Annotated in this window: 54 protein-coding genes (2 of these 54 only partly in view); 25 read left to right on the plus strand and 29 right to left on the minus strand. The window is 55.8% G+C overall.

Going from position 1 to position 57,671, the window contains the following annotated elements; genetic code table 11:
• Positions 1-182: the end of a bile acid:sodium symporter family protein gene (locus EDF82_RS09950; protein WP_123755310.1), read on the plus strand. Its footprint begins 817 nt before the window's first position; 182 of the gene's 999 nt are visible here — the last part of the coding sequence; its start codon lies off the left edge, out of view; it ends in the stop codon at positions 180-182.
• Here the strand turns inward: EDF82_RS09950 and EDF82_RS09955 are convergent.
• From EDF82_RS09955 to zipA, 3 genes are all read right to left on the minus strand, one after another.
• Positions 179-397, minus strand: a complete 219-nt coding sequence (locus EDF82_RS09955; RefSeq protein ID WP_013878164.1) for a DUF3820 family protein — start codon at positions 395-397, stop codon at positions 179-181. The two genes, EDF82_RS09950 and EDF82_RS09955, sit on opposite strands and share 4 nt — an antisense overlap.
• 1 nt (position 398) lies before the next feature.
• Positions 399-2,414, minus strand: coding sequence for an NAD-dependent DNA ligase LigA (ligA, locus tag EDF82_RS09960; protein ID WP_123755311.1), 2,016 nt, complete (start codon positions 2,412-2,414; stop codon positions 399-401).
• Positions 2,415-2,489: 75 nt separating this feature from the next.
• A complete protein-coding gene (zipA, locus tag EDF82_RS09965; protein WP_187042495.1) occupies positions 2,490-3,503 on the minus strand; it encodes a cell division protein ZipA in 1,014 nt (337 codons plus the stop codon).
• A gap of 230 nt (positions 3,504-3,733) precedes the next feature.
• On the opposite strand from zipA, the gene cysZ reads away from it, so the two are divergent.
• From cysZ to crr, 5 genes are all read left to right on the plus strand, one after another.
• Positions 3,734-4,495 carry a sulfate transporter CysZ gene (cysZ, locus tag EDF82_RS09970; protein WP_123755312.1) on the plus strand — a complete coding sequence of 254 codons (762 nt, stop codon included), beginning with the start codon at positions 3,734-3,736 and terminating at the stop codon, positions 4,493-4,495.
• Positions 4,496-4,697: 202 nt separating this feature from the next.
• Complete coding sequence (gene cysK, locus EDF82_RS09975; RefSeq protein WP_123755313.1) at positions 4,698-5,669, plus strand: cysteine synthase A; 972 nt, start codon at positions 4,698-4,700, stop codon at positions 5,667-5,669.
• Positions 5,670-6,048: 379 nt separating this feature from the next.
• Positions 6,049-6,306: a phosphocarrier protein Hpr gene (gene ptsH, locus EDF82_RS09985; RefSeq protein WP_000487600.1), complete on the plus strand. Its 258-nt coding sequence runs from the start codon at positions 6,049-6,051 to the stop codon at positions 6,304-6,306.
• Between the two features lie 44 nt (positions 6,307-6,350).
• Positions 6,351-8,078 (plus strand): phosphoenolpyruvate-protein phosphotransferase PtsI, encoded by a 1,728-nt coding sequence (gene ptsI, locus EDF82_RS09990; RefSeq protein WP_123755315.1) that lies wholly within the window; start codon positions 6,351-6,353, stop codon positions 8,076-8,078.
• A gap of 42 nt (positions 8,079-8,120) precedes the next feature.
• Entirely contained in the window at positions 8,121-8,630 is a 510-nt protein-coding gene (gene crr / locus EDF82_RS09995) for a PTS glucose transporter subunit IIA (protein WP_003861316.1), read from the plus strand.
• A 55-nt stretch (positions 8,631-8,685) separates the two neighbouring features.
• Here crr and pdxK read toward each other — a convergent pair whose 3' ends face one another.
• Entirely contained in the window at positions 8,686-9,543 is an 858-nt protein-coding gene (gene pdxK, locus EDF82_RS10000) for a pyridoxine/pyridoxal/pyridoxamine kinase (protein WP_123755316.1), read from the minus strand.
• Positions 9,544-9,625: 82 nt separating this feature from the next.
• On the opposite strand from pdxK, the gene ptsJ reads away from it, so the two are divergent.
• Together ptsJ and EDF82_RS10010 are read left to right on the plus strand one after the other, a co-directional pair.
• Positions 9,626-10,921, plus strand: a complete 1,296-nt coding sequence (ptsJ, locus tag EDF82_RS10005) for a transcriptional regulator PtsJ (RefSeq protein ID WP_123755317.1) — start codon at positions 9,626-9,628, stop codon at positions 10,919-10,921.
• Between the two features lie 65 nt (positions 10,922-10,986).
• Positions 10,987-11,388: an SgcJ/EcaC family oxidoreductase gene (locus EDF82_RS10010; RefSeq protein ID WP_123755318.1), complete on the plus strand. Its 402-nt coding sequence runs from the start codon at positions 10,987-10,989 to the stop codon at positions 11,386-11,388.
• Here EDF82_RS10010 and cysM read toward each other — a convergent pair.
• The 5 genes from cysM to EDF82_RS10035 form a co-directional block, all read right to left on the minus strand.
• Positions 11,385-12,296 carry a cysteine synthase CysM gene (gene cysM, locus EDF82_RS10015; protein ID WP_123755319.1) on the minus strand — a complete coding sequence of 304 codons (912 nt, stop codon included), beginning with the start codon at positions 12,294-12,296 and terminating at the stop codon, positions 11,385-11,387. The genes EDF82_RS10010 and cysM overlap by 4 nt on opposite strands.
• Before the next feature lie 138 nt (positions 12,297-12,434).
• On the minus strand, positions 12,435-13,529 hold the full coding sequence (cysA, locus tag EDF82_RS10020; RefSeq protein WP_123755320.1) for a sulfate/thiosulfate ABC transporter ATP-binding protein CysA: 1,095 nt from the start codon (positions 13,527-13,529) through the stop codon (positions 12,435-12,437).
• Positions 13,519-14,394, minus strand: coding sequence for a sulfate/thiosulfate ABC transporter permease CysW (gene cysW / locus EDF82_RS10025; RefSeq protein WP_123755321.1), 876 nt, complete (start codon positions 14,392-14,394; stop codon positions 13,519-13,521). The genes cysA and cysW overlap by 11 nt, the downstream gene beginning before the upstream one ends.
• Entirely contained in the window at positions 14,394-15,227 is an 834-nt protein-coding gene (cysT, locus tag EDF82_RS10030) for a sulfate/thiosulfate ABC transporter permease CysT (protein WP_123755322.1), read from the minus strand. Before cysT ends, cysW begins: the two co-directional genes overlap by 1 nt.
• Positions 15,227-16,243 (minus strand): sulfate ABC transporter substrate-binding protein, encoded by a 1,017-nt coding sequence (locus EDF82_RS10035; protein ID WP_123755323.1) that lies wholly within the window; start codon positions 16,241-16,243, stop codon positions 15,227-15,229. Before EDF82_RS10035 ends, cysT begins: the two co-directional genes overlap by 1 nt.
• 438 nt (positions 16,244-16,681) lie before the next feature.
• Here EDF82_RS10035 and EDF82_RS10040 point away from each other — a divergent pair, with 438 nt between their 5' ends.
• The gene (locus tag EDF82_RS10040) at positions 16,682-17,215 is read left to right on the plus strand and encodes a sel1 repeat family protein (protein ID WP_123755324.1); all 534 of its coding nucleotides are present in this window, start codon (positions 16,682-16,684) and stop codon (positions 17,213-17,215) included.
• Positions 17,216-17,259: 44 nt separating this feature from the next.
• Complete coding sequence (locus tag EDF82_RS10045) at positions 17,260-18,072, plus strand: hypothetical protein (protein WP_123755325.1); 813 nt, start codon at positions 17,260-17,262, stop codon at positions 18,070-18,072.
• Positions 18,073-18,174: 102 nt separating this feature from the next.
• On the opposite strand, the gene EDF82_RS10050 is transcribed toward EDF82_RS10045, so the two are convergent.
• The 4 genes from EDF82_RS10050 to EDF82_RS10065 form a co-directional block, all read right to left on the minus strand.
• Positions 18,175-19,074: a Dyp-type peroxidase gene (locus tag EDF82_RS10050; RefSeq protein WP_123755326.1), complete on the minus strand. Its 900-nt coding sequence runs from the start codon at positions 19,072-19,074 to the stop codon at positions 18,175-18,177.
• A gap of 157 nt (positions 19,075-19,231) precedes the next feature.
• The gene (locus EDF82_RS10055) at positions 19,232-19,807 is read right to left on the minus strand and encodes an RpoE-regulated lipoprotein (RefSeq protein ID WP_123755327.1); all 576 of its coding nucleotides are present in this window, start codon (positions 19,805-19,807) and stop codon (positions 19,232-19,234) included.
• A gap of 61 nt (positions 19,808-19,868) precedes the next feature.
• Positions 19,869-20,318 carry a DUF2919 domain-containing protein gene (locus EDF82_RS10060; RefSeq protein ID WP_123755328.1) on the minus strand — a complete coding sequence of 150 codons (450 nt, stop codon included), beginning with the start codon at positions 20,316-20,318 and terminating at the stop codon, positions 19,869-19,871.
• Positions 20,305-20,730: a GNAT family acetyltransferase gene (locus tag EDF82_RS10065; protein ID WP_123755329.1), complete on the minus strand. Its 426-nt coding sequence runs from the start codon at positions 20,728-20,730 to the stop codon at positions 20,305-20,307. Before EDF82_RS10065 ends, EDF82_RS10060 begins: the two co-directional genes overlap by 14 nt.
• Positions 20,731-20,941: 211 nt before the next feature.
• Here EDF82_RS10065 and amiA point away from each other — a divergent pair, with 211 nt between their 5' ends.
• Both amiA and hemF read left to right on the plus strand, forming a co-directional pair.
• Positions 20,942-21,817, plus strand: a complete 876-nt coding sequence (gene amiA / locus EDF82_RS10070) for an N-acetylmuramoyl-L-alanine amidase AmiA (RefSeq protein WP_123755330.1) — start codon at positions 20,942-20,944, stop codon at positions 21,815-21,817.
• Positions 21,814-22,713, plus strand: a complete 900-nt coding sequence (hemF, locus tag EDF82_RS10075; protein ID WP_123755331.1) for an oxygen-dependent coproporphyrinogen oxidase — start codon at positions 21,814-21,816, stop codon at positions 22,711-22,713. Before amiA ends, hemF begins: the two co-directional genes overlap by 4 nt.
• Before the next feature lie 29 nt (positions 22,714-22,742).
• Here the strand turns inward: hemF and maeB are convergent, their stop codons facing one another.
• A complete protein-coding gene (gene maeB / locus EDF82_RS10080; RefSeq protein WP_123755332.1) occupies positions 22,743-25,022 on the minus strand; it encodes an NADP-dependent oxaloacetate-decarboxylating malate dehydrogenase in 2,280 nt (759 codons plus the stop codon).
• 287 nt (positions 25,023-25,309) lie between these two features.
• Between maeB and tkt the strand changes: the two genes are divergently transcribed.
• Entirely contained in the window at positions 25,310-27,304 is a 1,995-nt protein-coding gene (gene tkt, locus EDF82_RS10085; RefSeq protein ID WP_123755333.1) for a transketolase, read from the plus strand.
• Here tkt and EDF82_RS10090 read toward each other — a convergent pair.
• The 3 genes from EDF82_RS10090 to aegA all read right to left on the minus strand — a co-directional run bounded on the left by EDF82_RS10090 (position 27,273) and on the right by aegA (position 31,042).
• Complete coding sequence (locus tag EDF82_RS10090) at positions 27,273-28,340, minus strand: DUF1176 domain-containing protein (RefSeq protein WP_123755535.1); 1,068 nt, start codon at positions 28,338-28,340, stop codon at positions 27,273-27,275. The genes tkt and EDF82_RS10090 overlap by 32 nt on opposite strands.
• A 65-nt stretch (positions 28,341-28,405) precedes the next feature.
• Positions 28,406-29,002, minus strand: a complete 597-nt coding sequence (gene nudK / locus EDF82_RS10095) for a GDP-mannose pyrophosphatase NudK (RefSeq protein ID WP_123755536.1) — start codon at positions 29,000-29,002, stop codon at positions 28,406-28,408.
• Between the two features lie 57 nt (positions 29,003-29,059).
• Positions 29,060-31,042, minus strand: a complete 1,983-nt coding sequence (aegA, locus tag EDF82_RS10100; protein WP_123755334.1) for a formate-dependent uric acid utilization protein AegA — start codon at positions 31,040-31,042, stop codon at positions 29,060-29,062.
• Positions 31,043-31,423: 381 nt separating this feature from the next.
• On the opposite strand from aegA, the gene acrD reads away from it, so the two are divergent.
• Positions 31,424-34,537: a multidrug efflux RND transporter permease AcrD gene (gene acrD, locus EDF82_RS10105; protein ID WP_123755335.1), complete on the plus strand. Its 3,114-nt coding sequence runs from the start codon at positions 31,424-31,426 to the stop codon at positions 34,535-34,537.
• Between the two features lie 130 nt (positions 34,538-34,667).
• On the opposite strand, the gene ypfM is transcribed toward acrD, so the two are convergent.
• Positions 34,668-34,727: a protein YpfM gene (ypfM, locus tag EDF82_RS10110; protein WP_100181659.1), complete on the minus strand. Its 60-nt coding sequence runs from the start codon at positions 34,725-34,727 to the stop codon at positions 34,668-34,670.
• 408 nt (positions 34,728-35,135) lie between these two features.
• Between ypfM and EDF82_RS10115 the strand changes: the two genes are divergently transcribed.
• Genes EDF82_RS10115 through EDF82_RS10125 form a run of 3 tightly spaced genes read left to right on the plus strand, consistent with a single transcriptional unit; the run spans position 35,136 to position 36,853 of the window.
• Positions 35,136-35,492, plus strand: coding sequence for an ArsC family reductase (locus tag EDF82_RS10115; protein ID WP_123755336.1), 357 nt, complete (start codon positions 35,136-35,138; stop codon positions 35,490-35,492).
• A gap of 3 nt (positions 35,493-35,495) precedes the next feature.
• Positions 35,496-36,623 carry a succinyl-diaminopimelate desuccinylase gene (gene dapE / locus EDF82_RS10120; protein WP_123755337.1) on the plus strand — a complete coding sequence of 376 codons (1,128 nt, stop codon included), beginning with the start codon at positions 35,496-35,498 and terminating at the stop codon, positions 36,621-36,623.
• 29 nt (positions 36,624-36,652) lie between these two features.
• Positions 36,653-36,853: a YpfN family protein gene (locus EDF82_RS10125; protein ID WP_123755338.1), complete on the plus strand. Its 201-nt coding sequence runs from the start codon at positions 36,653-36,655 to the stop codon at positions 36,851-36,853.
• An 81-nt stretch (positions 36,854-36,934) separates the two neighbouring features.
• Here EDF82_RS10125 and ypfH read toward each other — a convergent pair whose 3' ends face one another.
• The 6 genes from ypfH to dapA all read right to left on the minus strand — a co-directional run bounded on the left by ypfH (position 36,935) and on the right by dapA (position 43,573).
• On the minus strand, positions 36,935-37,633 hold the full coding sequence (ypfH, locus tag EDF82_RS10130; protein ID WP_123755339.1) for an esterase: 699 nt from the start codon (positions 37,631-37,633) through the stop codon (positions 36,935-36,937).
• Between the two features lie 76 nt (positions 37,634-37,709).
• Positions 37,710-39,710, minus strand: a complete 2,001-nt coding sequence (locus EDF82_RS10135; RefSeq protein WP_123755340.1) for a tRNA(Met) cytidine acetyltransferase TmcA — start codon at positions 39,708-39,710, stop codon at positions 37,710-37,712.
• A gap of 12 nt (positions 39,711-39,722) precedes the next feature.
• The gene (locus EDF82_RS10140) at positions 39,723-40,598 is read right to left on the minus strand and encodes a neutral zinc metallopeptidase (RefSeq protein ID WP_123755341.1); all 876 of its coding nucleotides are present in this window, start codon (positions 40,596-40,598) and stop codon (positions 39,723-39,725) included.
• A 120-nt stretch (positions 40,599-40,718) separates the two neighbouring features.
• Positions 40,719-41,432 (minus strand): phosphoribosylaminoimidazolesuccinocarboxamide synthase, encoded by a 714-nt coding sequence (gene purC, locus EDF82_RS10145; RefSeq protein WP_123755342.1) that lies wholly within the window; start codon positions 41,430-41,432, stop codon positions 40,719-40,721.
• Positions 41,433-41,643: 211 nt separating this feature from the next.
• On the minus strand, positions 41,644-42,678 hold the full coding sequence (bamC, locus tag EDF82_RS10150) for an outer membrane protein assembly factor BamC (protein ID WP_123755343.1): 1,035 nt from the start codon (positions 42,676-42,678) through the stop codon (positions 41,644-41,646).
• Between the two features lie 16 nt (positions 42,679-42,694).
• Positions 42,695-43,573 carry a 4-hydroxy-tetrahydrodipicolinate synthase gene (gene dapA / locus EDF82_RS10155; protein WP_123755344.1) on the minus strand — a complete coding sequence of 293 codons (879 nt, stop codon included), beginning with the start codon at positions 43,571-43,573 and terminating at the stop codon, positions 42,695-42,697.
• A 153-nt stretch (positions 43,574-43,726) separates the two neighbouring features.
• On the opposite strand from dapA, the gene EDF82_RS10160 reads away from it, so the two are divergent.
• Positions 43,727-44,296 (plus strand): glycine cleavage system transcriptional repressor, encoded by a 570-nt coding sequence (locus EDF82_RS10160; RefSeq protein ID WP_174507714.1) that lies wholly within the window; start codon positions 43,727-43,729, stop codon positions 44,294-44,296.
• Between the two features lie 3 nt (positions 44,297-44,299).
• Entirely contained in the window at positions 44,300-44,770 is a 471-nt protein-coding gene (gene bcp / locus EDF82_RS10165) for a thioredoxin-dependent thiol peroxidase (RefSeq protein ID WP_123755346.1), read from the plus strand.
• A gap of 81 nt (positions 44,771-44,851) precedes the next feature.
• Here bcp and EDF82_RS10170 read toward each other — a convergent pair whose 3' ends face one another.
• Positions 44,852-45,919 carry an AI-2E family transporter gene (locus EDF82_RS10170; protein ID WP_123755347.1) on the minus strand — a complete coding sequence of 356 codons (1,068 nt, stop codon included), beginning with the start codon at positions 45,917-45,919 and terminating at the stop codon, positions 44,852-44,854.
• 226 nt (positions 45,920-46,145) lie between these two features.
• Between EDF82_RS10170 and bepA the strand changes: the two genes are divergently transcribed.
• Together bepA and arsC are read left to right on the plus strand one after the other, a co-directional pair.
• Positions 46,146-47,609 carry a beta-barrel assembly-enhancing protease gene (gene bepA, locus EDF82_RS10175; RefSeq protein ID WP_123755348.1) on the plus strand — a complete coding sequence of 488 codons (1,464 nt, stop codon included), beginning with the start codon at positions 46,146-46,148 and terminating at the stop codon, positions 47,607-47,609.
• Between the two features lie 9 nt (positions 47,610-47,618).
• Positions 47,619-47,978 (plus strand): arsenate reductase (glutaredoxin), encoded by a 360-nt coding sequence (gene arsC, locus EDF82_RS10180; RefSeq protein WP_123755349.1) that lies wholly within the window; start codon positions 47,619-47,621, stop codon positions 47,976-47,978.
• Positions 47,979-48,026: 48 nt separating this feature from the next.
• Here the strand turns inward: arsC and EDF82_RS10185 are convergent, their stop codons facing one another.
• The 4 genes from EDF82_RS10185 to EDF82_RS10200 all read right to left on the minus strand — a co-directional run bounded on the left by EDF82_RS10185 (position 48,027) and on the right by EDF82_RS10200 (position 52,573).
• Positions 48,027-48,728: a DnaA inactivator Hda gene (locus tag EDF82_RS10185; RefSeq protein WP_123755350.1), complete on the minus strand. Its 702-nt coding sequence runs from the start codon at positions 48,726-48,728 to the stop codon at positions 48,027-48,029.
• Positions 48,729-48,822: 94 nt separating this feature from the next.
• Entirely contained in the window at positions 48,823-50,112 is a 1,290-nt protein-coding gene (gene uraA / locus EDF82_RS10190) for a uracil permease (protein WP_123755351.1), read from the minus strand.
• 97 nt (positions 50,113-50,209) lie between these two features.
• On the minus strand, positions 50,210-50,836 hold the full coding sequence (gene upp, locus EDF82_RS10195) for a uracil phosphoribosyltransferase (protein ID WP_123755352.1): 627 nt from the start codon (positions 50,834-50,836) through the stop codon (positions 50,210-50,212).
• Positions 50,837-51,142: 306 nt separating this feature from the next.
• Positions 51,143-52,573: a 6-phospho-beta-glucosidase gene (locus EDF82_RS10200; RefSeq protein ID WP_123755353.1), complete on the minus strand. Its 1,431-nt coding sequence runs from the start codon at positions 52,571-52,573 to the stop codon at positions 51,143-51,145.
• A 237-nt stretch (positions 52,574-52,810) separates the two neighbouring features.
• Here EDF82_RS10200 and purM point away from each other — a divergent pair, with 237 nt between their 5' ends.
• From purM to ppx, 4 genes are all read left to right on the plus strand, one after another.
• Positions 52,811-53,848 (plus strand): phosphoribosylformylglycinamidine cyclo-ligase, encoded by a 1,038-nt coding sequence (gene purM / locus EDF82_RS10205; RefSeq protein WP_123755354.1) that lies wholly within the window; start codon positions 52,811-52,813, stop codon positions 53,846-53,848.
• Positions 53,845-54,486 carry a phosphoribosylglycinamide formyltransferase gene (purN, locus tag EDF82_RS10210; protein WP_123755355.1) on the plus strand — a complete coding sequence of 214 codons (642 nt, stop codon included), beginning with the start codon at positions 53,845-53,847 and terminating at the stop codon, positions 54,484-54,486. The genes purM and purN overlap by 4 nt, the downstream gene beginning before the upstream one ends.
• 275 nt (positions 54,487-54,761) lie before the next feature.
• Entirely contained in the window at positions 54,762-56,822 is a 2,061-nt protein-coding gene (ppk1, locus tag EDF82_RS10215; protein ID WP_123755356.1) for a polyphosphate kinase 1, read from the plus strand.
• A 2-nt stretch (positions 56,823-56,824) separates the two neighbouring features.
• On the plus strand, positions 56,825-57,671 hold the 5' portion of the coding sequence (gene ppx / locus EDF82_RS10220) for an exopolyphosphatase (RefSeq protein WP_123755357.1). It continues 686 nt past the right edge of the window; the window shows 847 of its 1,533 coding nt (coding positions 1-847); the start codon lies at positions 56,825-56,827; its stop codon lies off the right edge, out of view.

The raw sequence follows: 57,671 nt of genomic DNA on the forward strand, positions 1-57,671 counted from the left end.
TGGCAAACGGCATTCCGATGGCCAATATTCTCTTCCCGACGTCAATTCTGGGGATCATGGTGCTGCCGCTGATGATTTTCCATCAGATTCAGCTGATGGTTTGCGCCGTGCTGGCACGACGCTATAAACGACAGGCAGAAGCCTTGCAGGCGCAGGAGAAAGCCCGCGCCTCTGAAGCTTAACGCGGCTGCTTTAAGGGCTGAACCAGCTGGGTCAGCCCTTCGGTTTTAATCAACAAGGTTAACGCCATCAGCTCGCCAAGATGCCCGGCAGGAAACTGATCCTTGCGGGCAAACCACAGCAAATACTCTTCCGGCACATCAATCAGGCGACGACCTTTATATTTGCCAAACGGCATTTCCGTATTGGCAATCTCGATGAGCTGCGCTTTATCCATGTTAATCTCCCAGCAGACGCAGCATTTCGGCTTCGTCGATCACCTCGATGCCGAGCTCCTGCGCTTTAGCCAGCTTAGAACCCGCCGCTTCACCGGCAATCACCAGATCGGTTTTTTTCGATACGCTGCCGGCCACTTTCGCCCCCAAGGCAAGCAACCGTGCCTTCGCGTCGTCGCGCGACAGCTGGCTCAGGCTGCCGGTCAGCACCACCGTTTTACCGGCGAACGGACTATCGATTTCCTCGGCATTGACCACCACCGGCGCAGGCCAACTGACGCCTTCGGTCCGCAGTTGAGCAATCACATCGCGGTTGCTCTCTTCAGCGAAGAAGTTGAAGACGTGCGTAGCGACGACGATCCCGACATCCTGAACTTTTTGCAGCTCTTCAATAGAAGCCTGCTCCAGCGCTTCGATAGTGCCAAAGTAGGCCGCCAGCCCCGCCGCCGTGGCTTCGCCTACTTCACGAATGCCCAGCGCATACAGGAAGCGCGCAAAAGTGGTCTGTTTGGATTTTTCCAGCGCATTCACCACGTTTTGCGCGGATTTCGGCCCCATTCGGTCCAGGCCCGTAAGCTTACCGGCGCTCAAACGGAACAGATCGGCCGGCGTGTGGACATACTCTTTTTCCACCAGCTGGTCGATGATTTTGTCCCCCATCCCTTCCACATCTAATGCGCGACGTGAGACGAAATGTTTTAGGGCTTCTTTACGCTGCGCGCCGCAGATTAACCCGCCGGTACAGCGCGTCACCGCTTCGCCTTCCACGCGTTCAACGTCCGAGTTACAGACCGGGCAATGGGTCGGAAATTCGATTTCTCGCGTATCCTCCGGGCGTTCAGACAGCACAACGTTCACAACCTGGGGGATAACGTCGCCTGCACGACGAATCACCACTTTATCGCCAATGCGCAGACCCAGGCGGGCAATTTCATCGGCGTTATGCAAGGTGGCGTTGCTCACCAGAACGCCAGCCACATGTACCGGCTCCAGGCGTGCTACCGGCGTAATCGCCCCGGTGCGCCCGACCTGGAACTCCACGTCACGCACGAAGGTCATCTGTTCTTGCGCCGGGAATTTAAAAGCAACGGCCCAGCGCGGTGCCCGGGCAACAAATCCCAACTGCTCCTGCAACGCCAGGGAGTCTACTTTGATCACCACGCCATCAATATCAAAGCCTAAGTGCGGGCGGTCCTGCTCGACCTTACGATAGTAAGTAAGTACTTCCTCTGGGGTGTGACACAGTTTCACCCGGTCGCTCACCGGCAATCCCCACGCCTTAAACTGCTGCAGGCGGCCAGAATGGCTTTCCGGCAGTACTCCGCCATCCAGCACGCCCACACCGTAGCAGAAGAAAGTAAGTGGTCGCTTCGCCGTAATACGCGGGTCAAGCTGGCGCAGAGAACCTGCCGCCGCATTACGCGGGTTGGCAAACACTTTTCCGCCGGTGCGGCGGGCTTCGTCGTTAATTTTTTCAAAGCCGGCCTGCGGCAAGAACACTTCACCGCGCACTTCCAGGCGCGCCGGAATGTTGTCGCCGCGCAGCTTCAGCGGGATGGCGCGAATCGTTCTGACGTTGGAGGTAATATCCTCGCCGGTGGTCCCGTCGCCGCGCGTCGCCGCCTGAATCAATACGCCGTTTTCATACAGAATACTGACCGCTAACCCGTCCAGCTTCAGCTCGCAGCAATAAACCAGATCATCGCTGCTCTTCAGACGGTCCTGAACGCGCTTGTTGAAGGCCAGGAAGCTCTCTTCATCAAAGACGTTATCCAGTGACAGCATCGGTACGTCATGGCGAATCTGGCTGAATGAGGCCAGCGGAGTCGCCCCGACGCGTTGGGTTGGTGAATCAGAGGTAATCAGTTCCGGATGGCTGGCTTCCAGCTCACGCAATTCGCCCATCAACCGGTCATATTCCGCATCGGGAATCTCCGGGGTATCCATAACATGGTACAGATATTCATGATGGCGAAGCGTGGCTCGCAGTTCAGTCAGTTTTTGTTCGATCGGTTCCATATCGCACCATCAATGATAAAAAACCCCCGGCAGGCGGGGGTTCTGGATTGGAAGACGAAACGCCGGGAGGAAAAATCAGGCGTTGGCCTCTTTCACTTCACGAATACGGTCTTGATATTCGCGCAGCTTTTGCGGAGTCATCATCCGACGCTGATCGTCCAGCACGACACCACCAACTTCGTCAGCAATGTACTGTGCAGATTGCAGCATCAGCTTAAAGTTTTGCAGTTCATCACCAAACGACGGGACCTGCATAAAGATAGTCACGCCAGGCGTGGTCATATCCGCCATGCCATCCGGATTGAACGTACCCGGTTTGACCATATTTGCCAGGCTGAACAGCACCTGACCGCTGCCGTCCGGGCTAAGGTGGCGATGGAAAATATTCATGTCGCCAAATTTAAATCCCGCCTGCTGAATGCTGTTGATCAGCACTTCGCCGTTTATCTGCGTGCCCTGATGCGCGGAGACGTTCATCACAATGACCGTTTCTTTACGCTCTTTCGGCTGAGGAGCCGGTTCAGCGACCTGAGGTTCAGGAGCTGGCTGAGGCTGCGCGGCGGCCGGTTGTGGCGGTGCGACAGGCTGCGTTGGCTGAACAGGGGCCGGCTGATGCGGCGGCGTGTTCTGCTGCACCGCAGGCTGCTGAGGCGGTGGCTGATATTGCGGTGGTACCGGCTGTTGCACGGCAGGCTGCGGTTGCTGCGGCACCTGAGGTTGTGGAACCTGATGCTGCACAGGCTGCTGGCGTACCGGCTCTTCCGGGCGAACAGGTTGCTGAACCTGACGCTCATAAGGAGGCTGATATTGGTGTTGCGGCGGCGCCTGACGAGGAGCTTCTTGCTCACCGTGCACGCCATTAGGGGCGTGATTAACCCGGTGAACGCGAACTTCACCCACGCCTTCAACATCGTCATCAACGTCATCGCTCTCAGACTCTTCGTCATCGCGAGACTTCATACGTTTCAGTGGGCGATCGCGAAACATCGAGGAACGTTCTTTACGGCTGGTCCAGAAACCGTGTACCAGTAAAGCGAGTATGGCGATCGCGCCAACAATGATTAATATCAGACGCAAATCCTGCATCATTATATTCTCTGTTGTTCTAACACCTTGCCACCACGGCAAACATTTACTTACTAAGAGTATTTGTCGATTACGTCGAGTGCAAGTGCGTCTGCCGCTTTCACTACATAAAGATGAACTAAATCGTGCTTTTTGCTGTTTTTTCGAACATTTCCTAACTGGTTATTGTCTGGCAACCCGATAAAATAAGCGGGCATTCAGTCTGAATGTCAAAACAGGAGCATTGCCTGACCATGGTTTCAACATCCGCATCTACCCCGCGTAGTGGCGTCTACTATTTTTCACAGGGCTGGAAACTGATCGCCCTGCCCGGCATTCGTCGTTTCGTCTTTTTGCCTTTATTAGTCAACATTATCCTGATGGGCGGCGCCTTCTGGTGGCTGTTTACACGCCTCGATAGCTGGATCCCGTCGTTGATGGGTCACGTGCCCGAATGGTTACAATGGCTGAACTATCTGCTGTGGCCTATCGTAGTTATCTCGATCCTGCTGGTGTTCGGTTACTTTTTCTCAACGATTGCAAACTGGATTGCCGCCCCGTTTAGCGGCCTGCTCGCCGAACAGCTGGAAGCCCGCCTGACCGGCGCCACCCCGCCGGACGTCGGCGTTTTCGGCATCATGAAAGATGTGCCGCGCATTATGAAGCGAGAATGGCAGAAGCTTTCCTGGTACCTGCCGCGGGCGATCGTGTTGCTGATCCTCTATTTCATCCCCGGCATCGGCCAGACCGTGGCGCCGGTACTGTGGTTCCTGTTTAGCGCGTGGATGCTGGCCATCCAGTACTGCGACTACCCGTTCGATAACCATAAAGTGCCCTTTAAAACCATGCGCGAGGCGCTGCGTACCCGTAAGGTGACCAATATGCAGTTTGGCGCCCTCACCAGCTTGTTCACGATGATCCCCGTTCTGAACCTGGTGATTCTGCCGGTCGCTATTTGTGGGGCAACGGCCATGTGGGTCGACTGCTATCGCGATAAACACGCGATGTGGAAGTAACCCCCCCCTCTTCCTTCGATAACTGTTTCAGGCCAATGGCACGATGGCCTGAAGCAGAACCGCTATATGCCGGGCCTTATTCCTTCTGGCTCATCATTATTTCCCTTCCGAATATAGATATGCTATTTCCTTACTTCCGCATATTCCTTAAGCGGGTATGCTGGAGCCGTACTCCCAAATTTCATACAGTTAAGGACGGGCCATGAGTAAGATTTTTGAAGACAACTCCCTGACTATCGGCCACACGCCGTTAGTACGACTGAACCGAATCGGTAACGGACGCATCCTGGCGAAAGTCGAGTCTCGCAACCCGAGCTTTAGCGTGAAATGCCGAATCGGTGCCAATATGATTTGGGATGCCGAAAAACGCGGCGTGCTGAAAGCCGGCGTCGAGTTAGTCGAGCCGACAAGCGGCAACACCGGGATTGCTCTGGCCTATGTTGCGGCAGCGCGCGGCTATAAGCTGACGCTGACCATGCCGGAAACCATGAGTATCGAACGTCGCAAACTGCTGAAAGCGCTGGGAGCCAACCTGGTGCTGACCGAAGGCGCGAAGGGCATGAAAGGCGCCATCCAGAAAGCCGAAGAGATCGTCGCCAGCGATCCGGAAAAATATCTGCTGCTGCAGCAATTCAGCAACCCGGCCAACCCGGAAATTCACGAAAAAACCACCGGCCCGGAAATCTGGGAAGATACCGACGGCCAGGTTGATGTGTTCATCGCAGGCGTCGGTACCGGCGGTACGCTGACCGGCGTGAGCCGCTACATCAAAGGGACCAAGGGCAAAAAAGATCTGTTCTCCGTTGCGGTGGAACCGACCGACTCCCCGGTTATCGCTCAGGCGCTGGCTGGCGTGGAGCTGAAACCAGGCCCGCACAAAATTCAGGGTATCGGTGCCGGCTTTATCCCTGGTAACCTTGATCTGAAGCTGATCGATAAAGTCGTGGGCATCACCAACGAAGAAGCCATCTCCACCGCGCGTCGTCTGATGGATGAAGAAGGTATTCTGGCGGGTATCTCTTCCGGTGCGGCCGTCGCCGCGGCACTCAAACTGCAGGAAGATGAGGCCTTTACCAATAAGAATATTGTGGTTATCCTACCGTCTTCAGGTGAGCGTTATTTAAGCACAGCACTGTTTGCCGATCTCTTCACCGAGAAAGAACTGCAACAGTGATGCCATCCGGCTAGCATCGTGTAAAAAAGCACCTTTTTAGGTGCTTTTTTGTGGCATACGTCAAAGTTTTACCCCTCCTGGCATTGATTCACCGCGTAGGGTCTGGTATTTAACCAACACATTTATTTTGATGCGCGAAATTATTCAAAATCGGATTTCCACGTGCTGAATCGATTTTATGATTTGGTTCAAGTCTTCCTTTCGCTGCATAATGTTTAATGACGTGCCAGACGTCAACGGCCAGATGGTCCTCACAGCAAACACGCTGTTGACACCTTAGCCAGACACGTAACGCCGGCGCTAACAATACAGGCTAAAGCCTCGCCGTTAGGCTAGACTTTAGGTCCACAACACTAAACCTATAAGTTGGGGAAATATAATGTTCCAGCAAGAAGTTACCATTACCGCTCCGAACGGTCTGCACACCCGCCCTGCTGCTCAGTTTGTTAAAGAAGCGAAAGGCTTCACTTCTGAGATCACTGTGACCTCCAACGGCAAAAGCGCCAGCGCCAAAAGCTTGTTCAAACTGCAAACTCTGGGTCTGACTCAGGGTACCGTTGTAACCATCTCCGCTGAAGGCGAAGATGAGCAAAAAGCAGTTGAGCATCTGGTAAAACTGATGGCTGAACTCGAATAAGTTCACGGGTTCTTTTTAATATCAGTCACAAGTAAGGTAGGGTTATGATTTCAGGCATTTTAGCATCCCCGGGTATCGCTTTCGGTAAGGCTCTCCTGCTGAAAGAAGACGAAATTGTCATCGACCGGAAGAAAATTTCTGCCGATAAGGTTGACCAGGAAGTCGAACGTTTCCTGAGCGGCCGCACCAAGGCCTCCGCCCAGCTGGAGGTCATCAAAACCAAAGCTGGTGAAACTTTCGGTGAAGAAAAAGAAGCCATCTTCGAAGGGCACATCATGCTGCTGGAAGATGAGGAGCTTGAGCAGGAAATCATAGCCCTGATTAAAGATAAGCACATGACTGCCGACGCGGCAGCCAATGAAATTATCGAAGGTCAGGCCACTGCGCTGGAAGAGCTGGACGATGAATACCTGAAAGAACGTGCCGCTGACGTACGTGATATCGGTAAGCGTCTGCTGCGCAATATCCTCGGTCTGGCAATTATCGATCTGAGCGCAATCCAGGACGAAGTGATTCTGGTTGCAGCCGATCTCACCCCGTCGGAAACCGCACAGCTGAACCTGAACAAGGTGCTGGGTTTCATCACCGACGCTGGTGGCCGTACTTCCCACACCTCTATCATGGCGCGTTCTCTTGAACTGCCGGCCATTGTGGGCACCGGTAGCGTCACCACGCAGGTGAAAAACGGCGATTATCTGGTCCTCGACGCGGTCAATAACCAGGTTCTGGTTAACCCGACCAACGAACAAATCGAAGAGCTGCGCAATCTGCAGGCCCAGGTCGCAGAAGAAAAAGCGGAGCTGGCTAAACTGAAAGATCTGCCGGCGATTACGCTGGACGGACATCAGGTTGAAGTCTGTGCCAACATTGGTACCGTACGTGACGTCGATGGCGCAGAGCGCAACGGCGCAGAAGGCGTAGGCCTGTATCGTACAGAATTCCTGTTCATGGACCGTGACGCGCTGCCAACTGAAGAAGAACAGTTCGCTGCCTACAAAGCGGTTGCTGAGGCCTGTGGCTCTCAGGCCGTCATCGTGCGCACCATGGACATCGGCGGCGACAAAGAACTGCCGTACATGAACTTCCCGAAAGAAGAGAACCCGTTCCTCGGCTGGCGTGCCGTGCGTATCGCGATGGATCGTAAAGAGATCCTGCGTGACCAGGTTCGCGCCATCCTGCGTGCCTCTGCTTTCGGTAAACTTCGCATCATGTTCCCGATGATCATCTCTGTTGAAGAAGTGCGTGCACTGAAGAAAGAGATTGAAATCTACAAGCAGGAACTGCGTGACGAAGGCAAAGCATTCGACGAAACCATCGAAGTCGGCGTGATGGTTGAAACACCAGCCGCGGCAACGATTGCTCGTCATTTAGCAAAAGAAGTCGATTTCTTTAGTATCGGAACCAATGATTTAACGCAATATACTCTGGCAGTTGACCGTGGTAATGATATGATTTCACATCTTTACCAGCCAATGTCGCCATCTGTCCTGACGCTGATTAAGCAAGTTATTGATGCTTCTCACGCTGAAGGAAAATGGACTGGCATGTGTGGTGAGCTTGCGGGCGATGAACGTGCTACACTTCTGTTGCTGGGTATGGGGCTGGACGAATTCTCTATGAGCGCCATTTCCATCCCGCGTATCAAGAAGATTATTCGTAACACGAACTTCGAAGATGCGAAAGTATTAGCAGAGCAGGCTCTTGCTCAACCGACAACGGACGAGTTAATGACGCTGGTTAACAAGTTCATTGAAGAAAAAACAATCTGCTAATCAACGAGATGCGCGGCCCAAATTACTGCTTAGGAGAAGATCATGGGTTTGTTCGATAAATTGAAATCTCTGGTTTCTGATGACAAAAAAGACTCCGGAACTATTGAGATTGTTGCTCCGCTCTCTGGCGAGATCGTCAACATCGAAGACGTGCCGGATGTAGTTTTTGCGGAAAAAATTGTGGGTGATGGCATTGCTATCAAACCTACCGGCAACAAAATGGTAGCGCCGGTAGATGGTACCATCGGTAAAATCTTTGAAACCAACCATGCATTCTCTATTGAATCTGATAGTGGTATCGAACTTTTCGTTCACTTCGGTATTGATACCGTTGAGCTGAAAGGCGAAGGCTTCAAACGCATTGCCGAAGAAGGTCAGCGTGTGAAAGTCGGTGACCCGGTCATCGAATTCGATCTGCCGCTGCTGGAAGAGAAAGCCAAGTCTACCCTGACTCCGGTTGTTATCTCCAACATGGACGAGATCAAAGAGCTGATCAAACTGTCCGGTAGCGTAACCGTGGGTGAAACCCCGGTCATTCGCATCAAGAAGTAATTCTTGCCGCAGAAAAAATGGCGCCTTCCGGCGCCATTTTTTTATCGCAAAGACCTCACGCCAGCGGCGGCAGAATCAGCTCATCGCAACCCTGTTGCGCAGTCCAGGTCATCACCGCCAGAACGCGTTGCGCCGCAGCGTGCGTCGCTTCTCCCAGCGCCAGACCAGAAACCAGCCCGCTAATCAACTCGGCACAGAACAGATCGCCGGTTCCCTTCAAATCCGTTTCGACCCGCGGATGGACCACCACCTCAACAGAATCCGCCGTAACCACCAGCAGGTTGATCGTCGCGTTGTCGACGCCTGGCGCGCTGGTGATGACCACCCACTTCAAGGTATCAGATAACAGACTACGCGCGGCAATCACCGCTTCCTGCTGATTATGACAAGGCATCCCGCTCAGCGTTTCCAGCTCAAACAGGTTTGGCGTAATGCCCTCGGCCAGCGGCAGCAGATGCTGACGATAGGCATCCGGGATTTCGGCCTTCACGTAGATGCCGCTATCCACATCGCCAATCACCGGATCGACAAGAATACACAGATGGGGATGGGATTCGCGAATTCGGTGTAGCCACTGCGCCAGGCGTTCAATCTGTATCGCGCTGCCCATATAACCCGTAGTCACCGCCCGCAGCTCACGCAGCGCATCGCGCTCCTCAAGGGCCTGCAAATAGCCTGTAAACCACGCTTCCGGGATCACCCCGCCGTAGAAGGTATCGTAGTGTGGAGTATTACTGAATAACACGGTCGGCACCGCCATAACCCGCAGTCCATGCTGTTTAATGGCCGGTACCGCAATGCTGTTGCCGACGCTACCGTACACCACCTGCGACTGCACGGCGACGATATCGACCTGCAGCGCCCGGCTCTTGTCATTGAAGAGCACCGATTGTATTTCGTCTTGCTGGCCCATCCCTTCTCCCCCCGCTGGACAGCGGGTCATACCCTGATTATCATTCGTCCTATGCTAAAATCCATTTTGTCATAGGTCAATGATGATCGTTGGAAAAACCGCCAGTGAGATTTTTGATAACATCCGTCATCTGGTCCAGAGCGGAGTATTAAAACCCGGTGCCTCTCTGCCTCCGGTACGAGAGCTGGCGGCGGACCTGACGGTTAACCGCAATACCGTAGCCGCCGCTTACAAACGGCTGGTCAGCACCGGTCTGGCCAGCAGCCAGGGCCGTAACGGAACGGTTATCAGAGGGTTGACCACGCCGCCGGCGCTGGAAGGCCGGGATCCCGCCTCCCCGCTGAACGATATCTCCAGCGGCAATCCGGACCCACGCCTTCTGCCCGATCTCACCCGCTATCTGAGCCAGCTCTCCCTGACCCCGCATCTCTATGGCGACGACGCCGTCAAGCCTGAGCTGCGACGCTGGGCGCAGCGCTGGATGCACGAGGATTTGCAAAGAGATGCTGAGATTAACCTGACCAGCGGCGCTATCGACGCGCTGGAGCGCCTGCTCTGCGCCCTGCTGCTTCCTGGCGATGGCGTGGTCGTCGAAGACCCTTGCTTCCTCAGCAGCATCAACATGCTGCGCTACACCGGCTTTAACGCCTGCCCGGTGGCGGTCGATGAGCAGGGAATGCAACCTGAAGCGCTGGAGATTGCCCTACGCAACGGCGCTCGTGCGGTCATCGTCACGCCCCGCGCGCATAATCCTACCGGCTGCAGCCTCAGCGACGCCCGTGCCATGGCGATTCAGGAAGTACTGGCCCGCTATCCGCAGGTGCTGGTGATTATCGATGACCACTTCGCGCTGCTATCGTCAGCGCCCTGGCACTCGCCGCTCCCGGCGACGACACAGCGCTGGGCGCTGGTGCGCTCAATGTCCAAAACCCTCGGGCCGGACCTGCGGCTGGCGTTTGTCGCCAGCGATAGCACCACCTCGGCGGCGTTGCGCCTGCGGCTCAATGCCGGCAGCCAGTGGGTCAGCCATCTGCTGCAGGATCTGGCCTTCGCCTGCCTGAGCGACGGTACCTTTACTGATGTACTGGAGCGAAGCCGGCGCCATTATCGCCAGCAAAATGAAACGCTGGCTGCAGCTCTGGCGTGCCACGGCTTTGACCCGCTCCCTGCTGGAGATGGTCTCAACTTCTGGCTACCGTTGAACGAACCCGCCCAACCCGTGGCTCTGCATTTAGCCCGCGCCGGCTGGCTGGTTCGTGAAGGTGAAATTTTCGCTATTGATGCCCCATCCCACGGGCTACGGCTGTCGCTCGGCGCCTTGAGCGACGCTCAGATTCACCAGTTGGCCAATGATTTACGCCTCGTGCTGCGCCCCTGACGCAGGTAATATCGAAACAGACGCGCGGGTCAGCCGCACGCCATCCCATTCCCCGGAGATAACACATGGTCAATCCGCAGCTAAAAGCCACCATTGAAGCCTGCGATCGCGCAATATCGCAGGAAGACTACGCCACGCTCATGGAATACTACGCCGAAGATGCTCTGCTGGTGGTCAAACCGGGCATGGTGGTTAAGGGCAAGGAGAATATCCGCAAAGCCTTTATCGCGATTGCTGACTATTTTCAGCACCGTCTGGTCGTGACGCAGGGCAGAATGGAGATTCTGGAAGGGGGCGATAATGCGCTGGTGATAATGGAAACCCGGCTGGATATCCCGACCCCGGAGGGAGGAACCACACAGGTTACGCGGCGCGCAACCTATGTTTTTCGCCAGGAGGGAGAACGCTGGCTGTGTACCGTCGATAACTCCTACGGTACCGACCTGCTGGACCCGCCGGTCAGTTAAATGCCCGCGCCCTGGCTGAAGTGCTCTTCGCCGAAAACGCCGGTGGACAAGTAGCGATCGCCACGATCGCAGACGATCGCCACCACCACCGCGCCGGGGTTTTCACGCGCGATACGCAGGGCACCGGCCACCGCACCGCCGGAGCTAACACCGCAAAAAATACCTTCCCGCACCGCCAGCATACGCATGGTGCTTTCCGCCTCCTGCTGGTGAATATCGAGCACCGCATCAACCAGCGAGGCATTAAAAATCCCCGGCATATATTCTGCCGGCCAGCGACGGATCCCCGGAATACTGCTGCCCTCTTCCGGCTGCAGCCCCACGATGCTCACCGGCTTATCCTGCTCGCGCAGAAAGCGAGACACGCCGGTAATGGTGCCGGTGGTGCCCATGCTGGAAACGAAATGGGTTATACGTCCTTGAGTTTGCTGCCAGATTTCCGGCCCGGTGGTGGTGTAATGGGCATAGGGATTGTCTGGGTTGTTAAACTGATCCAGCAATTTACCTTCGCCACGCTGCGCCATCTCCAGCGCCAGATCACGCGCGCCTTCCATCCCCTGCTCTTTGGTCACCAGAATCAGCTCTGCACCGTAGGCACGCATGGCCGCACGGCGCTCCTGGCTCATGTTGTCGGGCATCAGAAGCTTCATCTGGTAGCCTTTCAGCGCCGCGATCATCGCCAGCGCAATGCCGGTGTTGCCGCTGGTGGCTTCGATCAGGACGTCGCCGGGGGCTATTTCACCCCGTTTTTCCGCTTCAACAATCATCGAAAGCGCGGCACGATCCTTCACGGAACCCGCCGGGTTATTGCCTTCCAGTTTGACCCAGATTTCACTGCCGTTATCCGGCCCCAGTCGTTGCAACTTCACCAGAGGAGTATTGCCGATGGTTTGTTCTAATGTATTCACGGTTTTTACCCAATAAAAAGGCCGGGTACGTTGTGCTTACCCGGCCTGCAATTATCTCCGGAGTTCGACGCAGGACGTCTTATCCGGGCTACCACACCCTGCCGTTGTCGGAACAGCGATAAACTAGCGATTAAGCTATCAGGCTGATTCCGCCAGAGCAAGCGCCTCACGCGGTTCGATTCGCTCGTTACCGTTATAGAGTCGCGCATTCTGTAAGCCAACGAACAGACGTTCGCCGCGAGAAGGTGCGTCTTCGCCCGGCAGTACCACGGTCAGCGGTTCGTCGTACCAGCCTAACGGCTGCACCACTAATTGGGTGTAGTGGCCTTTCGGGCTGGCTTCCAGTACCTGTACCGGTAACGGGGAATCCAGGCTGGTTCGACGGCTGATATCGACTTCCCAGGGACGCAGGAACAGATCGACCGGCCCTTGATAGCTCGGCGTATAGCCCAGCGGCCAGCGATGGGCGCCCACATGGAACTGACCGCCGCGGATGGTGCCTTTCAGGCGGTTCACTTCGCCCATAAACTCCAGCACAAAACGGGTGGACGGCTCACGCCAGACTCGTTCAGGCGCATCGGCTTGTTCAATATTGCCCTGGCTCATGACCACCACGCGGTCAGCGACTTCCATCGCCTCTTCCTGGTCGTGGGTTACAAACACGCTGGTAAACTTCAGCTCTTCATGCAGTTGACGCAGCCAGCGGCGCAGCTCTTTACGCACCTGCGCATCCAGCGCGCCGAAAGGCTCATCCAGCAACAGAATCTGAGGCTCCACCGCCAGCGCGCGCGCCAGGGCCACGCGCTGCTTCTGACCACCGGACAGCTGGGCCGGGTAACGGTCAGCCAGATGGGCCAGCTGTACCATTTCCAGCAAACGGGTAACTTTCTCTTTGATCCCGGCGGCGTTTGGACGTTCACGACGCGGCAGCACCGTCAGGCCGAAAGCGATATTTTCGAACACCGTCATATGACGGAACAGCGCGTAGTGCTGGAACACGAAGCCCACTTTACGGTCGCGGGCGTGTACCCGGCTCACGTCGGTACCGTGGAAACGAATATGGCCGCTGGATTGATTCTCCAGCCCGGCGATGATCCGCAGCAGCGTGGTTTTCCCGGAGCCGGATGGCCCCAGCAGCGCGACCATCTGCCCGGAAGGAATGTCCAAAGAGATATCGTTCAGCACCTGAGTGCGGCCGAAAGATTTCTTAATATTAACGATCTCAATGCTCATGATTCCCCTCCAGTTGCGCGCGTTTTTCCTGATTGGCCAGACGCCATTGCAACATACTCTTTAAAAACAAGGTCAAAATAGCCATTAACGTCAGCAAAGCTGCGGCGGTAAAGGAACCTACGGTGTTGTAATCCTGCTCAAGCAGTTCAATTTGCAGCGGCAGGGACAGGGTTTCACCGCGGATCGAACCTGATACCACCGATACCGCGCCAAACTCCCCGATAGCGCGGGCGTTGGTCAGCACCACACCATATAACAGCGCCCAGCGGATATTCGGCAGGGTCACCCGACGGAACATCTGCCAGCCGGAAGCGCCGAGCAAAATCGCCGCTTCATCTTCGTTACTGCCCTGACTCATCATCACCGGCACCAGCTCGCGCACCACAAACGGACAGGTAACGAAAATGGTTGCCAGCACCATGCCAGGCCAGGCAAACATCACCTGCAGGTTGTGCTCATCCAGCCAGCCGCCCAGCGGACCGTTCGAACCGTAAAACAGCAGGTACACAAGGCCGGCAACCACCGGCGAGACGGCAAACGGGATATCCAGCAACGTCAGCAGCAGCTGGCGACCTGGGAAGGTAAAACGCGTCACCAGCCACGCCAGCAGCGTACCGAACACCAGGTTTACCGGCACGGTAATCAGGGCAATCATCACCGTCAGCCAGATAGCATGGAGCATGTCCGGGTCGGCCAGGTTGTGCAGCACCGGCATCAGCCCTTTGCTGAAAGCCTGAACAAAGATGTACACCATCGGCACAATCAGAATGAAGGCGGACACCAGCATCCCGGTACCAATCAGAAACCATTTACCCCAGTTAATACGAGGCGCGTCATAACGCTTCAATTGAGTCACTTCCGCCATTAATGACCTACCACACGTCGACCAAAGCGACTTTGCAGGGTGTTGATGGAAAACAGCAGCAGCAGCGACGCCGCGAGGATCACCGAAGCAATGGCGCTCGCCGCCGGGTAATCAAACTCCTGCAAACGCACGAAAATCATCAGCGAGGTGACTTCGGTTTTCCACGCGATGTTGCCGGCGATGAAAATAACCGCGCCAAACTCACCCAGGCTGCGGGTAAACGACAGCGCAATCCCCGCCAGCAACGCCGGTGAGAGTTCCGGCAGTACCACTTTACGGAAACTCTGCAGACGCGTTGCGCCCAGCGTTTCCGCCGCTTCTTCGTATTCCGGGCCCAGTTCTTCAAGCACCGGCTGTACCGTACGCACCACGAACGGAATGCTGGTAAAGGCCATCGCCACCGCAATACCGAGCCAGGTATAGGTCACTTTGATATCAAACTTCGCCAGCCACTCGCCGTAAAAGCCGTTGACCGAAAACAGCGAAGCCAGCGTCAGGCCCGCAACCGCCGTCGGCAGCGCGAACGGCAGATCCATTAACGCATCCAGCAGCGTGCGGCCTGGGAAACGATAGCGGGTCAGGATCCAGGCCATCAGCAGGCCAAACACGCCGTTAAAAATGGACGCCACAAACGCTGACAGCAGCGTGACTTTATAGGCTGCGACCACCTGCGGGTTGGTCACCACTTCCCAGTACTGTCCCCAGGTCATCTGCGCCAGCTGCATCACCAACGCGCTCAAGGGGAGCAGCAGAATCAAGCACACAAACAGCAGGCTGGTGCCGAGGCTAAGGGTAAACCCCGGCAGCACGCGCTTAGAAGCAACTGCAAACATTACTTACGCCCCGCCGCCAGCAGTTTGTCCAGCTCACCGCCGCTGACAAAGTGCGTCTTCATCACCTGCGGCCAGGAGCCAAACTGATCTTCAACACGGAACAGCTCGGTCTGCGGGAACTTATCCTTCAGAGAGTCCATCACTTTCGGGTTGTTCACGCGATAGTAGTAATCGGTAATGATGGTCTGAGCCTGCGGGCTGTAGAGCCAGTTCAGGTAGGCTTTCGCCGCTTTCTCGGTACCGTTCGCCTTCACGTTTTTATCCACCCACGCGACCGGAAACTCCGCCAGAATGTTGACCTTCGGCACCACGACTTCGAAGCCCTGGTCTTCATACTGTTTACGGATATTGTTCACTTCCGATTCAAACGTAATCAGCACATCGCCCAGTCCACGTTCCACGAAGGTCGTCGTCGCACCGCGACCGCCGGTATCAAACACTTCGACGTTTTTCAGGAACTGGGTCATAAACTGTTCGGTTTTAGCTTTATCGCCACCGTCGGCTTTGTCCGCGGCACCCCAGGCAGCCAGATAGGTATAGCGCGCGTTACCGGAGGTTTTCGGGTTCGGGAAAATCAGCTTCACGTCCGGGCGCACCAGGTCGCTCCACTGGTGGATCCCTTTCGGGTTCCCCTTACGCACCAGGAATGCCATGGTGGAGTAGAACGGCGAGCTGTTGTTCGGCAGGCGACTTTGCCAGTCGGCGGGAATCAGATTGCCTTTGTCATGCAGGATCTGTACGTCCGTCACCTGGTTGTAGGTCACCACGTCGGCTTTTAATCCCTGCAGGATCGCCAGCGCCTGCTTGGAGGAGCCAGCATGGGACTGCTTAATGGTCAGCTTATCGCCGCCGTTATCTTTAGCCCACTGCTGCTCAAACGGAGGGTTCAGGGCCGCAAACAGCTCGCGAGACACATCGTACGAACTGTTCAGCAGTTCCGTCGCCTGAGCCTGCGCAACCAGCAGCATGGAAGCAGCCAGTGCCAGATATCCTTTGTTCAGTGATTTAACCGCCATTGCGCACCCTTATCAGTTTGATGACTTTCTTATAGCCATAATATTTATAACGGGTATGAAAGGAGTAACGGTTTTATATACCGTTTGGCGATTTGGAAGTCGAAAAGGGAATAAGGCCTCGCCTTTGCCGACTGTGAAAGCGCCGTTCACGCCCGGCATTGCACGCCAGACAGGGTCTGCTGGCCACTGAACGCATCCATCTGGCATACCGACGTCGACCAGGAGCAGGTATCGCCAATACGTCCTTTCCTATAAAAAATGTCATTTTGAATATTATATATAAATAACAAACGACCAAATATATACGCTACATGAATAACAAAACGCCATTATTTTGATGTAATCCGAAAACACCCCGCTTTTATTGTGGCCTCATAACACCCATGGTAGCGTGCAAAATCAAATAAACAGCCAGACGCTTCAATGGAGACGTTATGCATGAATATTAGATATTCCATTGTCATTTTTGCTCTTTTTTTATCAGCATGCAGTAGTGGCAAAAAAGATAATTCAACTGTTGAAGTCTGTCAGGGAAGCGTGTGTCATCTTCAGGATAAAAATGCCGTTACTGCAACCAGCGAGCCGGATGAGAAACAGCAATCCCCGGAGGCGTCCTACCAACAGGCATTACGTTATTTCCGTGGTGATGGCGTCGGGCAGGACAGTTATCTCGCGATTAAATCCCTAACCCGTGCGGCCGAAGGCGGCCACCATCAGGCGCAGAAGGCACTAGGCGAAATATATCTCTACGGCATGGAGGAGATGGGAAGCGATCCCTCCCAAGCTGCACGCTGGCTTGCGGCGGCGGCGGCTGACGGCAGTGCCGAAACGGCGGAATTACTTAAAATTGCTCGCGATGAAAAACGTAATGAGCATGAAAAATACGAACTGAACGAACGGCGAAAGTATTTTTATCGCTTCCTGTACCATACCCACTGGTATCGCCCGCCGATAATAATAAGAACATATTAATACAACACTACAAATCACCCTTATAAATATATATGGAAATAACGATGGTAGAAAAATACATTAAACCTTTATTCTTAATTACCGCACTGGCTGGCCTGGTGGGTTGTTCAAATATCACTACGGGTAATCAGAAATATGGTGTATCCGGCGCAGCGGCGGGGTCAACAAGCGCCAACGCCGATAGCAACCTGGAACACTGCAGTTCCCCGCTGGGCACTCTGGCTATTGATGACGGGCGTAATGCCGATTGGTTTGGTCAATTTGGTAGCGCCACCAAAATTACCAGTATTGAACCTCTGTTACGCATCGCGGTACAACAGTCTAACTGCTTCGTTATCACTTCTATCGGTAACCAAAAAACGGATTCTCGCCTCTCAAACATCACCGACAAACAACGTAATTCAGGTGAGTATCGTGCCGGCTCTAAACAGCAGAAAGGACAAAGGGTAGCCGCAGATTACTTCCTGGAGCCGCACATCGTTATTGATAATTCAGCCGTTGGCGGCCTGGCTGGAAGCCTTGGCGGCCTCTTCGGTAACAGCATAATCAGTACCGTAGCGAGCAGCGTCCAGATGAAGGCATCCGTCGTTACACTCAGCCTGTTCGATATCCGCTCGTCGGTGCAAATTGCATCAGCAGAGGGAAGCGCCACGGCCACCAATTACGGTGCTGCTCTCGCGGGGTTTGGCTCCTCGGCGGGCGGTGCTTTAGGCGGGCTCTCCAGAACACCAGAAGGTAAAGCGACCGTTGCGGCCTTCCTGGAATCCTATAACAACATGGTTATCGCATTACGTAACTACAAAGCCAGCGAAGTGAAAGGCGGCCTTGGTCGCGGCGGTACTCTCAAGGTTAACTAATCTCGCTTCTCCGGCGGCCCCTCTCTGCCGGTTAATCTTCAGAAGCAATGAAGCCGATCGTTTTGATCGGCTTCATTTATTCAGACAGCGGTAACGTAACGATTACAGTGCCTGCAGACGATCCAGAGACGGAGCGAAGTAGTAACCGCCGGTCACCGGTTTGGTAAAGCGCAGCATGGCATCACGCTTGCCGTCGGTATCGCCAAACATGCTCAGCAGCTGCTGTTCAATGTTGTGGATACGCGCACAGTAAGCGCAGAAATAGAGGCCATGAGTCCCGCTGGCGGTACCGTACGGCAGGCTCTGACGCACGATTTTCAGCCCTTTTCCATCTTCTTTTAAGTCAACGCGGCTCAGGTGCGACGTGGCCGGGCGATCGTCGCCATCAATCTCTTCGTTGGCTTCTTTGGTGCGGCCAATCATCATCTCCTGATCCGGGACGCTCATCCGGTTCAGCTGCTTCAGATTATGTTCCCAGCGCTGTACAAACACGTAGCTACCACCGGCGTCCACACCATCTTTAATGATGGCTACGTCGCTGCGGGTCTCAAGGCCTGCCGGGTTTTCAGTACCGTCGACAAAACCGCTCAGGTCACGCTCTTCAATCCAGCGGAAACCGTGAACTTCTTCCTGCACGTCCAGCAGGTCGCCGAAAGCGGCCATCGCGGCCTGCGCCACAGAGAAATTCACCTCATGGCGTGCGGAGAGAATATGAATCAGCACATCGTACTGGGTAGATGGTGCCAGGCCTTTGCCGTATACCGGGAAATCTTTCAGCTCTTCAGCACCGACGCCGCCGCTCAGCTCACGCCAGACGTTATGGCCGAACGCCACTACCGCGCCCAGTTGGGCATCCGGGTATTGCGTTTGAAAATGCGCTAATTTATCAACAAACGCACGGCTGGCTGTGCGCAGGGCGTTGATATCCCCTTTGACATTGGCTTCAATCCAAATCGCCGCACGGCAATGTTCCGGCAAAATGCCGCTCTGAACCTGAGACATCGCTCCTCCTGAAATGATACAACCCCAACGCTGTGGGACTTTTTTACCCGTCATACTTCACGTTGCCTGCACGGTGGCATTCTACAACGCGAAGTATTCAGGCTTTATCGCCCTATTGTACCCGTTTTTTACCAGCGCCATGTCTCTTCAGATCAATTTAGCGTTGCCAGATAATTTTGCTGACTTTCCAGTTTTTCAACGTATCGTCTGAAGGCATCAGCTCTTCCGGGCCGCTCCAGTGGCCGGTAAAGGCATAGCTGATGTGCTGGCTGCCCTCTGCTTTACATTCAACGACCGGGCCATTATCGTTCGCGCCCTTCTGACAGTTGCCATAGGCTTTGCTGTACAGATCGCTAAATGGCGTACCGACCTGCACGCCGCTCGCGGTTTTAATCTCGCTGTCGCGCACTTCGACACGGCTCACGGTTCCGGCGTCACCATTAATCGTCATGGCAACGTTGTCGCCTTTCAGCGCTTCATAGTAGCGAACGATATTGCCGCTGGCGGTTTTCATACCGCTACGCAGACGATAGCTCCCGCCGATGGCATCGCCAATAGCCTGTTCATTCAGCGGCGTTGCCGCCGTCAGACCACCTACGCCTTGCTCGGTCACTTCCATTGAAGAACCAAACCAGTTCCATGGATAGGCCGCAGACCAGTTAACGGCACTCATGGTGGAACAGCCGGTTAATGCCAACGGTAAGGCGCAAAGAAGTAAACGTAGCGATTTCATGACACAGTCCTTTCTTGTTTATTTGACCCATGTTGGAGTGCAGGATCGGCAAAAAGTGCCGTCAGAGGTGCGCTTCCAGGAAACAGGCTTTCAGCCGACGACTGGCTAGCAGCCACCAGAAGGCGTACAGGTCGATTAACAGCAGCCCGATAGTCAACATGGAAGGCGACTCACCGCCTAACCATAACAGTGGCTGCCAGAGCAGCAGCAGAGCCTGAGAGAGCACCAGCAGCCAGCGCATCAGCGGCCAGAGGCGCGGAAATCGCTGCCGCTGCCCGCTGACGATAAACGCCAGCACCGCCGGTATGCCAGGTAACAATCCTAGCCAGAAATTATCATGGTCGGGATAGAACAGATTGAGCAGTGCATCCCCTTGCTGCCGCGAGGCGCCTGCCATGATGAACAGCACCCAGGTTCGCGCCTGCAGCAATAAAACGCACCAGAACAGAAACGGTAATCTGAGCCGCCCATGAGCATCAAAATCGGAGGGGATAAACTCAGTATTCTTCATCTTCAATTAAACGCTTGCCCAGGCTGAGCACGTCCGCATATTCGTAGCCAAGACGTTCGTACATGCCCTGCACCACGTCGTTATCCTCGCGAATCATGATATTAATTTTCGGGCAGCCGCGGGCAATCAGCTTTTTCTCGAGGCGATTCAGCAGCGCGTTGGCAATGCCGCGGCCGCGATATTCCGGATGCACGCCAAGGTAATAAGCAGAACCGCGATGACCGTCATAGCCACCCATTACCGTTCCGACCACCTGGCCGTTCACTTCCGCGACCAGAAACAGGCTGACGTCGTGGTGAACCTTACGCTCGATGTCCATTTCCGGGTCATTCCATGGGCGCAGCAGCTCGCAGCGCTCCCACAGCGTAATCACTTCTTCGAAGTCCTGCTGGCGAAAGACGCGTATCTCCATGGTATTCCCCATTATTTAGGCTTAAAAACAGCGATTATGGCGTGATTTTACCCGATAGCCAATATCAGGCGAAATGAACCGGAAAAAATGTCATACTATGACCTTGTCATGTATTGAAATGAAAAGTAAAACAATTCTTGTTTTGAATGGTCGTAACGGAAAACGCGATACGATATAACACCAGGTACCACTTGTTTGCAATTCAGGCCGAATGAGCACTTTTAAACCATTAAAAATACTTGCTTCGCGCCGCCAGGTGCTGAAAGCAGGGCTGGCTGCCATGACCCTTTCAGGGATTTCATCGCAGGTAACTGCCAAAGAACAGCCGTTGACGACGTCCAATGGGCACAGCAAACCCGCGGCGAAAAAAGCGGGCGCTAAACGCATCGTCATGCTCGATCCCGGCCATGGCGGCATCGACACCGGCGCTATCGGTCACAACGGTTCGAAAGAGAAACACGTTGTCCTCGCGATTGCCAAAAATGTACGCAGCATCCTGCGCAGCAACGGCATCGACGCGCGTCTGACGCGTACCGGCGATACCTTTATTCCGCTGTACGATCGCGTCGAAATCGCCCACCAGCACGGCGCTGACCTGTTTATGTCGATTCACGCCGATGGCTTTACTAACCCAAGCGCGGCGGGGGCATCGGTGTTTGCGCTCTCCAACCGCGGCGCCAGTAGCGCCATGGCGAAATACCTCTCCGATCGCGAAAACCGCGCCGATGAGGTCGCCGGTAAAAAAAACACGGCGAAAGACCATCTGTTACAGCAGGTGCTGTTTGACCTGGTGCAGACCGATACCATTAAAAACAGCCTGACGCTGGGCTCGCATATCCTGAAAAACATTAAACCGGTGCATAAGCTGCATAGCCGCAACACCGAGCAGGCCGCGTTCGTCGTGCTGAAATCACCGTCGATACCGTCGGTGCTGGTCGAAACCTCGTTTATTACCAACCCGGGCGAAGAAAAACTGCTGGGTACCGCCGCGTTTCGACAGAAAATCGCCAATGCAATCGCGTCGGGTATTATCAACTACTTCCACTGGTTCGATAACCAGAAAGCCCACTCAAAGAGACGTAAATGAAGCCCGACGTAGAGCTGGTAAAGCGCTATCTCCTCCAGCTGCAGGACCATATTTGCCAGCAGCTTAGCGCGGTCGATGGCGGTAAATTTGCTGAGGACAGCTGGCAGCGTGAAGGTGGCGGCGGCGGTCGCAGTCGGGTGCTGCGCGATGGCGGCGTGTTTGAGCAGGCGGGCGTTAATTTCTCCCACGTACATGGCGACGCAATGCCGGCCTCGGCGACAGCACACCGCCCGGAGCTGGCCGGTCGCAGCTTTGAAGCCATGGGCGTATCGCTGGTGGTACATCCGCGCAATCCGTACGTGCCAACCAGCCACGCCAACGTGCGCTTTTTCATCGCCGAAAAACCCGGGGCCGATCCGGTGTGGTGGTTTGGCGGCGGGTTCGATCTAACCCCCTTCTACGGCTTTGAAGAAGATGCCGTTCACTGGCACCGCACCGCCTTCGATTTATGCGCCCCCTTCGGTGATGAGGTTTATCCGCGCTATAAAAAATGGTGCGATGACTACTTCTTTATTAAACATCGCCATGAACAGCGCGGGATTGGCGGCCTGTTCTTTGATGATTTAAACACTCCAAACTTTGACCACTGCTTCGCCTTTATGCAGGCGGTGGGCGATGGCTACACGGCGGCCTATCTGCCGATTGTCGAACGGCGTAAGGCCCTGCCCTACGGCGAACGCGAGCGCAATTTCCAGCTTTACCGTCGCGGGCGTTACGTGGAGTTCAATCTGGTGTGGGATCGCGGAACGCTGTTTGGTCTGCAGACCGGCGGGCGCACGGAGTCGATTCTGATGTCGATGCCGCCGCTGGTGCGCTGGGAGTATGACTACCAGCCAGAAGAGGGCAGCCCGGAGGCTGCCCTGAGTGACTTCATTAAAGTCAAAGCATGGATTTAACGAAAGCCCCGATGATGGGGCTTTCTGCATTATAACGGCTGAGTTTGTGCTTCCACGACCGCCAGCGCCACCATGTTGACGATACGACGAACGGAGGCAATCGGCGTCAGAATATGCACCGGTTTTGCCACGCCCATCAGTACCGGACCAACGGTCACCCCTTCGGAACTGGAGACGCGCAGCAGGTTGTAGCTAATCCGCGCGGCTTCCATATTCGGCATCACCAGAATGTTAGCTGAGCCTTTCAGCGGGCTGTCCGGCATCCGCTCGTGGCGAATGCTCTCCACCAGCGCGGCATCGCCGTGCATTTCACCATCAATCATCAACTCCGGCGCCCGCGCCTTCACCAGCTCCAGCGCTTCACGCATTTTGCTGGCTGACGGGCAGTTTGACGACCCGAAGTTCGAGTGCGACAGCAGCGCCACCCGCGGTTCGATCCCGAAACGACGCACGCTTTCCGCCGCCATCAGGGTGATTTCCGCCAGCTGCTCCGGCGTCGGATCGTTGTTGACGTAGGTGTCGGCAATAAAGGTGTTGCCGCTCGGCAGCAGCAGCGCGTTCATCGCCCCTGCGGTGCTGACGCCATCGCGGTAGCCGAACAGCGGCTGCACCACCGAATAGTGGTCATGGTAGTCGCCGATGGTGCCGCAGATCATCGCATCCGCTTCCCCACGATGAACCATGATCGCGCCAATCACTGAGGTGTTAGCAATCACCGCCCGCTGCGCCTGCTCCTGGGTTACGCCGCGGCGTTTCATGAGCTGGTAGTACTCACTCCAGTACTCTTTGAAGCGCGGATCGGATTCATTATTGACGATCTCAAAATCGACGCCGGCTTTGATCTGCAGACCCAGCTTCTGGATACGCATTTCGATCACGCTCGGACGACCGATCAGGATCGGTTTGGCCAGCCCCAGCGATACCAGTTCCTGAGTGGCATGCAGGACCCGAGTCTCTTCCCCTTCCGCCAGCACCACGCGTTTAGGCTCTTTGCGCGCCTGGGAGAAGATCGGCTTCATGAACAGGTTGGTTTTGTAGACAAACTCGCTGAGCTTCTCGATATAGGCATCGAAGTCGGCAATCGGACGGGTTGCCACGCCGGAGTCCATCGCGGCTTTCGCCACCGCCGGCGCGATCTTGACGATCAGGCGCGGATCGAAAGGTTTCGGAATAATGTATTCCGGGCCGAAGCTCAGATCCTGATCGCCATAGGCAGAGGCCACCACTTCGCTCTGCTCCGCGTGGGCCAGTTCGGCGATAGCATGGACCGCCGCCAGCTTCATCTCTTCGTTAATAGCCGTCGCACCGACGTCCAGCGCACCGCGGAAAATGAACGGGAAGCACAGGACGTTGTTCACCTGGTTCGGGTAGTCGGAACGGCCGGTACAGATAATCGCATCTTCGCGGACCTGCTTCGCCAGCGGCGGCAGGATCTCCGGTTCCGGGTTCGCCAGCGCAAGGATCAGCGGCGCGCGAGCCATCTTCTTCACCATCTCAGGGGTCAGGACTTTCGGACCCGAGCAGCCGAGGAAAATATCGGCCCCGTCGATCACATCATCCAGCGAGCGTTTGCCGTCATCGTCCACCGCGTAGGCCGCTTTGGTTTCCGCCATATTCGGCTCACGGTCTTTATAGATAACGCCTTTGGAGTCGCAGACCACGATATTGTGTTTCTGCATCCCCAGCGCCACCAGCAGGTTCATACAGGCGATAGCCGCTGCACCGGCGCCGGACACCACCATCCGCACGTCGGAGAGGTTCTTCTCCACCACCCGCAGGCCGTTAATGATCGCAGCGGTGCTGATAATTGCCGTGCCGTGCTGATCGTCATGGAATACCGGAATGTTCATGCGCTCGCGCAGCTTTTGCTCGATGTAGAAGCACTCCGGCGCTTTGATATCTTCAAGGTTAATGCCGCCGAAAGTCGGCTCAAGCGCCGCCACGACATCGATAAATTTATCCGGATCCAGCTCATCGACTTCGATATCGAAAACATCAATACCGGCGAATTTCTTAAACAAAACGCCCTTGCCTTCCATCACCGGTTTCCCGGCGAGCGCGCCGATGTTCCCCAGCCCCAGCACGGCGGTGCCGTTAGAGACAACGGCAACCAGATTGCCGCGCGCGGTGTATTTATAGGCGGCCAGCGGGTCCTTCTCGATTTCCAGGCACGGTGCGGCCACGCCAGGCGAGTAGGCCAGAGCCAGGTCCCGCTGCGTCGCGAGAGGTTTGGTCGGGACTACCTGAATTTTCCCAGGAACGGGAAACTCATGAAAATCGAGGGCGCTTTGTTTCAACTGCTCATCCATTTTATGGTTCCTTTCACGTATCAGTCGTAGGGGGTGGTGCGTAATGGCTTCCAGGTGCCCACCCTGAGGTGGGCCTAGTATCTCGCCTGACGGCTTTTTAAACTTTGAACGCCGCCATACTCTGGCCATCACAAAGGTATATTTGTTATCGATTTATAACATTTATGTAACCTTATTTCGAAAGCAATGATAGTCCGGTCTGCTATGCTTTTTAGTTATCTACCCCAAAAACACCTCGACTGACAATCAGCAAAAACTCATGCAACATCTTGTTTCAGGAGTCAATTATGTCCCGAAGAGAACTTGCCAACGCCATTCGCGCCCTCAGCATGGACGCCGTACAAAAAGCCAACTCCGGCCACCCCGGCGCCCCGATGGGGATGGCAGATATCGCCGAAGTCCTGTGGAATGATTTCCTTAAACACAATCCGGGCCACCCGGGCTGGTACGATCGCGACCGCTTTGTGCTCTCCAACGGTCACGCCTCCATGCTGCTGTACAGTCTGCTGCACCTGACCGGTTACGACCTGCCGCTTAATGAGCTGAAAAACTTCCGCCAGCTGCACTCGAAAACCCCCGGTCATCCGGAGCACGGCTATACCCCCGGCGTCGAAACCACCACCGGACCGCTCGGCCAGGGCCTGGCTAACGCCGTCGGTATGGCGATTGCCGAGCGCACCCTGGCGGCGCAATTCAACCGCCCCGGCCACGATATTATCAATCACTACACCTGGGTGTTTATGGGGGACGGCTGCCTGATGGAGGGGGTTTCTCATGAGGCCTGTTCGCTGGCGGGCACCTTAGGTCTCGGCAAACTTATCGGCTTCTACGACCATAACGGCATCTCTATCGATGGTAAAACCGAGGGCTGGTTTACCGACGATACCGCCGCACGTTTTCGCGCTTACCACTGGCACGTCATTGGCGATATCGACGGTCACGACCCACAGGCGGTGAAGCAGGCGATTCTTGAGGCCCAGAGCGTGACGGACAAACCGTCGCTGATAATCTGCCGGACGGTGATCGGGTTTGGTTCACCGAACAAAGCCGGTTCGGAAGAGTCCCACGGCGCAGCGCTGGGCGAAAAAGAGGTGGCGCTGACCCGCGAGAAGCTGGGCTGGAAATACCCGCCTTTTGAGATCCCTAAAGATATTTATCAGCAGTGGGATGCCCGGCCACGCGGCGAAAAGGCGGAACAGACGTGGAATCAACAGTTCAGCGCCTGGCAGCAGCAGTACCCCGAGCTGGCAGCCGAGCTGAAACGCCGGATGGAGGGTGAACTACCGGGAAGCTGGGATCAAATGGCGCATGACTATATTGCCCAACTGCAGGCCGAACCGGCGAAAATTGCCAGCCGCAAAGCGTCGCAAAATGCGCTTAACGCCTACGGGCCAGCACTGCCGGAGCTCTTGGGCGGTTCGGCGGATCTGGCGCCCAGCAACCTGACTATCTGGTCCGGTTCTCACTCCATCAAAGAGGACCTGGCGGGCAACTATCTTCACTACGGCGTGCGCGAATTCGGGATGACGGCGATCGCCAACGGGATTGCCCTGCACGGCGGCTTTATCCCCTACACGTCCACCTTCCTGATGTTTGTCGAGTATGCCCGTAACGCGGCGCGCATGGCGGCGCTGATGAAAGCCAGACAGATTATGGTCTATACCCACGACTCGATTGGGCTGGGGGAAGATGGTCCCACCCACCAGGCGGTGGAGCAGCTGGCCAGTCTGCGCCTGACGCCCAACTTCAGCACCTGGCGCCCCTGCGATCAGGTGGAAACGGCGGTTGCCTGGCGGGCAGCCATTGAGCGCCGCACCGGCCCCACCGCGCTGATTCTGTCGCGGCAAAACCTGGCGCAGATGGCGCGAACGCCGCAGCAGGTGCAGGATATCGCCCGCGGCGGCTACGTGCTGAAAGATGCCGGCGGCAAGCCGGACTTGATCCTGATTGCCACCGGTTCAGAAGTTGAGATTGCCGTGCTGGCGGCAGAGCAACTGCTTGCCAAAGGCGTTAACGTCCGGGTGGTTTCCCTGCCCTCAACCGATGTCTTCGATGCGCAAGATGAAGCCTACCGGGAGTCGGTCCTGCCCGGCGACGTCAGCGCCCGCATCGCCGTCGAGGCCGGGATTGCCGACTACTGGTATAAGTATGTCGGTCTGAAGGGGAAAATCGTTGGCATGCGCAGCTACGGGGAGTCAGCGCCGGCTGACAAGCTCTTTCCGTTCTTTGGCTTCACCGTTGAGCACATCGTCACTCTAGCGGATGAGCTATGTAACGGGTAACCCATAGCGTGGGCCAGGCATCTGGCCCCTGCCAGTTATCGCACTGCGGCTGCTGCGCATAGCGTACCAGGCTAAACCGCTGGCCATCATAGCGCCAGCGGGTCTGGATCCCGCAATCGCCGGGGCTGCGGCCTTTATCCAGCGTCACCAGCTCGTGACGCTGCTCATCGAAGCCGGCGTTAATCAGTTCAATCTCACGGGCCGCATTGCCCGGCGGCTGGAAAGGTAAGCTCAGACGCAGCTGGCGCGCCATGTACGGCGGCCGGCGCGACACCAGCCACGCCCGCCAGATGGTGTTGTACGCGCCCGCTTCACAACTGACCATCAGCAACACTTTTTCATCCGTTAACGCGGTGACCCGGATCTCACGGCGGAACGGATCCAGGGAGCACGAGCTGTTGTCTATCCGCTCGTTGCCATAATCCATCAGATCATTGAGTTCATCCCGACTCAGCGGCGATTGGGTCAGATCAACCTTGCCTACCGCGCGCAGCGCCGGGGCCGGGGGAACACTGAGCGGCGGCTCTTCGCCTTTACCCACCCAGGCAGTTTCACTGCCGACGCGTTTCTGATGATTATCGATAAACAGCAGGGCGGCCTTCAGCCCCTGCAGAGAGATGGTCTGTAGCCCGTTGACCAGAGTTATCGCCTGCCCTTCCTGCACCTGCTGCAAAAAGGCATCGATGGTGACGCTGTCGCCGGTTTTCACCAGTTTGTCGGCAACCTGCCAGTGTTTATCAACTAAGGCCAGCGGTTTACCGTCCAGCAGAAGACGCGGCGCCACTGGGGCCAGCGCGGCGACCGGGTTGCCGATGCCACCCAATTCAATACGCAAGTTGGCATCGGTGACCGCGCCGGCGCTGCGGCTCAGCGTCATCACCAGTCCGTGATGCAGACCGACGTTGCGGGCGACGCAGAAGTTCTGGTTATTACAGGTCACCAGCCAGTCATTGAAGAGCTGCTGCGCAGGCGCCGCCCACGCCAGCGACGACGGCAGGACGGTAAAAAGCAGAAAAAAGAGAACCCGATAAAGCATGCGCGGCACAACCCCAGAGAAAACGCTCAAAACAGTCGCCATCTTCACCAGCCGCGCCATGTTACTCAATCGGATTTATCAGATATCCCCGCCATCAGGCCCGAGGTTTGCAGGTACTGCAGCAGGATGACCGCTTTACCGTCGCGGATCTCGCCGCTGGCGACCATCTGCAGCGCCTGGCTGAACGGCAGCTCCAGCACGTCAATGTCTTCATCTTCAACGCCACCGCCGCGGGTCTTTCGCTGGGCGTCGCTGTACTCGGCAATAAAGAAATGGACGATTTCGGTCACCCCGCCGGGAGACATAAACAGCTCGAACAGCTTGCGCACTTCGCCGACTTCGTAGCCGGTCTCTTCAATGGCTTCTTTGCGGATGCAGGCTTCCGGCTCGTCGTTATCCAGTAGCCCGGCGCAGGTCTCGATCAGCATCCCGTCGTCATTGCCGTTGACCCAGGTGGCGACGCGAAACTGACGAACCAGCACCACCGTGCACTTGCGGCGGTTATACAGCAGCACCGTCGCGCCATTGCCGCGATCGTAGACCTCACGCTTATGGCGCACGACGCTGCCGTCACGGCGCGTCAGCTCGTAGGTGATATTGCGTAAAATGAAGTAGTTTTCGGAGAGGAGTTTATCTTTGATAACGTTGATGTTGAGTGACATACGGCCCCGCAGCATGGAATAACCATGCCATACTACGCCGCGGGGCCGGGTTTGTCGTTAGTGAAGCGGCGCTGATGTTACGCCGAGATAATCCATGATGCCCAATGCGGCATGGCGGCCTTCGGCCATTGCCGTCACCACCAGATCGGCACCGCGCACGGCGTCTCCGCCAGCAAAGATTTTGCTGTGGCTGGTCTGATAGCGATAGCGGCTCTCCACATGGGCTTTGATCCGCCCGCGGCTATCGAGTTGTACGCCGACGGACTCCAGCCACGGCATGCCGTGCGGATGAAAACCAAAGGCCATGATCACCGCGTCGGCAGGCATCACAAACTCGCTGCCCGGTATTGGCGACGGTCTACGTCGCCCCTGGGCGTCCGGTTCACCCAGTTGGGTTCGCAGAAAGCGCACGCCATTGACCCGGCCTTCGCCGTCCAGCTCCAGGGTCACCGGCTGCACGTTAAATTCAAATACTGCCCCCTCTTCGCGGGCGTTTTTGACCTCTTTTTTCGACCCCGGCATATTAGCCTCATCGCGACGATAGGCGCAGGTTACCTGTTTCGCCCCGTGGCGAAGCGCGGTACGCACGCAATCCATGGCGGTGTCGCCGCCGCCCAGCACCACGACATTCAGGCCGTGGGTATCGATGTAAGGCTCTTCAGGCAGCTCGCTAAGCCCCATCACCTTTTTGGTATTGGCGATCAGGAACGGCAGCGCGTCATATACCCCCGGAGCTTCTTCATTGGGCAAATCCGCTTTCATCGAGCGATAGGTGCCGGCGCCGATAAACACCGCGTCGTACTCCTCCAGCAGCGACGTTAAGGCAATATCCTTGCCGACTTCGCAGCCTAACTCGAAATGAATCCCCATTTGGCTGAAGATTTCCCGGCGCCGGGCCAGCAGAGATTTATCAAGCTTGAAGGCGGGGATGCCAAAGGTCAGCAGACCGCCGATCTCCGGATGACGGTCAAAAACGACGGACTTCACGCCATGGCGAATTAAGCGGTCGGCACAGGCCAGACCCGCCGGGCCGGCGCCGATAATGGCCACTTTTTTGCCGCTATCGACAACCTGGGAAAGATCCGGACGCCAGCCCTGCGCCAGCGCCTGATCCGAAATATAGCGTTCAATGTTGCCGATAGTGACCGCGCCCTTGTCATCGCGCAGGGTACAGGCCCCTTCACACAGGCGATCCTGCGGACAAACACGGCCGGTAATTTCCGGCAGGCAGTTGGTCTGATGAGAGAGTTCTACGGCGCCGGAGATATCCCCGGCCTGCACCCGCTCAATCCACTGCGGAATATGGTTGTGCAACGGACAGGTCCACTCGCAGACGCTGTGCTCGCCGCATTGTAAACAGCGTTCTGTCGCCTGCTGCGCCTGTCCGGCATTAAAGGGCAGATAGATCTCGGCGAAATCCGTTTTACGCTCCTGAGCGGCACGTTTATCCGCCTCGCCGCGGGGCGACGTGGCTGCCATCTGGCGGACTTTGGCACCTTCCGCCGGCACGCTAATGTCGCCCGGATGCGCATGCCACGGCCGGGCATCCAGCCGCGCCGTGCGCTGACGCCGCTGTTTGGCCATGCTGAACAGCGTCTCGTCGGTGGCCAGCTGTAACGCCTCCGCCGGGCAGTTCTGCACGCAGGCCGGCCCCGCTTCGCGCCCGTTGCACAGATCGCATTTGTGCGCCGTCGCCTTCACTTTTCCCTCGGCCGCCGGGAGCAGCACGATCTCCATCACCCCAAACGGGCAGGCCACCATGCAGGATTTACAGCCGATACATTTCTCTTCATTGACCTGCACGCTGTCGTTGACCTGCCTGATGGCATCATTCGGGCAGCTGCGCAGGCAGGGCGCGCTTTCACAATGCCGACATGTAATGGCGTTACGTTTGTGTTCGTGCTTAATCACGCTAATGCGCGGCAAAAAGCGCTGTGGGGTCAGCACGTGCTGTTCGTCGTTATGTGCCATCACACAGGCCACTTCACAGGCTTTACACCCGATGCATTTGCGACTGTCGCTGATAATAAAGTGGTTCATGGTATCCTTCGGTCTTCGGTGAATAACCCCTCAATTCGCATGATTATTTATTACCCGACAAAACAGGGTCGGAACAATGTTCATTTGCCCAGATTACTTTTTTTCTCGCGATAATCCGGTCTGGATCAAGTTTTTTTGACTTAAATGAAATTGCGTTTTATTTAGACTGGTATGAGAAGAAAATGAGATCGCCGTGAGCAACCTGGCGCCGCTCAGCGCGCAATTCCACCGAGGCAGTGGACCGCGACGGGTCGTGTCGCAAAAGACATAAGATAAATTACACTATCTCCTTAATTTCTCCACGATTGACTGTGGGGTTAGCTATAGAGTGTCACAGACTGTGAAACAACAGAGCATGTACACAATGAGGTCTCAATTCTGATGGCGAATTTTTTCATCGATCGCCCCATTTTTGCGTGGGTGCTGGCGATTCTGTTATGCCTGACCGGAACGCTTGCAATCCTGTCGCTGCCCGTAGAGCAATATCCCGATCTCGCGCCACCTAACGTGCGAATTACCGCCAACTACCCGGGCGCGTCGGCGCAGACGCTGGAAAATACCGTCACTCAGGTTATCGAGCAGAATATGACCGGGCTCGATAATATGATGTACATGTCATCGCAAAGCTCCTCCTCCGGGCAGGCGACCATCACCCTGACATTTACCGCCGGCACCGATCCCAACGAAGCCATGCAGCAGGTGCAAAACCAGCTGCAATCGGCGATGAAAAAGCTGCCGCAGGCGGTGCAAAATCAGGGAGTCACGGTTCGCAAAACCGGTGATACCAACATCCTGACCATTGCGTTTGTCTCCACCGATGGCAGCATGGATAAGCAGGACATCGCCGACTACGTTGCCAGTAACATCCAGGAGCCGCTCAGCCGCGTCAATGGCGTCGGCGATATCACCGCCTACGGTTCGCAATACTCCATGCGTATCTGGCTGGATCCGGCCAAACTCACCGGCGTGCAAATGACGGCGAAAGATGTCACCGACGCCATCTCGTCCCAGAATGCGCAGATTGCCGTAGGCCAGCTTGGCGGCACCCCGTCGATCAATAACCAGACGCTGAACGCCACCATTAACGCCCAGTCGCTGTTACAAACGCCGCAGCAGTTCCGCGATATTACGCTGCGGGTGAATCAGGATGGGTCGCTGGTCACCCTTGGCGATGTGGCGAAAGTCGAGCTGGGGGCGGAAAATTACGATTACCTCAGCCGCTATAACCGCAATCCGGCGTCGGGTCTTGGCGTTCAGTTAGCCTCCGGGGCCAACGAAATGCAGACCGCGGAGCTGGTGCTCAATCGCTTAAACGAGCTGTCGCAGTATTTCCCGCACGGCCTTGAGTATAAAATTGCCTACGAAACCACCTCTTTCGTGAAAGCCTCGATCCACGACGTGGTGAAGACGCTGCTGGAAGCGATTGCGCTGGTATTCCTGGTGATGTACCTGTTCCTGCAAAATATTCGCGCCACGCTGATCCCCACCATTGCCGTTCCGGTGGTTTTGATGGGCACCTTCGCGATCCTGTTTGCCTGCGGCTACAGCATTAACACCCTGACGATGTTCGCGGTGGTGCTGGCGATAGGCCTGCTGGTGGACGATGCCATCGTGGTGGTGGAAAACGTCGAGCGCATCATGAGCGAAGAGGGGCTCTCCCCTCGCGAAGCGACGCGCAAATCGATGGGGCAGATTCAGGGCGCGCTGGTGGGTATCGCCATGGTGCTGTCGGCGGTATTTATCCCGATGGCCTTCTTCGGCGGCACCACCGGGGCCATTTATCGCCAGTTCTCAATCACTATCGTTTCTGCGATGGTGCTATCCGTTCTCGTTGCCCTGATCCTCACCCCGGCGCTGTGTGCAACCTTGCTCAAACCGATTAAAAAAGGGGAAGAGCACGGTAAGACCGGCTTCTTTGGCTGGTTTAACCGCATGTTTAACCGCAGCGCCCGCAGTTACGAGACGGCGGTCGGCAAAATTCTTCACCGCACGCTGCGCTGGATCATGCTCTACGTGCTGTTGCTGGGCGGGATGGTGCTGCTGTTCCTGCACCTGCCTACCTCGTTCCTGCCGCAGGAAGATCGCGGGATGTTCCTCACTTCCGTGCAGCTGCCGAGCGGTTCTACCCAGCAGCAAACGTTGAAAGTGGTGCAAAAGGTTGAGGACTATTTCTTCAGCCACGAGCAAGCCAATGTTGCGTCGATTTTCGCCACCGTCGGCTCTGGCCCCGGCGGTAACGGGCAGAACGTCGCGCGCATGTTCGTCCGCTTGAAAGACTGGGACGAGCGTGATGCCAAAACCGGGACATCATTTGCGATTATCGAGCGGGCGACGAAAGCTTTTAACCAGATTAACGAAGCGCGCGTGTTTGCGACCAACCCACCGGCCATCAGCGGTCTGGGCAGCTCTGCCGGTTTTGATATGGAGCTGGAAGACCATGCCGGTAACGGCCATGAGGCGCTGATGGCAGCGCGCGATACGCTGCTTGATCTGGCGGCAAAAGACGATCGGCTCACCCGGGTGCGCCATAACGGTCTTGATGATAGTCCGCAGCTGCAGGTTGATATCGATCAGCGTAAAGCCCAGGCGCTGGGCGTCGACATTGACGATATCAACGACACCCTGCAAACCGCCTGGGGCTCAAGCTACGTCAATGACTTTATGGATCGCGGCCGCGTGAAGAAGGTCTACGTTCAGTCCGCCGCCCCATACCGCATGCTACCGGACGATATTAATCAGTGGTATGTGCGCAACAGCAGCGGCACGATGGTGCCCTTCTCAGCGTTTGCCACCTCGCGCTGGCAGACCGGCTCCCCGCGTCTTGAACGCTATAACGGCTATTCCGCGGTGGAGATTATCGGAGAAGCGGCGCCGGGCGTCAGTACCGGTACGGCGATGAATATTATGGAAGAGCTGGCCCAGCAGTTGCCAAACGGCTTCGGGCTCGACTGGACGGCGATGTCCTATCAGGAGCGGCTGTCTGGCGCTCAGGCTCCGGCGCTGTACGCCATATCGCTGCTGGTGGTGTTCCTGTGTCTGGCGGCGCTGTACGAAAGCTGGTCAATCCCCTTCTCGGTCATGCTGGTAGTGCCTTTGGGGGTGATTGGCGCTCTCCTCGCCACCTGGCTGCGTGGCCTTGAGAATGACGTTTACTTCCAGGTGGGTCTGTTGACGGTCATCGGCCTGTCGGCGAAAAACGCCATCTTAATCGTCGAGTTCGCCAATGAACTGAATGAGAAGGGAGAAGATTTGCTCGCCGCCACCCTGTCGGCTTGTCGGCAGCGTCTGCGCCCGATCCTGATGACCTCGCTGGCCTTTATTTTCGGGGTCCTGCCGATGGCGACCAGCACCGGCGCCGGTTCAGGCAGCCAGCATGCGGTCGGCACCGGCGTCATGGGCGGGATGATCTCCGCGACGTTCCTGGCCATTTTCTTCGTACCGCTGTTCTTTGTGCTGGTGCGTCGACGCTTCCCGCGCAAGGAGCGACCGCAATAATTCACGACGGGACCAAATGTCCTGTGCTGAAATAACAAAAAAGGCGACTATCACAGTCGCCTTTTTTATCTGTTCACAGCCGCATTAGCATTATTAGCATGACGCGATTACCCTGCTCACATTGTGGAATTTATTTACGAAGCATGCCTTCAATAAAATCTTTCCAGTTCCCTAATTCATGTTCAATCATAATATCCTCTCTTATTATTATGGGTGATTTTAAGTAAATCTGTTACCGATGGGAAGTTCATTGAAGTTATCGCTGTGATTGCTGGTTTGCATCGTACGCTACTGCCTTCGTTGACCTGGCGCTACTATGGACCTGAGTATGTTGATTTAATGTGACCAGTAGCAACATTTTGCAACAATAGCCACTTTTTCAGATTGTTCTCGCTGCCGGCTGTATGCCCGGTGAGTGGCGACATACAGCCCATGATTAAATGCACTGGTTAATATTCAACCAGGTGATACAGGCACGGTAAAACGTTATATTTCTGAACCTGATTAACGTATTATTTCAGGCAGTATTTTTTCAGGTATATTCGGATATTCCTGAGTTTATAGTTCAATTCAACGTAAAAACGTAAAAGGTTTAATCATGCTGACCATGTACGGGATCAAAAACTGCGACACGATAAAAAAGGCCCGCCGCTGGCTGGAAGCGAATCAGCTTGAATATCGCTTTCATGATTATCGTACCGATGGCCTGGATCGTGAATTATTAAACACATTTATCGCCGAACTGGGCTGGGAAGCCCTGCTCAACACCCGCGGAACCACCTGGCGTAAACTGGATGAAAGCCGCCGCGATCTCATCACCAACGCCGATGCCGCCGCGACGTTGATGTTGGAAATGCCGGCAATTATCAAACGCCCATTGCTCTGCGCGCCCGGGCAGCCTATGCTGCTGGGCTTCAGTGAACTCACTTATAAGAAGCTTGTTAACGAGGTATAGTCTATGTCTTGCCCGGTCATTGAGCTGGCTCAGCAGCTTATTCGCCGCCCTTCCCTCAGCCCCGATGATGCGGGATGTCAGGCGCTCATGATTGAACGCCTGCGTGCGATTGGCTTTACCGTTGAACCGATGGATTTCGGGGATACCCAAAACTTTTGGGCATGGCGTGGACACGGTGAAACGCTGGCCTTTGCCGGCCATACTGACGTGGTCCCGGCCGGCGATGCCGACCGCTGGATTAACCCACCCTTTGAGCCGACGATTCGCGACGGCATGCTGTTTGGTCGCGGCGCTGCAGATATGAAAGGTTCGCTGGCCGCCATGGTGGTTGCCGCTGAGCGCTTTGTCGCCCAGTACCCAAATCACCAGGGCCGTCTGGCATTTCTGATCACCTCCGATGAAGAAGCCAGCGCCCACAACGGCACCGTAAAGGTCGTTGAAGCGCTGATGGCCCGTAACGAACGCCTGGATTACTGCCTGGTGGGCGAGCCGTCCAGCACCGAAGTGGTGGGCGACGTGGTCAAAAATGGTCGCCGCGGTTCATTAACCTGCAACCTGACCATTCATGGCGTACAAGGGCACGTAGCTTACCCGCATCTCGCCGATAACCCGGTTCACCGCGCGGCGCCAATGTTGACGGAGCTGGTGGGCATCGAGTGGGATCAAGGCAATGCGTTCTTCCCGCCGACCAGCATGCAGATTGCCAACGTGCAGGCCGGAACCGGCAGCAATAACGTGATACCTGGCGACATGTACGTTCAGTTCAACTTCCGCTTTAGCACCGAATTGACCGACGAGATGATCAAAGCCCGGGTGATCGAGCTGCTGGATAAATACCAGCTGCGCTATACCCTGGACTGGTGGCTGTCTGGTCAGCCGTTCCTGACCAGCCGCGGAAAACTGGTCGAGGCGGTGGTGAACGCGATAGAGCACTATAATGAAATTAAACCTCAGTTGCTGACGAATGGCGGTACCTCTGACGGACGCTTTATCGCCCGTATGGGTGCCCAGGTCGTTGAGCTGGGACCGGTGAATGCGACAATTCACAAAATCAATGAATGTGTTAATGCCGCCGACCTGCAGCTGCTGGCACGGATGTATCAACGCATCATGGAACAACTGGTCGCCTGACGGCCGCGATGTAATAAGAGGAAGCGCACATGGAATGGCTTATCAGCCACTGGTGGATTCTGGTGTTGGTCTTTTTAGTAGGCGTCATGATTAACGTCATCAAAGATCTTAATCGTGTTGACCACAAAAAATTTCTCGCCAACAAGCCAGACCTGCCCCCCCATCGTGATTGCAACGATAAGTGGGACGATGACGACGACTGGCCGAAGCACGACCAGCCGAAGAAATAAGTCCAGACCCCGGTCAGCGCTGCGCTGCCGGGGCATTCTCGGATGACGGTGTAAAGATGTTATCCGGGATCTACCACCTCATCACAGCAGTTCGATAATATCGTCATCTTTCGGCGTGCTGCCGCTTAGCGCTTCATCGAAATAGTGCTTCGGTACGGTATAGCGCAGACGCTCAAGCGCAAACTGCATGCTACGATCGTCAATCGCGTGTCCCAGATCCTCAACAATATCCAGCGTGACATCGCCACCGGCCTGCAACAGCGCCTCTTGCGCCGACACCGCCCATGCCAGATCGATAACGCGATCTTCGCCACCATGAATCAGGTGAATCGTCGTCGCCGTCGTCGCTGACTGAGGAAGCGTCGCGTAACGTCCGTTAAACGCGATAACCCGCGAGGCCAGTCCCGACTCGGCTTTGATACTCTCCAGCGACATAATCGCGCCCTGGGAGAAACCAATCAGCGCCGTGGCCTGCGGACTCACACCGCTCTGTTTCTGCCAGTAGCGAACCGTCTCAATAAAGGTCGGCATAATCGTGTCGATTCGCGACTGACGATTTTCCTCAGTGACTCCCTGAACGGAAAACCACTGCCGGCCCGGAGGAGGGCCACAAGGCTCGGCCCCGCCGATACTGACAATCAACGCATCCGGAAACTGCGGCGCGAACAAACTGCCGATCTGCCCCATTGAAACGGGGTTATCCCCGACGCCATGAAACAGCAACAGCAGCTGTTGGGCAGGTGTCGCCGGGCTTTGAACAATAAAATGGTCGTGTTTCATGGCGGTCTCCTTAGTGTACGTGGGCAGTTTACGCCGCACGTGGAATATGACCATGACATTTAACTGAATGAGTTAGTTAAAAAAATTGCAGTTCTTCAACCTGCTGGCGCAGCGCCTCTGCCCGCGATGCATCCAGGCTGAACAGCGCCTGTCCTGCCTCTTCACGCATCCTGACCAGCAGCGCTTTGCGCCCGGCCAGGCGTAATTCCGTGCAGATCAGCGCTTCATCCTGGCGTTGCAGACGTGCACTCAGAGCCACAAGCGCGCATTCGCTCTGCAGCACCAGGCGATTCAGGGCGCCGATTGCCGCCAGCAGTGGGCGATGGGCGAAGGCAAAGCCCGCGATATCCAGCCAGTCCTGTTCCGTAAGCATAGCTGCTTGCACCGTTGGCAGCGGCAACGTCGTGTCACGCCACTCCCGCAGCCAGAACTCATCCCGCGCCAGACGCTGTGACTCCTGTTGAACCAGTTCACTGCCCGCTGCGGTTAACGGATACAGCGCCATCGCCGTATAGCAACCGCTGCTGGCTTCGCGATGGGTGCCTAAGCGCACCAGGGTAAAACCGCAGCGCTGCCAGAAGCGCCAGAGCTCAGGGGTATACCCAAAGCTCACCGACAGATAATCGAGAGCGCGAGAGTGCGCAACCGCCCTGGCGACCAACGCCTGCCCCAGCCCCTCCCGCTGTCGGGCCGGATGGACGGCAATGCGGGTGATGCGCTGCCCGCTTAAGGTCGCCGCCAGCGGACTGCCGCCATGGGCCGCCAGCGACTGCGCCACCAGATTACCGCGTGGACGACGAAAGCCCGCCCACACCGCTTTACTCAGCGCGGGGTCCAGCCCTCCCTCCTCCACGCACCACAAGGCCCCAGCAACTCCGTCCTGCGTGCGTGCACAGGTAAAGTGCTGACCCGGGGCATCCATCATCCGCCGTAAATCCAGCGGCGATGTCCGGTAATGGGCGCCGGACAGCAGCTGGTACATCGCCGGTGCCAGTCCGTTGTGCTGCTGCCAGCTGGTCTGATCCACGGCTATGACCTCGACGTCACCCGTGGGCGCCTGCGCAAAACTCTCGTCGCCGAACAACAGCAGATCGCTGACCAGCGCTTCCAGCGGGCAGCCGGGCGCCCAGCGAATAGGGGTCGATAGCTGGAACTGCCACAGGTGCGCAAAGCTGGCGCAAAACTTGAGCATAAACCCGCGCCCGGTTCCTTCATAACCCTGGACGGTGGTGGTCAGCAAGGTTCGGGGGAAGCGGGCAACCAACTGGCGCAGCAACGGCCCGGGAATGGCGGCCGCTTCATCAACGATCAGCCACCCCGCCTGCACAGCGTTGGCCAGTAGCGCATCGGGAGCCATAAAATGAAAATCTTCGCCAGCAAAGGCGGCCATCACCTCGGTGGCACCGCGCGACGGGGCGGTGACGATGGCATCGCCAGCCAGCTGGCGTATCAGCATCCCCGCCAGCGCGGACTTTCCCCGCCCGCGTTCAGCGGTCACAACGGCGATGCCTGGCGGGAGCGCGGCCAACCGCTCAAGAAGTGCGGCCTGCCCGGCCTGAGGGTGACCATCTGCCGGCTGCCACTCTGGCCGGGGGACGCTGTCCGGTAAGGTCAGCGTCTCGCCCTGTCGCCAGATCACCGTGTCGCGACTGGTGCTGACCTGCTGGCAGAAGCGGTGGACAAAATGTGGGGTTGGGATCGGGGCTGGCGCATCGCTCCAGCGTAGAGAGTCCGCGTCAGGCAGCATTGGCCAGCGCGCAAAATCTGGCGTCAGCAGTATCAGCCAGCTTCCGGCGCGCAGGGTGCCGCTCAGCGCCGCGAAGGCCGCCACGTCAAACCCATGACGAGCGTCGAAGAAGGCGTGATGATATTCACGCCCGAGTAAGGATTTTAAGGCGCCCGGCAAGATAGCGGGCTGTGCCTGCGGCTCGCTGCCGACCCACAAGCCATCGCCTCCCAGGCGTTCACGTAGCTCGAGCGCCTGTTGCAGACACCACGCGTCGTCGCCGCTGAGCACCAGCAGGCGACGAATACCGGTTTGCACCATCTGCGCCGTCAGGTTAAGCAGCTTATCCATGTGCTGTCGCGATCAGAGCGAGTTACCGAAAGTATTGCACTGCGCCGGTTCGCCACTGTCAAAGCCGCGCTTAAACCAGGTGTAACGCTGTTCAGAGGTACCGTGAGTGAAGCTGTCCGGCACCACGCGCCCCTGGCTCTGTTGCTGCAGACGATCGTCGCCGATGGCTTCTGCGGCATTCAGCGCTTCCTGCAGGTCACCAGTTTCCAGAATGTCCTGTTTCTGCATGTTGTGGCCCCAGACGCCGGCAAAGCAGTCGGCCTGCAGCTCCATCTTAACCGACAGGCGGTTCACTTCGGTCTGCGATGCCTGCTGCTGCATCTGACGGACTTTAGGTTCAATCCCCAGCAGCTTTTGTACGTGGTGGCCCACTTCGTGCGCAATGACATACCCCTGGGCGAAGTCGCCATCCGCGCCGAGCTTATTCTTCATTTCGTCGTAGAACGACAGGTCGATATAGACGGTGCTGTCCGCCGGGCAATAGAACGGTCCCATTACCGACTGGCCGGTACCGCATCCGGTCCGCGTGGCGCCGCGATAGAGCACCAGCTTCGGTTTGACATACTGACGCCCCATCTTTTCAAACAGCGGTCCCCAGGTGTCTTCGGTGGTCGCCAGGATCACCGAGGTAAATTTGGCGGCTTCATCGTCTTGCGGGCTGACAGAATGCTGGGTGGTTGTTTGCTGCTGTTGGCCGATCGGCTCGCCCGTCAACATGCCGGTTAAATCCACGCCGTAGTAGCCGGCCACCAGCACGATAATCAGCAGGACGATCCCGCCCTTACCCGTGGGCAGACGAAAACCGCCACCGCCGCCGCCCATTGATGGACCTGAACTATTCCGCCTGTCTTCAACATTATCGCTCTCGCGACGCCCTTGCCAACGCATAGGAACCTCTATCTCTTTCATTCTCGAATAGAAGAGATCGTAGGCCGTTAAGCGGAGAATTACCACAGGAAACAACAGGAAGACGCCAGAAGACCGGACGGTCTTCTGGCGGAGGGATATTTAGTCCAGCTTCACACCCAGACGATGGGCCACTTCTTCATAGGCTTCGATCAGGCCGCCGAGGCTCTGACGGAAGCGATCTTTGTCCATTTTGTCGAGGGTATTTTTGTCCCACAGGCGGCTGCCGTCCGGGGAGAATTCATCACCCAGCACCACTTCGCCTTTGAACAGACCAAATTCCAACTTGAAGTCGACCAGGATCAGGCCGGCGTCATCAAACAGTTTTTTCAGCACGTCGTTGGCTTTGAAGGTCAGTTCCTGCATGCGCGCCAGGTTCTCTTTGCTGACCCAGCCGAAGGTTTCGCAATAGGATTCGTTGACCATCGGGTCGTGCATCGCATCGTTTTTCAGGAACAGGTCAAACAGCGGTGGCGACAGCTCAATCCCTTCTTCAATGCCTAAGCGTTTCACCAGCGAACCAGCCGCACGGTTACGGACAACGCACTCCACCGGAACCATATCCAGCTTTTTCACCAGGCATTCGGTATCAGAGAGCAGGGCTTCCATTTGGGTCGGGATGCCGGCTTCTTCCAGTTTGCTCATAATGAAATGGTTAAACTTGTTGTTCACCATGCCTTTACGGTCGAACTGCTCAATGCGCGCGCCATCACCTGCTGATGTATCGTTACGGAATTCGAGTACCAACAGATCCGGATTCTCGGTGCTGTAAACGGTTTTCGCTTTACCACGATACAACTCAGCTTGCTTTTGCATCTTTGTTACTCCAGTGAAGATATAGACGATAAAAATTGCGCTTTTCGCCTATACACCAAATCATTCAGGTTACCTCGACGCGGCAATGGAACGACAACTTCGTCAACAACGAAAGCGACCAACTACGAAGCAAATTGCAGGATTTAGTGTATACGCACACGTTTGCGTCACTATACATGAAAAAGGGCCGGATTACTCCAGCCCTTGTTTATTACTTAGCGAATGCTGCCTGGAATACGGCAACCAGCGCGTCGTTCTGCGACTGGGTCAACGTATGGCCTTTCGGATCGATGAACTGCAGGCTACTGCGGTTATCGAGGTCGCCGACCTGCAGTTTGTAGTCACCAGAAACCAGCTCTGGGTCGCGAGCGCCCAGTTCCTGCCAGCTGCTGTCAGACAGCGGCTTGTAGGTCAGCGCCATGCTGCCCTGCGAACGGGTGCTGTCGGTAACCTTCATGCCCACTTTTTCCAGGGTGCCCGGCAGACGTTGCCACACCATGTTAAACGGTGCGCGAACGACCAGCATCGGCAGACCGGTATCGTCGGCAGCGCTCTGCACGTCGAAGGTCGCGCCGGCATTTTTCTGCGCCGCGTTCTGCGCGCTGGTGGCGTTCATATCCAGACCTTCGGAGATGACGTTCAGCATCGCGGTGCTGTAGCGCTGCAGCGACGCCGGATCGGAGATCGGTTTGCCAGCCTGTTCCAGATTCACCAGCTTCACAATCACCGCCTGCTGATAGCCCTGCGGTTTCACTGAGATTTGATAGCGACCACGGTACTGCTGGTCTTCATCGAGGCGAGACCACTCCACCCAGTCAGTATTCAGCGTCTGGCTGGCATCGTCACGTTTGGTGATGACATAGTTCTTTGACTGTACGATGCTGGTCACCTGGGCCCACAGCGAACCGCTACGACCGTTCTCAACCATCAGCGTCGCGGTATCACCGTTAAACTGAGTGCGAGCACCGCTCACCAGTGCCAGAGGCTGAGCCGGTGGACGAATGTCCAGCGCTTTGCCCACGGCGCCTGTGCTGGTCGCGACCGGAATATTATAATCACTCACCTGAACCGGCAGAATCATGCCAGCAGGTGCGTGAATTTCACTGAGCGGCGCAGCTTGCAGGTAGACCTCGTCGCCTCCAACCTGACGCTTGTAGCGTGAATCGGAACTACAAGCCGCGAGAAGCAGGACCAATGAAACGCCCGCAACCTTCGTCAGGCGCGACTTCTGTACTGAGTAAGCCATCAAATCTCCCTAAACTTTACAGCAAACCGGCATGCTTCAGCGCTGCAGTGACGGCCTTAATACCATTTTCGGTAATCGGCGTCATCGGCAGGCGCAGCGTATCGGTTGCCACAAGACCCAACGCCTTACATGCCCACTTAGCGGGAATCGGGTTGGGTTCGACAAATAATTTTGTATGCAATGGCATCAGACGCTGGTTTATTACACGAGCCTGCGCGAACTGGCCTTCAGCTGCCAGACGGCACATATCAGCCATGTCGCGAGCCGCCACGTTCGCCGTAACGGAAATCACGCCATGACCGCCAAGCTGCATAAAGTCCATTCCGGTGGCATCATCGCCGCTCAACAGAATAAAGTCATCTGAAACCAGCTCTTTGATCTGATGAACACGACTTAAGTTCCCCGTCGCTTCCTTAATACCGATAATATTTTTTACTTCCGCCAGGCGACCGACGGTTTCCGGCAACATATCGCAGCCAGTACGGGACGGCACATTATACAGAATTTGCGGCAGGTCGGTGTGTTCTGCGATAGCTTTAAAGTGTTGGAACAGCCCTTCCTGGGTCGGACGGTTGTAATAAGGGGTGACCGTCAGGCAACCTACAACACCGCTATTGTTAAAACGTTTGGTCAGGCTGATAGCCTCTGCGGTTGCATTTGCACCGGTACCCGCGATAACCGGGATACGTCCGTCAGCCAGTTCAAGCGTCATCATGACGACATCGCCATGCTCTTCATGGCTCAGGGTTGCGGATTCTCCGGTAGTCCCTACCGAAACGATCGCCGAGGTTCCGCTGGCGACATGGTAATCAATCAGTTTTTTCAGGCTTGACCGGCAGACGTTACCGTTTTCATCCATCGGCGTGACAAGCGCTACAATACTTCCCGTGAACATGGGCCATCCTCAGAGCAGAAGTGCAACAAGATTCTCAATGTTACGTTTGGTGCCGTAATAAAAGCAAGAGACCCGACGCCATCAGGGATGTTGTATGCCGGTTTTTTTTATGCTTTCCTAATGTTACCTCACCTTTTTAAAGGAAGAACAGGTTTGACCGCCTCATTACAACACTATCTGGTTATTACCGCTTTGGGCGCTGACCGTGCCGGCATCGTGAACACCATCACCCGCCACGTCAGCAGCTGCGGCTGTAATATCGAAGACAGCCGGCTGGCCATGCTTGGTGACGAGTTTACGTTTATCATGCTGCTTTCAGGTTCATGGAACGCGATTACGCTTATCGAGTCGACCCTGCCATTAAAAGGCGCCGAGCTGGATTTACTGATCGTAATGAAGCGTACAACCGCGCGTCCTCCGCAAGCCATGCCAAACACCGTCTGGGTCCAGGTTGAGGTACCGGACTCACCACACATTATCGAACGCTTCACTGCCCTGTTCGATGCGTGGAATATGAATATCGCCGAGCTGGTTTCTCGTACCCAGGTCAGCGGTGATGACGAGTCAGCGCAGTTGTTTATTCAGATAACCGCTCACAGTCCCGCAACACAAAATGCATCAAATATCGAACAAGCGTTCAAAGCCCTATGTACAGAATTGAATGCACAAGGCAGTATTAATATCGTTAATTATTCACAGCATGATGAACAGGATGGAGTTTGAGTAATGAATCCACTGAAAGCCGGTGATATTGCACCGAAATTTAGCTTACCGGACCAGGACGGCGAGGAAGTAAATTTGACCGACTTCCAGGGACAGCGTGTTCTGGTTTATTTTTACCCGAAAGCCATGACCCCGGGTTGTACCGTTCAGGCCTGTGGCCTGCGCGATAACATGGATGACTTAAAGAAAGCGGGCGTTGAGGTTCTGGGGATCAGTACTGATAAACCGGAAAAACTCTCCCGTTTCGCCGAAAAAGAGTTGCTGAACTTCACGCTGTTGTCTGATGAAGATCATCAGGTATGTGAGCAGTTTGGCGTCTGGGGCGAAAAAACGTTTATGGGGAAAACTTACGATGGCATCCACCGCATCAGTTTCCTGATCGACACCAACGGTAAAGTCGAGCACGTGTTTGATAACTTTAAAACCAGTAATCACCACGATATCGTACTGAACTGGCTGAAAGAAAACGGCTAACCGTTCACCTGATATCATGACGCCGGACCGCGATTCATCGTTCCGGCGTCTATTTTAACCACGGTTATCTCGCGTAAATCCCTACTTCTCTTCTTCCACCACCAGGCCATCCGGCCAGGCGTGCACCACCGCTTTGATGAGGGTCGCCAGCGGAATCGCAAAGAACACGCCCCAGAAACCCCACAATCCCCCAAAGATGACCACCGAGAGAATAATCACCAGCGGGTGCAGGTTCACGGCTTCGGAAAACAGCACCGGAACCAGCAGGTTACCGTCCAGCCCCTGAATAATCAGATAGACCGCAAACAGGCTCCAGAACTCCGGGCCGGCGCCAAACTGGAACAGCGCCACGCCGATCACCGGAATAGTCACCACGAAGGCGCCAATATAGGGGATCAACACCGAGAACCCCACCAGCACCGCCAGCAAGAGCGAGTAGTTGAGGTCAAACAGAATAAAGCCGATCCAGGTCGCCACGCCGACAACGATCATCTCCAGCACTTTACCGCGGATATAGTTGGTAATCTGCTGGTTCATCTCTTTCCACACCTGCCCTGCCAGACCGCGGTTGCGTGGCAGCACGCGGCGCACGGCATTCAGCATCTGCTCTTTGTCCTTCAGCAGGAAGAAAACCATCAGCGGCACCAGCACCAGATAGACTGCCAGGGTCAGCAAACCGACCAGCGAGGCCAGAGAGTATTTGACCACTGAATCGCCCATGGTCAGCACGCGGCTGCGCATATTGTCCGCCATGGCATCGAGAATGCCGGCATCCATCAGCGCCGGATAACGGCGAGGGACCGTGGCGGCAAAATCGGAGAGTTTATTGAGCATCCCGGGCATATCGCGGATCAGATAGATCCCCTGCTGCCAGGCCACCGGCATCACCACAAATGCCATCAGCAGCAGCACGCCAACGAACAGGATCAGGACAAACGAGGTCGCCCAGGTGCGTGAAAACCCGACACGCTCCAGTCTGACGGTCGGCCATTCCAGCAGATACGCCAGCACAATCGCCACCAGTAAGGGCGCCAGCAGGCCGCTGAAAAAGAACATGATGCCGAAACCAGCCAACAAAATAACCAGCAGCGCTATCGCTTCCGGATCGCTGAACCGGCGACGATACCACTGCATTAACATCTCAAGCATAAAACCCTTCCCTGAAGCACATAGCGGCAAAAAAACCGAGGGAATTGTATCTAAATGTCACCTGAAAGACTTCGCTTTTATTAGCAAAGCCACAAACATTCACGCTCGCACGAAGATCATATTTTCAATAGCCTCTGCGCCAGCTAAACTCGCAGGACGCGCGGATACGGAACATTACGCCGCCCTATCGGTCAAACTGGCACACCCACATTACAGGACTGAGGTTATGTTCAGGCAGTTAAAGAAAACGCTGGTGGCAACCGTCATAGCGTCACTGACGCTGGGTTCAATTTTGCCGGCTTTTGCGGACTCCGCAGATACCCTGCCAGATATGGGCACCTCTGCTGGAAGCACGCTCTCCATTGGCCAGGAATTGCAGATGGGGGATTACTATGTGCGTCAGCTGCGCGGTAGCGCGCCGCTGATTAACGATCCCCTGTTGGTACAATATATCAATGGCTTAGGTATGCGCCTGGTGTCACACGCTAACTCCGTGCGGACCCCATTTCACTTTTACCTGATCAATAACGACCAGATTAACGCCTTCGCCTTCTTCGGGGGCAACGTCGTGCTGCACTCCGCCCTGTTCCGCTATTCGGATACCGAAAGCGAGCTGGCGTCGGTCATGGCGCACGAAATCTCACACGTCACCCAGCGCCACCTGGCGCGCGCGATGGAAGACCAAAAACGCAATGCCCCGCTGACATGGGTCGGCGCACTGGGCTCTATCCTGCTGGCGATGGCCAGCCCACAGGCGGGTATGGCAGCCCTTACCGGCACGCTGGCGGGCACCCAGCAGGGGATGATCAGCTTTACCCGCCAGAACGAAGAAGAAGCCGACCGCATCGGGATTCAGGTGCTGCAGCGTTCCGGCTTTGACCCGCAGGCGATGCCGGCCTTTATGGGCAAACTGCTCGATGAGTCGCGCTATTCCACCCGTCCGCCTGAAATGCTGCTGACTCACCCCTTGCCGGAAAGCCGTCTGTCGGACGCCCGTAACCGTGCAAACCAGATGCGACCGGTGGTGGTTCAGTCTTCCGCCGATTTCTACCTGGCCAAGGCCAGAACCCTGGGAATGTATAACTCCGGGGCCAATAAGCTCGGGGATGATTTACTCAACGCATGGGCCAAAGGCAATATTCGTGAACAGCATGCTGCCCAGTACGGGCGGGCGCTGCTGGCGATGGGAAGCAACAATTACGATCTGGCACGCAAAACGCTACAGCCGTTGCTGAGCGCCGATCCGCAAAATGCCTGGTATCTCGACCTGGCGACCGATATCGACCTTGGGCAGAAGAAAACGGCCGATGCCATCAACCGGCTGAAAAACGCCAAAGAAATTCGCACCAATCCGGTGTTGCAACTGAACCTCGCCAACGCTTACCTGCAGGGCGCTCAGCCGGCGCAGGCGGCGACCATCCTCAACCGCTACACCTTTAACTACAAAGACGACACCAACGGCTGGGATCTGCTGGCCCAGTCTGAAGCGGCGCTCGGCCATCGCGATCAGGAACTGGCGGCGCGTGCGGAAGGCATGGCGCTGGTCGGACAGCTCGACCAGGCGATCACGCTGCTGAGCAGCGCCAGCTCACAGGTGAAACTGGGCAGTTTGCAACAGGCTCGTTACGATGCACGTATCGACCAGCTACGTCAGTTGCAGGAACGATTCCGCCCCTATCAAAAAATGTAAGGAGACCCGATGTCTGACGCGGTAAAAATCTACCATAACCCTCGCTGCTCCAAGAGCCGTGATACTTTAAGTCTGCTGAAAGCTAACGGGATCGATCCTGAAGTGGTGCTCTACCTGGAGACGCCGCCGGATGCCGCCACGCTGCGCCAGCTGCTGAAAATGCTCGGCATGGTCAGCGCCCGCGAACTGATGCGTCAGAAAGAGGATCTGTATAAATCGTTGAACCTTGCCGACCCGCAGCTGAGTGAAGACGCGCTGATTCAGGCCATCGTCGACAATCCTAAGCTGATGGAACGACCGGTGGTCGTCAGCCATGGTCAGGCGCGTATCGGCCGGCCGCCGGAGCAGGTTCTGGAAATCGTCAGCTAACAGGCCAGACGCCATCGTAACGATGGCGCAAGCATTAAAGAGAGACCGCTACAGCTTGAGGATCTCTTTTACGAAAGGAATGGTCAGTTTACGTTGGGCGGTGATAGATGCGTGATCGAGCTGATCGAGCGTCATAAAGAGCGAGCGCATTTCACGATCGAGGCGTTTAAGCAGGAAACGGCAGACGTCTTCCGGCATCTCGAAACCACGCAGGCGCGCACGCAGCTGTAGCGCCTGCAGTTTGTCTTCATCTGACAACGGCTGCAGTTTGTAGATCTGCCCCCAGTCAAGGCGTGACGCCAGATCTGCCAGCCCAAGATTCAGCTGTCGCGGCGGGCAATCACCGGTAATCAACAGACGGGTTTTCCCCGACTCGAGGATCCGGTTGTACAGATTGAAGATCGCCATTTCCCATAGCTCATCGCCGGCCACGCACTCGATGTTATCAATACAGACCAGCGAAAGCTGCTCCATCCCGTCGAGCACTTCCGGAACAAACCACGTACGCTTATCCAGTGGAACATAGCCCACCGCATCGCCGCGCTGGGAAAGCTCCGCACAGGCGGCATGTAAGAGATGACTGCGCCCCGCGCCTTCACGTGACCAGATATAGATGTACCCGCTATGTTCCTGCCGCAGCACGTTCTGTAACGCAGCAAGAAGAGAGGGATTATCACCCGGCCAAAAACTCGCGAAAGTTTCATCATCGGGAAGATACAGTGGCAAAGAGAGCTGTGCCGGTGCGTTCAGATGGACCTCATCATAGGCTTACAGAAAAACGCGATGAGTTTAGCACGAAGAAGGCCAGGTGAGAACCGGGTGGGATCGCCACCCGGTTGAAGGATCAATGTTTTACATCTTCGCTGTCTGCTGCATCCAGAACCACCTCTTCCGGGCGCAGGACGCTGATCAATTTGAAGATCAGGCTCAGGCCAACGCCGACAATTGTCGCCAGCGCCATGCCTTTCAGCTCCGCCGCGCCAATATGCACTTTCGCGCCGCTCACGCCAATGATCAGAATCACCGAGGTCAGAATCAAATTCTGCGCCTTGTTGTAATCCACTTTCGATTCGATCAACACCCGAATACCGGAGGCACCAATCACGCCGTACAGCAGCAGCGACACGCCGCCCATCACCGGCAGCGGGATGATCTGAATGGCCGCCGCCAGCTTGCCCACGCAGGAGAGCAGAATCGCGAAGATAGCCGCGCCGCCGATGACCCAGGTGCTGTACACGCGGGTGATAGCCATGACGCCGATGTTTTCACCGTAGGTGGTGTTTGGCGTCGATCCAAAGAAGCCGGAGATCATCGTCGACAGACCGTTAGCAAACATCGAACGATGCAGGCCAGGATCGCGGATCAGATCTTTTTTAACGATGTTGGCCGTTACCACCAGGTGACCGACGTGCTCAGCAATAACCACCAACGCCGCCGGCAGAATGGTGAAAATCGCAAACCACTCAAAGCGCGGGGTGTAGAAAGTTGGCAGAGCAAACCAGTGCGCTTGTGCAATCGGCGTGGTGTCGACAACGCCCATCACGAAGGAGAGCGCGTAGCCAACCAGCACGCCAATCAGAATCGGGATAATCGCCATAAAGCCACGGAACAGCACCGAACCAAACACCGTGACGCCCAGCGTGACCATCGAGATAATAATGGTGGTGCTATCCGGTGATTGGCCGTCAGCCGGTAACAGACCGGCCATGTTAGCCGCCACGCCCGCAAGCTCCAGACCAATGACCGCGACAATCGCCCCCATTGCGGCAGGCGGGAACATCACGTCCAGCCAGCCGGTTCCCGCTTTTTTGACAATAAAGGAGACCACGCAGAACAGCGCGCCGCACATAATAAAGCCACCGAGCGCGACTTCATAACCCAGCGGCAGCAGCAGCAGTACCGGCGAGATAAATGCAAAGCTCGAGCCCAGATAGGCCGGGATTTTGCCCTTACAGATGAAGAGATACAGCAGAGTCCCGACGCCGTTAAACAGCAGAACGGTGGCCGGGTTGATATGAAACAGCACCGGGACCAGGACCGTTGCGCCAAACATAGCGAACAGATGCTGCAAACTAAGTGGAATTGTCTGTAAAAGCGGCGGTCTTTCACTCACCCCGATTGCGCGGCGCGTCATAACGTTTTCCTCTGAGAGTCATGTGATTAGTTGCTGTGATTTTGTTTTATTCAAAAAAAAGCCGACTCTTAAAGTCGGCTTCTTATTATTCATTCAATTACTTGGTACCAAAAATCTTATCGCCGGCATCGCCGAGTCCCGGAATAATGTATCCGTGGTCGTTGAGGCCCTGGTCAATGGACGCGGTGTACATCTCCACATCCGGGTGCGCTTTCTCGAGTGCGGCAATACCTTCCGGCGCCGCCACCAGCACCAGCACCTTAATGCTGGAGCAGCCTGCTTTTTTCAGCAGATCGATTGTGGCGATCATCGAACCGCCAGTTGCCAGCATCGGGTCAACCACCAGCGCCATACGCTCATCGATGTTTGACACCAGCTTCTGGAAGTAAGGAACCGGCTCCAGGGTTTCTTCGTCACGGTAAACACCCACCACGCTGATACGCGCGCTCGGTACGTGCTCCAGAACCCCTTCCATCATGCCCAGACCCGCACGCAGAATCGGCACAACGGTGATTTTCTTACCTTTGATCTGCTCGACTTCTACCGGACCGTTCCACCCTTCGATGGTGACTTTTTCTGTTTCCAGGTCGGCGGTCGCTTCATAAGTCAGCAAGCTCCCTACTTCTGAGGCAAGTTCACGGAAGCGTTTGGTGCTGATGTCGTGCTCACGCATCAGGCCCAGCTTGTGTTTGACGAGCGGGTGTTTCACTTCCACAATCTTCATTCTCTTTCTCCTCTGAGGGGCAGCCACAAAAAAAATCGCGGGATTATACCGCTTTTTTCCATTTGCGCCATAGCCGATATGTTTGACCGGGATCAACCAAAATGCTTTACGCTGCCTGAACCAGTATATACCCTAAATAATTCGAGTCGCAGGAAGGCGGCGACAGAGGGAATTCCCAGGAGCTTACTGAAGTAAGTGACTGGGGTGAGCGAGGAAGCCAACGCACCTGCAACTTGAAGTATGACGGGTATAAAACAGAATAAAAAAAACCCCGCGCAAGCGGGGTTGGATGAAATGAACGGTCAACTACAACGCATCACCGTTGGTATTAATAACCTGTTGATACCAGGCGAATGATGCCTTACGGCTACGGTCCAGCGTCCCGTTACCTTCATTATCTTTATCAACGTAAATAAAGCCATAGCGTTTTTTCATTTCGCCGGTGCCGGCGGACACCAGATCGATACATCCCCATGGGGTATAACCCATCAGATCCACACCGTCCTCAACCACCGCTTTTTTCATCTCGGCAATATGCGCAGAGAGATAATCGATGCGGTAGCGATCGTCTACCGTACCGTCCGCTTCGCGCACGTCGATGGCGCCAAAGCCGTTCTCAACAATAAACAGCGGCAGCTGATAGTGATCCCAGAACCAGTTCAGGGAGTAACGCAGGCCCACCGGGTCAATCTGCCAGCCCCAGTCTGATTTCTGGACGTACTGGTTGGAGACCAGGCTTTTCGTCTCGTCATAATCCAGCAGAGGGTTATCATCGGTCGCTTTGGTCGCGAAGGACATATAGTAGCTAAAGCCAATATAGTCGACGCAGCCCTCGCTCAACGCCTGGCGATCCGCGTCGGTGATATCCAGCTCAAACCCGCGGCGGGCAAAGTAGTTCAGCAAATGCTGCGGATAGTGGCCACGGACATGCACATCGGTAAACCAGTAGCGGCGATGCATGGCGTTCATCGCCATCATCATATCGTTCGGGGCGCAGGAGAGCGGATAGATTGGGCACATTGCAATCATGCAGCCCACCAGCAGCGACGGGTTAATCTCGCGCGCGGCCTTCACTGCCAGGGCGCTGGCAACCAGCTCGTAATGCGCCGCCTGATACATCACCGGCTCACGGTCTTCACCCGGCTGGTACTTCAGGCCTGAGTTCGTGAATGGCGCGAAGTCTTCGTGGTAGTTTGCCTGGTTGTTGATCTCATTGAAAGTCATCCAGTACTTCACTTTATGCTGATAGCGGTGGAATACCACTTTCGCAAAGCGCACGAAGAAATCGATCAGTTTACGGTTACGCCAGCCGCCATACTCCGTCACCAGATGGTACGGCATTTCGAAGTGGGAGAGCGTAATCACCGGCTCAATGCCGTGCTTCAGGCACTCATCGAACAGGTCGTCATAGAATTGTAAGCCGGCCTCGTTCGGCGTCTGCTCATCGCCCTGCGGGAAGATACGTGTCCAGGCAATCGAGGTGCGGAAACATTTGAAGCCCATTTCGGCAAACAGCTGAATGTCGTCTTTATAACGATGGTAAAAATCAATCGCCTCATGGTTGGGGTAGTTTTTCCCCGCTACCACGCCATCGGTGATTTCACGCGGCACGCCGTGCGCTCCGGCGGTCATCACATCAGCCACGCTGATGCCCTTCCCTCCTTCCTGCCAGCCCCCTTCAAGCTGATGCGCCGCCACAGCGCCGCCCCACAGAAAACCTTCTTTAAATCCAGACATGTTCTCTTCCTTTTATCCTGAACACAAAAAAGAAACCGGTTTCAGTGGCATGATGGCGATTCCCACAGACAGAGGCAAGCACAAGAATGTACCCGGTTTCATTTTCGTGAACAGTATCAAATTTGTGCATATTGCGGCTGATTCACGCCGACTGTAAAGCAGGCTCGCAAACGTTTGCTATCCCTGTTAGAATTGCGCCGATTTTTCTTGCTACCGCAAATGTGTGGAGATTTCGCAGTGACCGATAAAACCTCTCTCAGCTATAAAGATGCCGGCGTAGATATTGATGCAGGCAACGCTCTCGTCGACCGTATTAAGGGTGTGGTGAAGAAAACCCGTCGCCCGGAAGTGATGGGTGGACTGGGCGGATTCGGCGCACTGTGCGCATTGCCGCAAAAATACCGCGAACCGGTTCTGGTTTCCGGCACTGATGGCGTCGGTACCAAGCTGCGTCTGGCGATGGATCTGAAGCGCCACGATACTATCGGTATCGATCTCGTGGCGATGTGCGTCAACGACCTGGTGGTCCAGGGCGCAGAGCCGCTGTTTTTCCTCGACTACTATGCCACCGGTAAACTGGATGTCGATACGGCAGCCAGCGTCATCAGCGGTATCGCCGAAGGCTGTCTGCAGTCCGGCTGTGCGCTGGTTGGCGGCGAAACGGCAGAGATGCCGGGGATGTACCACGGGGAAGACTATGACGTGGCCGGTTTCTGCGTCGGCGTAGTAGAAAAATCAGAAATCATCGATGGCAGCAAAGTTGCCGATGGTGATGTGCTGGTGGCACTGGCTTCCAGCGGCCCGCACTCCAACGGCTACTCGCTGGTGCGTAAAATTATCGAAGTCAGCGGTGTCGATCCTCAGACCACTGACCTGAACGGCACCCCGCTGGCGGACCACCTGCTGGCGCCGACCCGCATCTACGTTAAGTCGGTGCTGGATCTGATTGCCAACGTTGACGTGCATGCTATCGCTCACCTGACCGGTGGCGGCTTCTGGGAAAACATTCCGCGCGTGCTGCCGGACAACACCCAGGCGGTCATCGATGAGTCTTCCTGGCAATGGCCGGAAGTCTTCAACTGGCTGCAAACTGCCGGTAACGTCAGCAGCCATGAAATGTATCGTACCTTTAACTGCGGTGTCGGTATGGTTATCGCCCTGCCGGCCGATGTCGCCGACAGCGCCATTGCGCTGCTGAGCGAGAAAGGTGAAAACGCGTGGAAAATAGGCTATATCAAAGCTTCAGATTCCGAACAGCGTGTGGTCATTGAATGAAAAACATCGTGGTGCTGATTTCCGGTAACGGCAGTAATTTGCAGGCGATTATCGACGCCTGCGCCCGGAAACAGATCAACGGCACCCTGCGAGCGGTATTCAGTAATAAGGCCGACGCGTTCGGCCTTGAACGTGCACGTGAAGCCCATGTCGCGGCCCACGCGCTGACGGCCAGCCAGTTTGCCAACCGTGAAGCTTTCGATCGCGAGCTGATGCAAGAGATCGATGCTTACGCGCCGGATCTGGTGGTGCTGGCGGGCTATATGCGGATCCTTAGCCCGGCGTTTGTCGCCCATTATCAGGGGCGTCTGCTGAATATCCACCCGTCACTGTTGCCAAAATACCCGGGACTGCATACGCACCGCCAGGTACTGGAAAACGGTGATGAAGAGCACGGGACGTCGGTGCATTTCGTCACCGATGAGCTCGACGGCGGCCCGGTCATTCTGCAAGCCAAAGTGCCGGTGTTCGCCGATGACAGCGAAGACGATATCACCGCCCGCGTACAGGCTCAGGAGCATGCGATTTATCCGCTGGTCGTGAGCTGGTTTGTCGACGGTCGTCTGCGCATGGAGGACAATCAGGCCTGGCTTGATAATGTTCCTCTGCCGGCGCAGGGATACGCCGCCGAAGAATAAACATCAACGCCTCTGCCTTACTCAGAGGCGTTTTTTTTGGTGCATTATTTCGCTGGTCATACCGTCTTACCCACCCTCATCCCATGGCCGTTTATGGCGCGTCGACGCCCGGGAAGGACCTTGTTTTGTCTACAATATCAGCAAACGCGCAGCACCTTTTTTCTTCACAGCATATTGAAAGAAAACTGTCATACTTCTTTGACATAGTTGGACATTCAATGGCAAAGCTCGCCATAATGAAAAAGCAACATCAATCAACCGGAGTGTGAGTTGTAATGGGCCAGGAAAAGCTATATATCGAGAAAGAACTCAGCTGGTTGTCCTTTAACGAACGCGTACTTCAGGAAGCGGCGGATAAAAGCAACCCACTGATTGAGCGCATGCGCTTTTTGGGAATCTACTCCAACAATCTCGACGAATTCTATAAAGTGCGCTTCGCTGAACTTAAGCGCCGCATCATTATTAGCGAAGAACAAGGCAGTACCGCCCATTCTCGCCATTTATTAGGAAAAATCCAGGCCCGGGTCCTCAAAGCTGACCAGGAGTTTGACAGCCTGTACAACGAGCTGCTGCTGGAGATGGCGCGTAACCAAATCTTCCTGATCAACGAACGCCAGCTCTCGGTCAATCAGCAGTCCTGGCTACGCAACTACTTCAAACAGTACCTGCGCCAGCATATCACCCCTATTCTGATTAACCCTGAAACGGACCTGATCCAGTTTCTGAAAGACGATTACACCTATCTGGCGGTCGAAATCATCCGCGGCGAGACCATCAATTACGCCCTGCTGGAAATTCCGTCAGATAAAGTTCCGCGCTTTGTAAACCTGCCGCCGGAAGCGCCGCGTCGCCGCAAGCCAATGATTTTGCTTGATAACATCCTGCGCTACTGCCTGGATGATATCTTTAAAGGCTTCTTTGATTACGATGCGCTCAACGCCTACTCGATGAAAATGACCCGTGATGCCGAGTACGACCTGGTACACGAGATGGAATCGAGCCTGATGGAGCTGATGTCCTCCAGCCTTAAACAGCGTCTGACGGCGGAGCCGGTACGCTTTGTCTATCAGCGCGACATGCCGGACACCATGGTCGAAATGCTGCGCGAGATGTTCTCTATTTCGCGCTACGACTCGATGCTGCCGGGCGGCCGCTACCATAATTTCAAAGACTTTATCGGCTTCCCGAACGTCGGGAAGGCCAATCTGGTCAACAAGCCACTGCCGCGCCTTCGCCACACCTGGTTCGATAAATTCCGTAACGGGTTTGACGCGATTCGCGAGCGCGACGTGCTGCTGTACTATCCGTACCATACCTTTGAGCACGTGCTGGAACTGCTGCGTCAGGCGTCGTTCGACCCGAGCGTGCTGGCCATCAAAATCAATATTTATCGCGTTGCCAAGGATTCGCGCATCATCGACTCGATGATCCACGCCGCCCATAACGGTAAAAAAGTTACCGTCGTGGTCGAACTGCAGGCGCGCTTTGATGAAGAAGCCAACATTCATTGGGCAAAACGCCTGACCGAAGCGGGCGTACACGTTATCTTCTCCGCGCCGGGCCTGAAAATTCACGCCAAGCTGTTCCTGGTGTCACGTAAAGAGGGTGATGAAGTCGTCCGCTATGCCCATATCGGTACCGGTAACTTCAACGAAAAAACCGCCCGCTTGTATACCGACTATTCGTTGCTGACCGCCGATGCGCGTATTACCAATGAAGTGCGTCGCGTCTTCAACTTTATCGAAAACCCATACCGCCCGGTAAACTTCGATTATCTGCTGGTTTCGCCACAGAACTCGCGCCGCCTGCTGTATGAAATGATCGACAGAGAGATCGCCAACGCCCAGAACGGACAGCCTTCCGGCATCACGCTGAAGTTGAACAACCTGGTGGATAAAGGACTGGTGGATCGCCTGTATGCGGCCTCAAGTTCCGGGGTTCCGGTTAATCTGCTGATACGCGGCATGTGCTCGCTGATCCCAGGCCTGGAAGGCATCAGCGAAAACATTCGCGTGACCAGCATCGTTGACCGCTTCCTGGAGCACGATCGCGTCTATGTCTTTGAAAACGGTGGCGACAAACAGGTCTGGCTCTCTTCCGCAGACTGGATGACACGCAATATTGACTACCGTATTGAAGTGGCCGCCCCGCTGCTGGATCCGCGCCTGAAACAGCGCGTTCTGGATATTTTTGATCTGTTGTTCAACGACACGGTCAAAGCACGCTATCTTGATAAAGAACTGAGTAATCGCTATGTACCGCGCGGCAACCGCCGTAAGGTACGCGCACAGCTGGCGATCTACGACTATCTCAAATCACTCGAACAGCCCGACTAACTATGCCAATAAACGAAAAAACCCCTCGTCCTCAGGAGTTTGCTGCGGTCGACCTTGGTTCAAACAGTTTTCATATGGTGATCGCGCGTGTCGTCGACGGCGCGATGCAGATCATCGGCCGCCTGAAACAGCGGGTTCACCTGGCCGATGGCCTGGATGAAAACTCCGTGCTTAGCGAAGAAGCGATCGCTCGCGGGCTTAACTGCCTGTCGCTGTTCGCCGAACGCCTGCAGGGTTTTTCCCCCTCCAGCGTATGCATCGTCGGGACCCATACCTTACGCCAGGCGGCAAACGCCGCTGAATTTCTCAAGCGTGCGGAAAAAGTCATTCCCTACCCGATTGAGATAATCTCGGGGAATGAAGAAGCGCGTCTGATTTTTATGGGCGTTGAACATACGCAGCCGGAAAGAGGCCGTAAGCTGGTCATCGATATCGGTGGTGGTTCGACGGAGCTGGTGATTGGCGAGGATTTCGAACCGCGGCTGGTTGAAAGCCGGCGCATGGGTTGCGTCAGCTTCTCGCAGATCTACTTCCCTGGCGGCACCATTAACAAAGAGAATTTCCAGCGCGCGCGCCTGTCGGCTGTGCAGAAGCTGGAAACGCTGGCATGGCAGTTCCGTATCCAGGGCTGGAACGTGGCGTTGGGTGCCTCTGGCACCATCAAAGCCGCGCAGGAAGTGCTGGTGGCGATGGGCGAGAAAGACGGCTTTATTACCCCGGAACGTCTGGAAATGCTGGTGGATGAAGTGCTGAAGTATAAAAACTTCGATGCTCTCAGCCTGCCGGGGCTGTCGGAGGAGCGCAAAGCAGTTTTCGCGCCCGGACTGGCGATTTTGAGCGGCGTTTTTG

It is taken from the genome of Klebsiella sp. BIGb0399 (genome assembly GCF_003752615.1).
GTDB lineage: Bacteria > Pseudomonadota > Gammaproteobacteria > Enterobacterales > Enterobacteriaceae > Klebsiella > Klebsiella lignicola.

Coding starts and splice junctions, on each gene's coding strand:
- EDF82_RS09955 (WP_013878164.1), bottom strand. CDS start 397: ATGGATAAAGCGCAGCTCATCGAGATTGCCAATACGGAAATGCCGTTT.
- ligA (WP_123755311.1), bottom strand. CDS start 2,414: ATGGAACCGATCGAACAAAAACTGACTGAACTGCGAGCCACGCTTCGC.
- zipA (WP_187042495.1), bottom strand. CDS start 3,503: ATGATGCAGGATTTGCGTCTGATATTAATCATTGTTGGCGCGATCGCC.
- cysZ (WP_123755312.1), top strand. CDS start 3,734: ATGGTTTCAACATCCGCATCTACCCCGCGTAGTGGCGTCTACTATTTT.
- cysK (WP_123755313.1), top strand. CDS start 4,698: ATGAGTAAGATTTTTGAAGACAACTCCCTGACTATCGGCCACACGCCG.
- ptsH (WP_000487600.1), top strand. CDS start 6,049: ATGTTCCAGCAAGAAGTTACCATTACCGCTCCGAACGGTCTGCACACC.
- ptsI (WP_123755315.1), top strand. CDS start 6,351: ATGATTTCAGGCATTTTAGCATCCCCGGGTATCGCTTTCGGTAAGGCT.
- crr (WP_003861316.1), top strand. CDS start 8,121: ATGGGTTTGTTCGATAAATTGAAATCTCTGGTTTCTGATGACAAAAAA.
- pdxK (WP_123755316.1), bottom strand. CDS start 9,543: ATGGGCCAGCAAGACGAAATACAATCGGTGCTCTTCAATGACAAGAGC.
- ptsJ (WP_123755317.1), top strand. CDS start 9,626: ATGATCGTTGGAAAAACCGCCAGTGAGATTTTTGATAACATCCGTCAT.
- EDF82_RS10010 (WP_123755318.1), top strand. CDS start 10,987: ATGGTCAATCCGCAGCTAAAAGCCACCATTGAAGCCTGCGATCGCGCA.
- cysA (WP_123755320.1), bottom strand. CDS start 13,529: ATGAGCATTGAGATCGTTAATATTAAGAAATCTTTCGGCCGCACTCAG.
- cysW (WP_123755321.1), bottom strand. CDS start 14,394: ATGGCGGAAGTGACTCAATTGAAGCGTTATGACGCGCCTCGTATTAAC.
- cysT (WP_123755322.1), bottom strand. CDS start 15,227: ATGTTTGCAGTTGCTTCTAAGCGCGTGCTGCCGGGGTTTACCCTTAGC.
- EDF82_RS10035 (WP_123755323.1), bottom strand. CDS start 16,243: ATGGCGGTTAAATCACTGAACAAAGGATATCTGGCACTGGCTGCTTCC.
- EDF82_RS10040 (WP_123755324.1), top strand. CDS start 16,682: ATGAATATTAGATATTCCATTGTCATTTTTGCTCTTTTTTTATCAGCA.
- EDF82_RS10045 (WP_123755325.1), top strand. CDS start 17,260: ATGGTAGAAAAATACATTAAACCTTTATTCTTAATTACCGCACTGGCT.
- EDF82_RS10050 (WP_123755326.1), bottom strand. CDS start 19,074: ATGTCTCAGGTTCAGAGCGGCATTTTGCCGGAACATTGCCGTGCGGCG.
- EDF82_RS10055 (WP_123755327.1), bottom strand. CDS start 19,807: ATGAAATCGCTACGTTTACTTCTTTGCGCCTTACCGTTGGCATTAACC.
- EDF82_RS10060 (WP_123755328.1), bottom strand. CDS start 20,318: ATGAAGAATACTGAGTTTATCCCCTCCGATTTTGATGCTCATGGGCGG.
- EDF82_RS10065 (WP_123755329.1), bottom strand. CDS start 20,730: ATGGAGATACGCGTCTTTCGCCAGCAGGACTTCGAAGAAGTGATTACG.
- amiA (WP_123755330.1), top strand. CDS start 20,942: ATGAGCACTTTTAAACCATTAAAAATACTTGCTTCGCGCCGCCAGGTG.
- hemF (WP_123755331.1), top strand. CDS start 21,814: ATGAAGCCCGACGTAGAGCTGGTAAAGCGCTATCTCCTCCAGCTGCAG.
- maeB (WP_123755332.1), bottom strand. CDS start 25,022: ATGGATGAGCAGTTGAAACAAAGCGCCCTCGATTTTCATGAGTTTCCC.
- tkt (WP_123755333.1), top strand. CDS start 25,310: ATGTCCCGAAGAGAACTTGCCAACGCCATTCGCGCCCTCAGCATGGAC.
- EDF82_RS10090 (WP_123755535.1), bottom strand. CDS start 28,340: ATGCTTTATCGGGTTCTCTTTTTTCTGCTTTTTACCGTCCTGCCGTCG.
- nudK (WP_123755536.1), bottom strand. CDS start 29,002: ATGTCACTCAACATCAACGTTATCAAAGATAAACTCCTCTCCGAAAAC.
- aegA (WP_123755334.1), bottom strand. CDS start 31,042: ATGAACCACTTTATTATCAGCGACAGTCGCAAATGCATCGGGTGTAAA.
- acrD (WP_123755335.1), top strand. CDS start 31,424: ATGGCGAATTTTTTCATCGATCGCCCCATTTTTGCGTGGGTGCTGGCG.
- EDF82_RS10115 (WP_123755336.1), top strand. CDS start 35,136: ATGCTGACCATGTACGGGATCAAAAACTGCGACACGATAAAAAAGGCC.
- dapE (WP_123755337.1), top strand. CDS start 35,496: ATGTCTTGCCCGGTCATTGAGCTGGCTCAGCAGCTTATTCGCCGCCCT.
- EDF82_RS10125 (WP_123755338.1), top strand. CDS start 36,653: ATGGAATGGCTTATCAGCCACTGGTGGATTCTGGTGTTGGTCTTTTTA.
- ypfH (WP_123755339.1), bottom strand. CDS start 37,633: ATGAAACACGACCATTTTATTGTTCAAAGCCCGGCGACACCTGCCCAA.
- EDF82_RS10135 (WP_123755340.1), bottom strand. CDS start 39,710: ATGGATAAGCTGCTTAACCTGACGGCGCAGATGGTGCAAACCGGTATT.
- EDF82_RS10140 (WP_123755341.1), bottom strand. CDS start 40,598: ATGCGTTGGCAAGGGCGTCGCGAGAGCGATAATGTTGAAGACAGGCGG.
- purC (WP_123755342.1), bottom strand. CDS start 41,432: ATGCAAAAGCAAGCTGAGTTGTATCGTGGTAAAGCGAAAACCGTTTAC.
- bamC (WP_123755343.1), bottom strand. CDS start 42,678: ATGGCTTACTCAGTACAGAAGTCGCGCCTGACGAAGGTTGCGGGCGTT.
- dapA (WP_123755344.1), bottom strand. CDS start 43,573: ATGTTCACGGGAAGTATTGTAGCGCTTGTCACGCCGATGGATGAAAAC.
- bcp (WP_123755346.1), top strand. CDS start 44,300: ATGAATCCACTGAAAGCCGGTGATATTGCACCGAAATTTAGCTTACCG.
- EDF82_RS10170 (WP_123755347.1), bottom strand. CDS start 45,919: ATGCTTGAGATGTTAATGCAGTGGTATCGTCGCCGGTTCAGCGATCCG.
- bepA (WP_123755348.1), top strand. CDS start 46,146: ATGTTCAGGCAGTTAAAGAAAACGCTGGTGGCAACCGTCATAGCGTCA.
- arsC (WP_123755349.1), top strand. CDS start 47,619: ATGTCTGACGCGGTAAAAATCTACCATAACCCTCGCTGCTCCAAGAGC.
- uraA (WP_123755351.1), bottom strand. CDS start 50,112: ATGACGCGCCGCGCAATCGGGGTGAGTGAAAGACCGCCGCTTTTACAG.
- upp (WP_123755352.1), bottom strand. CDS start 50,836: ATGAAGATTGTGGAAGTGAAACACCCGCTCGTCAAACACAAGCTGGGC.
- EDF82_RS10200 (WP_123755353.1), bottom strand. CDS start 52,573: ATGTCTGGATTTAAAGAAGGTTTTCTGTGGGGCGGCGCTGTGGCGGCG.
- purN (WP_123755355.1), top strand. CDS start 53,845: ATGAAAAACATCGTGGTGCTGATTTCCGGTAACGGCAGTAATTTGCAG.
- ppk1 (WP_123755356.1), top strand. CDS start 54,762: ATGGGCCAGGAAAAGCTATATATCGAGAAAGAACTCAGCTGGTTGTCC.